49 protein-coding genes and 10 pseudogenes (1 of these 59 running past the window's edge) are annotated in these 57671 nt (G+C 64.4%); 32 read left to right on the forward strand and 27 right to left on the reverse strand.

The genetic code is table 11. From position 1 onward, the window contains the following. Positions 1–224 precede the first annotated feature (224 nt). On the forward strand, positions 225–830 hold the full coding sequence (locus AC5RWU_RS12575) for a recombinase family protein (RefSeq protein WP_494031191.1): 606 nt from the start codon (positions 225–227) through the stop codon (positions 828–830). Positions 831–1162: 332 nt separating this feature from the next. On the opposite strand, the pseudogene AC5RWU_RS12580 reads toward AC5RWU_RS12575, so the two are convergent. The 4 genes and pseudogenes from AC5RWU_RS12580 to AC5RWU_RS12595 form a co-directional block, all read right to left on the reverse strand. Then, a pseudogene (locus tag AC5RWU_RS12580) lies at positions 1163–1870 on the reverse strand (dihydrolipoamide acetyltransferase family protein); the annotation flags it as partial. Between the two features lie 894 nt (positions 1871–2764). Further along, positions 2765–3064 (reverse strand): AMP-binding enzyme, encoded by a 300-nt coding sequence (locus AC5RWU_RS12585; protein ID WP_494031251.1) that lies wholly within the window; start codon positions 3062–3064, stop codon positions 2765–2767. After that, the gene (locus AC5RWU_RS12590) at positions 3061–4719 is read right to left on the reverse strand and encodes a flavin-containing monooxygenase (protein WP_494031204.1); all 1659 of its coding nucleotides are present in this window, start codon (positions 4717–4719) and stop codon (positions 3061–3063) included. Before AC5RWU_RS12590 ends, AC5RWU_RS12585 begins: the two co-directional genes overlap by 4 nt. Position 4720: 1 nt before the next feature. After that, positions 4721–6631, reverse strand: a complete 1911-nt coding sequence (locus AC5RWU_RS12595; RefSeq protein WP_494031193.1) for an AMP-binding protein — start codon at positions 6629–6631, stop codon at positions 4721–4723. A gap of 87 nt (positions 6632–6718) precedes the next feature. On the opposite strand from AC5RWU_RS12595, the gene AC5RWU_RS12600 reads away from it, so the two are divergent. The 6 genes from AC5RWU_RS12600 (at position 6719) to AC5RWU_RS12625 (ending at position 12959) form a co-directional block, all read left to right on the forward strand. After that, the gene (locus AC5RWU_RS12600; protein ID WP_494031194.1) at positions 6719–7900 is read left to right on the forward strand and encodes an acetyl-CoA hydrolase/transferase C-terminal domain-containing protein; all 1182 of its coding nucleotides are present in this window, start codon (positions 6719–6721) and stop codon (positions 7898–7900) included. A 480-nt stretch (positions 7901–8380) separates the two neighbouring features. Next, entirely contained in the window at positions 8381–9562 is a 1182-nt protein-coding gene (locus AC5RWU_RS12605) for an acyl-CoA dehydrogenase family protein (RefSeq protein ID WP_494031195.1), read from the forward strand. 529 nt (positions 9563–10091) lie between these two features. Then, a complete protein-coding gene (locus AC5RWU_RS12610; protein WP_494031196.1) occupies positions 10092–10991 on the forward strand; it encodes a formylglycine-generating enzyme family protein in 900 nt (299 codons plus the stop codon). 118 nt (positions 10992–11109) lie between these two features. After that, a complete protein-coding gene (locus AC5RWU_RS12615) occupies positions 11110–11277 on the forward strand; it encodes a hypothetical protein (RefSeq protein WP_494031197.1) in 168 nt (55 codons plus the stop codon). Positions 11278–11380: 103 nt separating this feature from the next. Beyond that, the gene (locus AC5RWU_RS12620; protein WP_494031198.1) at positions 11381–11704 is read left to right on the forward strand and encodes a hypothetical protein; all 324 of its coding nucleotides are present in this window, start codon (positions 11381–11383) and stop codon (positions 11702–11704) included. A gap of 19 nt (positions 11705–11723) precedes the next feature. Next, positions 11724–12959 (forward strand): YbfB/YjiJ family MFS transporter, encoded by a 1236-nt coding sequence (locus tag AC5RWU_RS12625; RefSeq protein WP_494037011.1) that lies wholly within the window; start codon positions 11724–11726, stop codon positions 12957–12959. 26 nt (positions 12960–12985) lie between these two features. Here the strand turns inward: AC5RWU_RS12625 and AC5RWU_RS12630 are convergent. Next, positions 12986–13396: pseudogene (locus tag AC5RWU_RS12630) on the reverse strand (integrase core domain-containing protein); the annotation flags it as partial. Between AC5RWU_RS12630 and AC5RWU_RS12635 the strand changes: the two are divergent. Further along, a pseudogene (locus tag AC5RWU_RS12635) lies at positions 13395–14385 on the forward strand (ISL3 family transposase); the annotation flags it as partial. The pseudogenes AC5RWU_RS12630 and AC5RWU_RS12635 sit on opposite strands and share 2 nt — an antisense overlap. Before the next feature lie 167 nt (positions 14386–14552). Continuing rightward, positions 14553–15395: a mycofactocin-coupled SDR family oxidoreductase gene (locus tag AC5RWU_RS12640; RefSeq protein WP_494031199.1), complete on the forward strand. Its 843-nt coding sequence runs from the start codon at positions 14553–14555 to the stop codon at positions 15393–15395. A 248-nt stretch (positions 15396–15643) separates the two neighbouring features. Here AC5RWU_RS12640 and AC5RWU_RS12645 read toward each other — a convergent pair whose 3' ends face one another. Continuing rightward, positions 15644–15841: a hypothetical protein gene (locus AC5RWU_RS12645; RefSeq protein ID WP_494031200.1), complete on the reverse strand. Its 198-nt coding sequence runs from the start codon at positions 15839–15841 to the stop codon at positions 15644–15646. A 151-nt stretch (positions 15842–15992) separates the two neighbouring features. Beyond that, a pseudogene (locus AC5RWU_RS12650) lies at positions 15993–17191 on the reverse strand (IS110 family RNA-guided transposase). 470 nt (positions 17192–17661) lie between these two features. On the opposite strand from AC5RWU_RS12650, the gene AC5RWU_RS12655 reads away from it, so the two are divergent. Next, positions 17662–18747 (forward strand): IS110 family RNA-guided transposase, encoded by a 1086-nt coding sequence (locus AC5RWU_RS12655; protein WP_494031201.1) that lies wholly within the window; start codon positions 17662–17664, stop codon positions 18745–18747. Positions 18748–18789: 42 nt separating this feature from the next. Here the strand turns inward: AC5RWU_RS12655 and AC5RWU_RS12660 are convergent, their stop codons facing one another. The 6 genes and pseudogenes from AC5RWU_RS12660 to AC5RWU_RS12685 form a co-directional block, all read right to left on the reverse strand. Further along, positions 18790–19932 carry an energy-coupling factor ABC transporter ATP-binding protein gene (locus tag AC5RWU_RS12660; protein WP_494031202.1) on the reverse strand — a complete coding sequence of 381 codons (1143 nt, stop codon included), beginning with the start codon at positions 19930–19932 and terminating at the stop codon, positions 18790–18792. A gap of 5 nt (positions 19933–19937) precedes the next feature. Next, a pseudogene (locus AC5RWU_RS12665) lies at positions 19938–20408 on the reverse strand (biotin transporter BioY). A gap of 267 nt (positions 20409–20675) precedes the next feature. Further along, positions 20676–21515 carry a thioesterase family protein gene (locus AC5RWU_RS12670; RefSeq protein ID WP_494031203.1) on the reverse strand — a complete coding sequence of 280 codons (840 nt, stop codon included), beginning with the start codon at positions 21513–21515 and terminating at the stop codon, positions 20676–20678. A gap of 315 nt (positions 21516–21830) precedes the next feature. Further along, on the reverse strand, positions 21831–23489 hold the full coding sequence (locus AC5RWU_RS12675) for a flavin-containing monooxygenase (protein ID WP_494031204.1): 1659 nt from the start codon (positions 23487–23489) through the stop codon (positions 21831–21833). A 966-nt stretch (positions 23490–24455) separates the two neighbouring features. Further along, positions 24456–25952 (reverse strand): aldehyde dehydrogenase family protein, encoded by a 1497-nt coding sequence (locus AC5RWU_RS12680; protein ID WP_494031205.1) that lies wholly within the window; start codon positions 25950–25952, stop codon positions 24456–24458. A gap of 140 nt (positions 25953–26092) precedes the next feature. Continuing rightward, a complete protein-coding gene (locus AC5RWU_RS12685) occupies positions 26093–26785 on the reverse strand; it encodes a TetR-type transcription factor C-terminal domain-containing protein (RefSeq protein WP_494031206.1) in 693 nt (230 codons plus the stop codon). A gap of 175 nt (positions 26786–26960) precedes the next feature. On the opposite strand from AC5RWU_RS12685, the gene AC5RWU_RS12690 reads away from it, so the two are divergent. The 6 genes and pseudogenes from AC5RWU_RS12690 (at position 26961) to AC5RWU_RS12715 (ending at position 30130) form a co-directional block, all read left to right on the forward strand. Then, positions 26961–27830 (forward strand): cyclase family protein, encoded by an 870-nt coding sequence (locus AC5RWU_RS12690; protein ID WP_494031207.1) that lies wholly within the window; start codon positions 26961–26963, stop codon positions 27828–27830. Next, complete coding sequence (locus AC5RWU_RS12695) at positions 27831–29000, forward strand: thiolase family protein (protein WP_494031208.1); 1170 nt, start codon at positions 27831–27833, stop codon at positions 28998–29000. Beyond that, entirely contained in the window at positions 28993–29385 is a 393-nt protein-coding gene (locus tag AC5RWU_RS12700; protein WP_494037012.1) for a Zn-ribbon domain-containing OB-fold protein, read from the forward strand. The genes AC5RWU_RS12695 and AC5RWU_RS12700 overlap by 8 nt, the downstream gene beginning before the upstream one ends. Before the next feature lie 68 nt (positions 29386–29453). Further along, positions 29454–29696, forward strand: a pseudogene (locus tag AC5RWU_RS12705) (transposase); the annotation flags it as partial. A 40-nt stretch (positions 29697–29736) separates the two neighbouring features. Further along, positions 29737–29922 carry a transposase gene (locus tag AC5RWU_RS12710; protein WP_494031254.1) on the forward strand — a complete coding sequence of 62 codons (186 nt, stop codon included), beginning with the start codon at positions 29737–29739 and terminating at the stop codon, positions 29920–29922. 28 nt (positions 29923–29950) lie between these two features. Then, a complete protein-coding gene (locus AC5RWU_RS12715; RefSeq protein WP_494031209.1) occupies positions 29951–30130 on the forward strand; it encodes a hypothetical protein in 180 nt (59 codons plus the stop codon). Between the two features lie 143 nt (positions 30131–30273). Here AC5RWU_RS12715 and AC5RWU_RS12720 read toward each other — a convergent pair whose 3' ends face one another. Together AC5RWU_RS12720 and AC5RWU_RS12725 are read right to left on the reverse strand one after the other, a co-directional pair. Next, positions 30274–30951, reverse strand: coding sequence for a PaaI family thioesterase (locus tag AC5RWU_RS12720; RefSeq protein WP_494031210.1), 678 nt, complete (start codon positions 30949–30951; stop codon positions 30274–30276). A gap of 1 nt (position 30952) precedes the next feature. Continuing rightward, positions 30953–32158: a phenylacetate--CoA ligase family protein gene (locus AC5RWU_RS12725; RefSeq protein WP_494031211.1), complete on the reverse strand. Its 1206-nt coding sequence runs from the start codon at positions 32156–32158 to the stop codon at positions 30953–30955. A gap of 445 nt (positions 32159–32603) precedes the next feature. On the opposite strand from AC5RWU_RS12725, the gene AC5RWU_RS12730 reads away from it, so the two are divergent. Genes AC5RWU_RS12730 through AC5RWU_RS12745 form a run of 4 tightly spaced genes read left to right on the forward strand, consistent with a single transcriptional unit; the run spans position 32604 to position 36087 of the window. Continuing rightward, positions 32604–33017 (forward strand): AtuA-related protein, encoded by a 414-nt coding sequence (locus AC5RWU_RS12730; protein ID WP_494031212.1) that lies wholly within the window; start codon positions 32604–32606, stop codon positions 33015–33017. After that, positions 33014–34381 (forward strand): acyclic terpene utilization AtuA family protein, encoded by a 1368-nt coding sequence (locus tag AC5RWU_RS12735; RefSeq protein ID WP_494031213.1) that lies wholly within the window; start codon positions 33014–33016, stop codon positions 34379–34381. Before AC5RWU_RS12730 ends, AC5RWU_RS12735 begins: the two co-directional genes overlap by 4 nt. Further along, positions 34374–35150 carry an enoyl-CoA hydratase/isomerase family protein gene (locus AC5RWU_RS12740; protein ID WP_494031214.1) on the forward strand — a complete coding sequence of 259 codons (777 nt, stop codon included), beginning with the start codon at positions 34374–34376 and terminating at the stop codon, positions 35148–35150. Before AC5RWU_RS12735 ends, AC5RWU_RS12740 begins: the two co-directional genes overlap by 8 nt. A gap of 4 nt (positions 35151–35154) precedes the next feature. Next, complete coding sequence (locus AC5RWU_RS12745) at positions 35155–36087, forward strand: phosphate acyltransferase (protein WP_494037013.1); 933 nt, start codon at positions 35155–35157, stop codon at positions 36085–36087. 77 nt (positions 36088–36164) lie between these two features. Here AC5RWU_RS12745 and AC5RWU_RS12750 read toward each other — a convergent pair whose 3' ends face one another. After that, a complete protein-coding gene (locus AC5RWU_RS12750) occupies positions 36165–36542 on the reverse strand; it encodes an ATP-binding protein (RefSeq protein WP_494031215.1) in 378 nt (125 codons plus the stop codon). 137 nt (positions 36543–36679) lie between these two features. Further along, positions 36680–36775 (reverse strand): annotated as a pseudogene (locus tag AC5RWU_RS12755) (hypothetical protein); the annotation flags it as partial. Positions 36776–37124: 349 nt separating this feature from the next. On the opposite strand from AC5RWU_RS12755, the gene AC5RWU_RS12760 reads away from it, so the two are divergent. From AC5RWU_RS12760 to AC5RWU_RS12770, 3 genes are read left to right on the forward strand one after another with little or no spacing between them, the layout of a single operon-like run. Further along, positions 37125–37289 (forward strand): hypothetical protein, encoded by a 165-nt coding sequence (locus AC5RWU_RS12760; RefSeq protein ID WP_494031216.1) that lies wholly within the window; start codon positions 37125–37127, stop codon positions 37287–37289. Beyond that, entirely contained in the window at positions 37282–37674 is a 393-nt protein-coding gene (locus tag AC5RWU_RS12765; protein WP_494031256.1) for an IS110 family transposase, read from the forward strand. Before AC5RWU_RS12760 ends, AC5RWU_RS12765 begins: the two co-directional genes overlap by 8 nt. Next, complete coding sequence (locus AC5RWU_RS12770) at positions 37655–38539, forward strand: transposase (protein WP_494031217.1); 885 nt, start codon at positions 37655–37657, stop codon at positions 38537–38539. Before AC5RWU_RS12765 ends, AC5RWU_RS12770 begins: the two co-directional genes overlap by 20 nt. Positions 38540–38786: 247 nt before the next feature. Here the strand turns inward: AC5RWU_RS12770 and AC5RWU_RS12775 are convergent, their stop codons facing one another. Next, positions 38787–40148, reverse strand: coding sequence for an MFS transporter (locus tag AC5RWU_RS12775; protein ID WP_494031218.1), 1362 nt, complete (start codon positions 40146–40148; stop codon positions 38787–38789). Positions 40149–40398: 250 nt separating this feature from the next. Between AC5RWU_RS12775 and AC5RWU_RS12780 the strand changes: the two genes are divergently transcribed. From AC5RWU_RS12780 to AC5RWU_RS12795, 4 genes are all read left to right on the forward strand, one after another. Continuing rightward, positions 40399–41598 (forward strand): acetyl-CoA C-acyltransferase, encoded by a 1200-nt coding sequence (locus AC5RWU_RS12780; RefSeq protein WP_494031219.1) that lies wholly within the window; start codon positions 40399–40401, stop codon positions 41596–41598. A gap of 19 nt (positions 41599–41617) precedes the next feature. After that, on the forward strand, positions 41618–42400 hold the full coding sequence (locus AC5RWU_RS12785; RefSeq protein WP_494031220.1) for an electron transfer flavoprotein subunit beta/FixA family protein: 783 nt from the start codon (positions 41618–41620) through the stop codon (positions 42398–42400). An 82-nt stretch (positions 42401–42482) separates the two neighbouring features. Further along, positions 42483–43469, forward strand: a complete 987-nt coding sequence (locus tag AC5RWU_RS12790) for an electron transfer flavoprotein subunit alpha/FixB family protein (RefSeq protein ID WP_494031221.1) — start codon at positions 42483–42485, stop codon at positions 43467–43469. Positions 43470–44113: 644 nt separating this feature from the next. Next, on the forward strand, positions 44114–44995 hold the full coding sequence (locus AC5RWU_RS12795; protein WP_494037014.1) for a cytochrome b/b6 domain-containing protein: 882 nt from the start codon (positions 44114–44116) through the stop codon (positions 44993–44995). Between the two features lie 339 nt (positions 44996–45334). Here the strand turns inward: AC5RWU_RS12795 and AC5RWU_RS12800 are convergent, their stop codons facing one another. Beyond that, positions 45335–45829: a hypothetical protein gene (locus AC5RWU_RS12800; protein ID WP_494031223.1), complete on the reverse strand. Its 495-nt coding sequence runs from the start codon at positions 45827–45829 to the stop codon at positions 45335–45337. A 157-nt stretch (positions 45830–45986) separates the two neighbouring features. Here AC5RWU_RS12800 and AC5RWU_RS12805 point away from each other — a divergent pair, with 157 nt between their 5' ends. The 3 genes and pseudogenes from AC5RWU_RS12805 (at position 45987) to AC5RWU_RS12815 (ending at position 48009) form a co-directional block, all read left to right on the forward strand. Beyond that, entirely contained in the window at positions 45987–46274 is a 288-nt protein-coding gene (locus AC5RWU_RS12805; RefSeq protein ID WP_494002647.1) for a hypothetical protein, read from the forward strand. Between the two features lie 139 nt (positions 46275–46413). Further along, positions 46414–46758, forward strand: a pseudogene (locus AC5RWU_RS12810) (hypothetical protein); the annotation flags it as partial. Between the two features lie 54 nt (positions 46759–46812). After that, positions 46813–48009, forward strand: coding sequence for a hypothetical protein (locus AC5RWU_RS12815; RefSeq protein WP_494002588.1), 1197 nt, complete (start codon positions 46813–46815; stop codon positions 48007–48009). Positions 48010–48132: 123 nt separating this feature from the next. On the opposite strand, the gene AC5RWU_RS12820 is transcribed toward AC5RWU_RS12815, so the two are convergent. The 4 genes from AC5RWU_RS12820 to AC5RWU_RS12835 all read right to left on the reverse strand — a co-directional run bounded on the left by AC5RWU_RS12820 (position 48133) and on the right by AC5RWU_RS12835 (position 51606). After that, a complete protein-coding gene (locus AC5RWU_RS12820; protein ID WP_494031225.1) occupies positions 48133–49221 on the reverse strand; it encodes a DUF8462 domain-containing protein in 1089 nt (362 codons plus the stop codon). Positions 49222–49400: 179 nt separating this feature from the next. Further along, positions 49401–50165, reverse strand: a complete 765-nt coding sequence (gene bioD, locus AC5RWU_RS12825; RefSeq protein WP_494031226.1) for a dethiobiotin synthase — start codon at positions 50163–50165, stop codon at positions 49401–49403. Beyond that, positions 50165–51292 carry a cytochrome P450 gene (locus tag AC5RWU_RS12830; RefSeq protein WP_494031227.1) on the reverse strand — a complete coding sequence of 376 codons (1128 nt, stop codon included), beginning with the start codon at positions 51290–51292 and terminating at the stop codon, positions 50165–50167. The genes bioD and AC5RWU_RS12830 overlap by 1 nt, the downstream gene beginning before the upstream one ends. Then, positions 51289–51606, reverse strand: a complete 318-nt coding sequence (locus AC5RWU_RS12835) for a hypothetical protein (protein WP_494031228.1) — start codon at positions 51604–51606, stop codon at positions 51289–51291. The genes AC5RWU_RS12830 and AC5RWU_RS12835 overlap by 4 nt, the downstream gene beginning before the upstream one ends. Positions 51607–51718: 112 nt before the next feature. On the opposite strand from AC5RWU_RS12835, the gene mftA reads away from it, so the two are divergent. Next, a complete protein-coding gene (mftA, locus tag AC5RWU_RS12840; protein WP_494031229.1) occupies positions 51719–51856 on the forward strand; it encodes a mycofactocin precursor MftA in 138 nt (45 codons plus the stop codon). Positions 51857–52255: 399 nt separating this feature from the next. Next, on the forward strand, positions 52256–53839 hold the full coding sequence (mftG, locus tag AC5RWU_RS12845; RefSeq protein ID WP_494031230.1) for a mycofactocin dehydrogenase MftG: 1584 nt from the start codon (positions 52256–52258) through the stop codon (positions 53837–53839). Positions 53840–54390: 551 nt separating this feature from the next. On the opposite strand, the pseudogene AC5RWU_RS12850 reads toward mftG, so the two are convergent. From AC5RWU_RS12850 to mftF, 4 genes and pseudogenes are all read right to left on the reverse strand, one after another. After that, positions 54391–55051, reverse strand: a pseudogene (locus AC5RWU_RS12850) (IclR family transcriptional regulator); the annotation flags it as partial. A gap of 160 nt (positions 55052–55211) precedes the next feature. Beyond that, the gene (locus AC5RWU_RS12855) at positions 55212–56084 is read right to left on the reverse strand and encodes an SDR family NAD(P)-dependent oxidoreductase (RefSeq protein WP_494031257.1); all 873 of its coding nucleotides are present in this window, start codon (positions 56082–56084) and stop codon (positions 55212–55214) included. A 101-nt stretch (positions 56085–56185) separates the two neighbouring features. After that, positions 56186–57292, reverse strand: a pseudogene (locus AC5RWU_RS12860) (NADH:flavin oxidoreductase/NADH oxidase). Then, on the reverse strand, positions 57243–57671 hold the 3' portion of the coding sequence (gene mftF / locus AC5RWU_RS12865; RefSeq protein WP_494031231.1) for a mycofactocin biosynthesis glycosyltransferase MftF. Its footprint extends 990 nt past the window's final position; 429 of the gene's 1419 nt are visible here — the last part of the coding sequence; its start codon lies beyond the right edge, outside the window — the gene reads right to left on this strand; its stop codon occupies positions 57243–57245. Before mftF ends, AC5RWU_RS12860 begins: the two are co-directional and overlap by 50 nt.

The raw sequence follows: 57671 nt of genomic DNA on the forward strand, positions 1-57671 counted from the left end.
CCCCAAACCGGCGCTTCGGAAAAGTCACATACCGGACCCGCCAAAAACAATCCTAGCGGCCCCTCCCACACAGCAGCTTGACACAGAGAGGCGCCGTTGGTGAGACAGTCCCGACAGTCCCCAGGTTAGGGTCAGATTTTGAATTTATGGACAGGTGTTCCCACAGCTCTTAAGCTTCAATCTGACAGTTTTCGGCATTTTGGTTGAAGGTTTGGGGAAACGGGGTGACGGGTCAGCGGCTCGGGTACGTGCGGGTGAGCACGCTGGACCAGAACGAGCAGCGCCAGCTCGAAGGCCAGGCCCTGGATCGGGTGTTCACGGACAAGGCCTCGGGCAAGGACGCGGAGCGTCCGCAGCTGGGGTACCTGCTCGGGTTCACCCGCGACGGGGACACCGTGGTGGTGCATTCGATGGACCGGCTGGCGAGGAACCTGGATGACCTGCGCTCGGTGGTGCAGAAGCTCACCGGCAAGGGGGTGCGGGTGGAGCTCGTCAAGGAATCTCTGGTGTTCACGGGGGAGGACTCGCCGATGGCGACCCTGATGCTCTCGGTCATGGGCGCCTTCGCCGAGTTCGAGCGGTCCCTGATCCGGGAACGCCAGCGCGAAGACATCAGTCTGGCCAAGGCCCGCGGCGCCTACAGCGGCCGCAAGCGCGCCCTGGCCCCGGAACTCGCGGCCGAGCTGGCCGCCCGGGCCGCGGCCGGCGAACCCAAGTCCGTCCTGGCCCGCGAATACGGGCTCAGCCGGGAAACGGTGTACCAATACCTCCGGCGCGGCCAAACTCTGACCGAACCCGACCCGGTCGAAGGATCCAGCTTGCCGGCGTGAGGTTTGTTATCGATTCACCGGGGGAATACCTGCGGGAGCGTTGTTATCCGGCTCCAAACTCCATCTGCTCGCCATGGATCGTCCGGGCGTGCCTACAGGATCTCGTTGAGGGCCGCTCCGGAAAAGGGGGGGGGACCGAAGACTGGCCCAAGGAACAAGGGCCTGCGCTTCGCATCTGGGATCAAGATCGCGAGCCTGGAGCCGTTCCGCGGCTACGCCTACGCCCTACGGGTGTTGGGCCTATCGCGCATCCAGAAGTGTCGCAGGTGGCATCGTTGAAACGGTCTGACCACACAACAGGTCAGTTGGGGCCAGCAGGTGCCCGAACTGGGTTATGCGAGCAGCAGGGCCGGTTCCTCCATGATTGCGGCGACGTCGGTCATGAACCGGGCGGAGAGGTCCCCGTCCACCACGCGGTGGTCAAAGGAGCCGCCGAGCATGGTGATCCAGCGCGGGATGATCTCCCCGGAGACCACCCACGGCTTCTGCCGGATGGTGCCAAAGGCGACGATCGCGACCTCGCCAGGGTTGATGATGGGGGTGCCGATGTCGATGCCCAGGGCGCCGATGTTGGTGATCGTCAGCGTGCCATTCTGCATGTCCGCCGGTTTGGTCCTGCCCTCGCGGGCGGTGGTCGCCAGCTCGTTGAGCGCGATGGCCAGTTCCTTCAGGGACAGGTCCTGCGCGTTCTTCAGGTTCGGCACCAGCAGCCCGCGCGGGGTCGCCGCGGCAATGCCCAGGTTCATGAAGTGCTTGACGTGGATCTCCGGGCCGTTCTCCGTCTCCACCCAGCTCGCGTTCACGCTTGGGTTGCGCGCGGCCGCCCAGATGACCGCCTTGGCCAGGATCAGCAGCGGGGAGACCTTGATGCCCTCGAAGTCGCGGCTCTTCTTGAGCCGCTGCACGAACTCCATGGTGCGCGAGGCGTCCACGTCCACGAAGATGCTCACGTGCGGGGCGGAGAACGCGGATTCGACCATTGCCTTGGCGGTGGCCTTGCGCACCCCCTTGACCGGCTGGCGCTCGATCCGCCCCTCCTGCTCGCCGTGGGACCAGAACCTCGGGGCCGCGGTCCGCATTGGCCCGTTTCGGGGATGGGCGAACCTAACGTCGTTGGCACAACGCTGGTCGAGGGCTGTCGTCGCGACCCTTTCGTCCACGGCGGTCATTGCTGCCTCCTTCTCTAACAAAACGGACTCGGGATCAGCACTTGTCCTGGCAGTGCTGCTGGCTAAAGGAGCCGCTCTGGCCGGGCCACGGTTTGGACATCGTCGGCGAGGAGCAGTACGCGCTGGCCTCTGCTGTGATCGGTGATCCAAAACAATCCAAGCGCGGCAGACGTCTCATCGACGACGCCGCTGCAGCGTTGTCCCGTCTTTAACCTAACTTCCACCAGTTCTCCGCGTAGCTTCGCTGCCTCCGCCACCGCGGAAGCGCATGGCGGATGCCGATCTGCTTCTTTGTTTGAATCAGGCATGTTGCTCTTTCACTTCGATCGGTTTCTATAGGCACGGCCGGGCAGCTGGATGAAAGGTGGCAGATTCCGGCTTGACGTCTCAAGGAAGAATGGGACTAGTTGAATTTCGGTCTTTCCACTGGCTGGCACCGGCCGCATTGCGAGGGCAGCGAGGACCATGGCAACCACGGAGGCAAGGAAGGCCCAGAACCTTGCTCAGTTTTCGGCATCTTGTGTTCCGTACATGTGGTTGGGGTTGCGCAGGGCTCCTGGGGCGAATGCCAGCGAGGCGTGCATGACGATGAATAACACGAATTAGAGCATCACAGGGAAGTGGATCCTGTGGGCAGCTTCCAAGGGGAAGGCCCTGTTGAGGCCATTTGCCTTTGAGCCAGAAGCTCGACATGTGAAGGCCTGAGGTCGCCGCGGCTGGCGCCGGTGGTGAGAGCCGTCTTGTCCTGCAGGTCCTGCGTGGTGGTCATTGGTGGCCTTCCTTCGATTCTCCGCGCAGCGCACGGCGTCGGATCTGCCCGGTCTGCATCTTGGGCAGGTCGTCAATGATGTGGATCTCCCGCGGGTACTTGTAGGCCGCCAGCCGTTCCTTCGCGAAGGCGATCAGCTCCCGCTCGGTGGGCTTGGCACCGGCCCGGACCGTCACGTACGCGACGGCGGTCTCGGCCGGACAGGCATCCGAGACACCGGCAGCACGCTCCAGCCCCTGAGGGGCTTCAAGGGCGTCTGGACGGCTTAGGGTCGATTGCCCGCGCGGACTCGTCAGACAGCGGCCGGAACCTCAGCTCTGCTGAGTTCGAAGCTGGGGTATCCGGCCGCCTGTTCGTCCGCGAGTAGGCTACGGTAGCGTACGGCGCCGCCTGTATAAATCATCTGCCGAGGCCGGTCGTCTCGATTGAGATTGATGTTGTGGCCGTTGAACCAGGATTTGGTCTTGGTCATCAACACCTTGTCGTTCACCTCAGCCACGTGGTCAAGCCACGCCTGTTCAGCCTTTTTGGTGGGCTCAACCCGGGTGATGCTATTTTCGATAAGGAACTCAGCGAAGTCGGTCATCCACCCGACGATGTCCTCGATGCCGCGGGGGAAGTTGGCTGCAGCCGAGCCTGACTGCGGTCCGACGCAGATGAGAAGGTTGGGGAAACCTGCAGTCTGCACGCCCAGAGTTGTGCTGGGTCCATTAGCCCATTTCTCCTTGAGCCGGACGCCACCGCTGCCGACGAAATCGATCCGGTCGAACGCGCCTGTCACGGCATCGAAGCCGGTTGCGAACACGATCACGTCGAGTTCGATGTCACGAGGTCCGTTCTCGGTCTGGATCCTGAGGCCCGTTTCAGTCACCTCGGTGATCGGATTCTTCCCGACACTGATGAGTTCGACGTTGTCCTGGTTGTAGACCTCGTAGTACCGGGTTTCGAGTGGGACGCGCTTGGTTCCGAAGCCATGATCAGTGGGGATCAGCATGTCGGCGGTTCGCGGATCCGTGACGCGTTCGCGGATTTTCCCGGCGACGAACTCGGAGAGCTCAGCATTCGCCGCTGCATCCATCATCGTGTCCCGGTAGTTCCCCAGCCAGATCCCGAAACCAGGGGAGTCATAGAGCTCGTTCCACAGGGCGAGTCGCTCCTCGCGGCTGACATCCGTAGTCTTCTCACGCAACGGTCGATGAATGAAGCCGTTGGGGGAGTTGAAGCAGGACTGGAAGATCTCGTCGTACTTCGAGCGGATGTCATCCATGTCCTGTTGGGACAGTGGACCGTTGTGCAACGGGGCGCACCAGTTTGGGTTCCGCTGGAAAACGGTCAGCGAGTCGACGTCCTTGGCGATGGTGGAAATCACCTGGACACCGGTGGAGCCGGTTCCGATCACGCCGACCCGCTTGCCAGCGACGTCGATTCCCTCCGACGGCCAGTAGAACGTGTGGACCGTTTCGCCTTTGAACTTCTCCAGGTGGGGCAGTCGCGGCGCTGTCGGCACGGAGAGCATTCCCATGGCGGTCATAAGGAACCGGGTTGAGATGGTCCGACCATCCTCGGTTACGACGTCCCATGTTGATTGGTCGTCGTTGAAGCGGGCACTTATGACCTTGGTGCTGAACTGGATGTCCTCACGAAGCGAGAACTTGTCCGCCACGTAGTTGACATAGCTCAACACTTCCGGTTGCGGAGCGAATCGTTCGGTCCAGTTCCACTCCGCGAGCAGTTCCTCGGAGAAGGAATACCCGTAGGTATAGCTCTCCGAGTCGAAACGGCAACCGGGATAACGGTTGCGGTACCAGGTGCCACCGACGTTTCCGTTCATCTCGAGGGCTGTCACCCGAACACCGAGCTGGCGGAGGCGGTACAGCTGGTACAGACCGCACATGCCGGCGCCAATGATCACGAAGTCGTAGTCCGTCTGGATAGCTTCATTCGTCTGCATGCTAATCAACATATCTGTTGATGAGCATGCCGTCAACACTAGTGTTGACAGATTTTACGTAACCGCGCATGGACGTGTCGCCGCCCTCTCCATCCCGCCCCACGTACACGTCGAATGCGACGGTATGCGGTTCCGTCTGCTCGTACATCGCGGCAACTAACTGGTTATAGCGGTCGACGACCACCGATCGGCGCAGCTTCATGCTCCGTGTCAGTTCCCCGTCATCGACCGTAAGTGGTTTCGGCAGAATTCCCAGCAGGCTCACGCGTTGTGTGCTCGGCAGGGTCTTGTTCAGCTTCTCGATCTCGCCGGAGATGAGCGCGACGACATCCTCGTCGACGATGAGCTCCGAGTAGGATGCGTTGCGGCGGAGACTGTCATCGAGTCGTCGGCGTACGGCCTCGTCGTTCACTTGAACGATCGCGCCGATACGGGAATCGTTGCCGTGCCCACCGATGAGAATGAAGTTGGAGAAGTATGGACTGCTCATCGCGCTGATTTCGATTGGCTGTGGGGCGAAGGATTCTCCATTGGGCAGACGCTGGATGTTGGTGATCCGGTCCAAGATGTGCAGCGCTCCCTTGTCCATGACGCCGGCGTCCCCACTGCGCAGCCAGCCGTCCTCGGTTACGTCGAGCTCCTTGCCGCCCCAGTAGCCCGCGCACCGCACCCCGCCATGCACCTGCACCTCCCCGTCTGGCGAGGTGCGGACCTGGATCGGCTCGGTGCCATAGGCTGTCGGAAGCGCCGCCCCGACGCTCTCCGAGGGGTGCTCGTCACGCGTCGCGGTGAAGATGCCCATTTCGGCCAGACCGTAGACGTTTCGAATCGGCAGACCGAGGAGCTTGAAGAACTCCAGCACCTCTCCTGCAAGGGAGCCGCCGGCTGTAATGCACCCCTTGACATGCTCGAGGCCCAATTCTTTGCGGATCGTATCGCGCCGGAGAACAATCTCCGCATCATTGGAGAGCAAATCGGCGGGAACCGTAGCGCGCAGTTCCTCCCATTGGCGGGGGCCGAGGTACTTCATGGACGCTTCAGAAGTGATGAACTCCTCGGCTGCCTTATTGGGCGCCGAGCTGAAGGCAACTTCCAGGGGAGCGGCGGCACCCAAAGTCAGCCCGTTGAACTGCTCCACGGAGAAAGCGGCCGGAAGGTAGCTAAGGTACTTCGCGAACGGTTGTGCGTCATAGACATACCGGTAGCGGGCTGCGTTATCGAGCATGTAGGCATTGGTCCCCAGTACGCCCTTGGAAACGCCGGTCGTCCCGGACGTCAGAATCACGCACGAAACATCATTGATGTCTCCCGCATCGATCGACTCCTCCACGGCGCTCGGGTTGACTGCGAGATACTCCACGCCGAGGCGACGAAGATCGCTCAGTGTCATGACTCTTGGGTCATCAACCACGGGATCGGTGCCCCACTGGATGACGCGTTGCACCGAGAGCGTATCTGAGGCTTCAAGGAGCCGGTCGGTTGCGCCGGCGGTTCCGCTGAAGGCAATCGATGCCGGGTAGCTAGCCAGGGTCACCCGCATCTCCGGAGCGCTCATGGTCTCGAACAGAGGGAAGGCGGTAAGGCCAGTCGCCTGGAGTGCGTATTCGACGATGAAATGGTCGGGTGAGTTCTTGCCGATCGCGAAACCGAACTGATCTGGCTGACGAAGTGCTAGGCGCGACTGCAGGGCGAAGACGCCGGCGGCGATTTCGGTGACCGCCTCATACACCTGGCCCCATGTTCGCGTCGTCCAGGCGCCACGCGGCGCGATGGTGCGGTATGCGATTTTGTCGCCGTGCTGTTGGGCGTTGCGGCGCACAAGTTGAGGCAGGGTCGTCAGGACTCGTCCGGACGCGTCGGTGAAGGGGGCGGCCAGGACAGGGGGGGCTTCAGTAACGGTGGCATTCGACATGGTGACTCCAGGGGTGGACGTTGCATTTCTCCGATTGTGGCGTGCGTCAAACTGTTGCGTCAACATTTATGTTGATAAGTTGGTTTAATGAGGACTATTTGGTGTGCTGAGGGGTTGTTCGAACCGTCGTCCGGGCTGATTGCCTATCTTGAGCGCTGGCCAGCCACCGAGGCCGATCCCGTGCGCATTATGACAGGGGTGAGGCGCGCCCCGCTGCCCGAGGCGGTCACTGAGAATGAACACGTCAGGCTGGCCAGCGTCCTGCCAGGCCGAGGCTTGGGACGCTTGCCTGTGGAACATGTACGCAGCAGTTACTGGGAGATCTGTGCGTCCATTAGGAACGGGGACATCCCCGTCGACGCCGTTGTCGTCTGCGCGACTTCGATGGGATCCCACTTCGATCTCGGCGTAATTAACGGATATCTGCAACTGTTGATTGATGCGGCGGAGGTGGTGGTGGTCGAGGAGGTTGTCGATCTTCCGCTGATGAGAGGGGCCGCAAAAGCGCATCGCGCCGACCTGGTTGTCGCGGCTGGTGCTGCGGGAGACCATGTTCCGTTAAGCGGTGAACCCGATGCGGCGAGCAGGGCGATCGCCCGGAATGCGTGCCAGGCGATCGGCGGGGAAGTTCGTTCCTTGGCGCTGGGTGTAGGGCGGGTGGCCGACGCTATCGCCGAAGTCCTCGAGCCGCCGCGGGAGCTTTCCATTGTTACCGGCGCGATCACCGATAACACGTGGACGCTGGCGCAGCGCGGGGTACTTTCGAAGACCGCGCCAATCAGGGCAATGTCGGTCGTGGCCTCCCCGGACGCGACCAGCTGGGCGGCAACGGATCACCGAATCAGGCTGCTTCCCTCGACGATCGTCCACTCCCCGAGCTGGCTTGCCGATCAGCGGGGTTTCACCGTGGTGCTGGGCGGACTCCAGATCGATGTTCGGGGAAACGTCAACGCCGAACGCATCGGCGAACGGCAGGTCTCCGGTCTCGGTGGCGCGCCCGATTTCGCCGCGGGCGCACATGCCGCCCCAGAAGGTCGGGTCGTGATCGCCATGTCGGCGAGGTCGCCGACTGGAACTTCCAACCTGGTCGAGCGAGTCAGTGCCACGACGGTGCAGGGTTCTTTCGTCGACGCCGTCGCCACCGAGTTCGGCATCGCGACACGTGATGGCAGTGACTCTCAATGGCTGGAGGATTTGGAACGAATCTTCCCGGCTGCCAGCGCGAGGATGCTCCCAAATGACAGTGCTCGGGCTAAGACAATGCGGTGAGCGCCTGCGCGCGGTTGGCTCGACAAGACTGAGCTGCTTCAGGCATTGCCGCCGAACCGCTGAATCCAAGAGGCAGCGTGCAACTGGGCGAGGGGAGCCGAGCGGGTCCCGGCTGACGTGTGGCGATCGCGATACTGATCCAGTGTCCGTTGGCCGCGGTGCAGGGCCTCTGGTCTGAACAGCGCGGCGAGACTAGAAACCGGTGGGCCGGGGGTCGTCGCGTTCGCGTCGGGCAGGGAGGCGGCAAAGGAGTGCGTGGGCCATGGGGGACCCGTGTCCATGGACGAGGCGTGGAGCGTGTCGCTGCCGCCGCTCTGCCAGGTGGGTGTCCGGCGCTCCCCGGATCCGGAACTCGTCTCCATGGGGCCTGGGTATGAGCCTAGTCAACAATAGTGTTGACAGGTGCTTTGGCATGACATACCGTCGAAAACGACGCTGGCGTAGAGGAATCGCTGCGACCGAAGAGACCTGGAGAAGCACGTGGAATTCACACCTTTCCCGCATCAGAGCACCAAGCCAGACCTGCGTGAGCTTGTGGCGAGCATCTGTGAGAAGTTCGACGAGAGCTACTGGGACAGCTGCGATCTGGACAAACGATTCCCCGAGGAGTTCTTCGCCGCCTTTGCCGAGGCCGGTTTGCTTGGCATCACGATCCCTGAGGAGTACGGCGGCGGTGGTGGAACCCTTAGCGACCAGGTCGCCGTCCTTGAGGAACTCGCGGCAAGTGGCGGTGCGATTAACGCCTGCTCGTCCGTGCACATCCCGCTGCTGTGCATTCCCGCGTTGCTGAAGTTCGGCACCGAGGAGCAGAAACGGTCTTACCTTCCGCGCATCGCTTCGGGCGATCTGTTTGTCACATTCGGCGTGACCGAGCCGGACGCGGGTACGGATACGACGAGCATCCAGACCCGCGCGACGAAGACCGAGGGCGGGTACCTCATCTCGGGCACTAAGGTCTGGAATTCGGGAGCTTTGCGCGGGGACAAGGTTCTGCTGCTGGCCCGCACGTCGACCCCGAATGCAGAGGAGCGGAAGGCCTCCGGTCTGACGCTCTTCCTGACGGACCTTAATTCCCCGAACATCGACATCCGCGCGATCCCGAAGATCGGTCGCAACGCGGTAGCCTCCGCCGAGCTATTCCTGCAGGATCATTTCGTGCGTGATGAGGACATCATCGGGGAAGTAGGCCGGGGGTTCTACCATCTGCTTCACAGCCTCAATGGGGAACGTCTCTACCTCTCCGCCGAGGCGTTGGGTGTTGGGCGTTGGGCCATCAAAGCGGCCTCACAATACGGTCGTGAGCGGGTCGTCTTCGATCGGCCCATCGGGATGAATCAAGCCGTCCAGCATCCTCTGGCCCACAACTACCTCCAACTGCTGGCCGCGGGCCAGGTCGTGTACCAGGCTGTCGAGGACTATGAGCGCCTCGGGGGGGCCGAAGTAGGGACCCTGGCTAACGCGGCCAAGTACCTCGCGACCGAGGCGGCTTTCAGTGCGACAGACTCCAGCATGCAAGTGTTTGGCGGCTATTCCTTCGCCAGGGAGTACCACATTGGTCGCCACTGGATCGAATCACGACTGCAACGCATCGCCCCGGTCAACAACCAAATGATCCTCAACTTCATCGCAGAACGGTCGCTGGGGCTCCCCAGGAGCTACTGACGGGCGAATCCACACCGCCGCGGGGCTTCCTTGCCGGGATCAGGATCCTCAAGGTCTCTGCACGAGCTGTACTGACCCTGACCGGGTTCTTTTGACACGGGGGCCTCGGGGTCGAGTTGAAGCGGTCTCATTCTTCAGCTCGACCCCCAGGGGGTCTCCTATATCCCTCGGTCATGCCCGGACGACCCCGATCGGCAGGTTGGACCACGGTCCGGCGCATCGAGTCCGGGGGACGGTGGCCGAGGTGGCCGCAGCGATGGGTGTCGCGCACCACGGCATGGCGGTGGTGGTGCCCGTAGCGCGAACGAAGCCAGGACGGTCCGCGGGACCGACCCCAGCGTGGCCGACACCACGACACCTGGCCTGGAGACTCGGGACGGATCCTGCGGGATCCAGCGCAGATGCCGATGCTGCGCGAGCCGGACCCGCCCACCGGCCACCCCATCCGCGCCTCGCGTGGTGCGGCGAACCGCTACGAGCACGATCAACCAAGTGCCCGGCCGCCGCCGGGCGGGGAGAGGATGCGTACATGAGTTCTGTGACGCAGGTGCGGAGTGCGCCGGAAGAGTTCTACCCGGAGGAGCGACCCGTCCACCAGGTCCGGGTCGACGGGTTCTTCATCGACGAGCATCCTGTGACGGTCGCCGAGTTTCGGCGGTTCGTCAAGGACACCGGCTACATCACGACCGCGGAAACGCAACCCCGGGCGGAGGATTATCCCGGGGCCGATCCGGAACTGCTCGTGCCGGGTTCGCTGGTGTTCGTCGCGCCGTCCGGACCGGTACCGCTCGACGACTACCGCAGGTGGTGGACATGGATGCCCGGAGCGAACTGGCGTCGTCCCGAGGGCCCCAGCAGCAATCTGTCAGGACGTGAGCGGCATCCGGTGACGCACGTGTCGTACTTCGATGCGCTCGTCTATGCCCAATGGGCGGGAAAAGATCTTCCCACGGAAGCGGAGTGGGAGTTCGCCGCGCGTGGTGGGCTGGACAGAGCGCGGTTTGTCTGGGGTGACGAGTTCGTTCCCGGCGGTCACCTTCGTGCGAACACATGGCAAGGGCGCTTCCCGTGGGAGAACACAGCCGAGGACGGATTCCTCGGGACGTCTCCGATCGGTGCTTTCCGCCCGAACAGATACGGTTTGGTCGACATGGCAGGAAACGTGTCGGAGTGGACCGCCGACTTTTTCACGGCCCATCACGGTGCAGACGGTCGTGAGACGGCACCGGCTCATGCGTGCTGTAGACCGGCCAATCCGCGTACTAGTGCTGACGGCGAGCCGGGGTCGTATCCATATAAGGTCATCAAGGGCGGTTCACACCTATGCGCACCGAACTACTGTCTTCGCTATCGTCCGGCGGCACGACAGGCAGAGAGTGTGGAAACCTCTACATGCCACATCGGTTTCCGCTGTATCGTTCGTCCGTAATCGGAGTGGATGGCGGGCCGAGCTATTCAGCACCTTTCGCCTTATGGCGACCGAGCCCGAGTGTGGGTGTCTGGCGTAGGACGGCCGGTCGGGCGGTCATCGCCTGGGACCGTGGGCCATGATTCCGTCCCACGTGGACACTGCCCTTAGTGGGATCGACTTCGAGCACTGCATCGTCGTCGAACGCCGAGGCAGCCGTGACCATATCGCGGTCTTGACCAGCGGAAGGCCGGTCGAGGACGTCGGCGCACTCGCCGACGCGCTCGAACGAGCATTGCGCATTTAAACCGCTCTATGTTTCGTCGACACCCTCCCGCCGGGTGATGGACTTCTTCACGATCGGCGCAGCTTCCAGAACCGATGACCGCCCGACTTTGCATAGGAGAACCGTGCATACCCTCTCTCAGTCCTTCACTTCATCTCGTTCAAGACCCCAGGTCGTCGCCCTCCTCACCGAGGAGATCCATGCGCTGGACGCAGAGTGCGGCAAGAAGATCTCGGTGGCCAGCATCATGCCGAAGCCGCTAAGCCCCGACCGCGGAGAGCTGACGCGAAGCATGAAACCGCCCCGGGTGGAGGTTCTTCGTCGGTACGAACCCCTCGTCGAGGCCATGTACCACTCGGTGGAACCGGTGGTGTCGTTCGATCTCTACGTCGGCCGCGACTACGAAGGATCGGCCCGGCCATTCCGTACCCGCGCCGCAATTGACTGATCACCCCGCGCGGGGAGAGATGGGGACGACTCCCAAGACGCGCCCCGTCGAGGGCGGTGCCCGTGTCGTTGCTCTGTTGGTGCTCGCGCTGTGCACGACGGTCGCCCAGGGCCTCGCTCGCTTCTCGTTCGGACCTCTGCTTCCCGCGATGCGCGGAGAAGTCATCCCTTCATACACGGCGAGCGGTATTCTGGCGACTACGCACATGCTCGGATACCTGGTGGGAGCGCTCCTCAGTCTTCGAGTATCGAAGCGGATCGCTGCTTCACGAGTCGTCCAGTGTGGTCTGGGAAGCACGATTCTCGGGCTCGCGTGTCTCACCTTCAGTAGCGGGCCGGCGGTCGCCGGCGCCGGTTTGTTTTTCACCGGCGTTGGCGGCGCGCTCGTGTGGCTTCCCGCGCCGGGTCTCGCGGCCGCTGTATACCGTCGAAATCCCGGCCGTGGCATAGGCATCGTGGCGAGCAGTATGGGACTGGGTATTGCCCTCGGTAGTGTGTTGCCCGCCCTGTCGGACGCAGTGGGCGGTTGGCGAGGCGTCTGGGGGGTGGAAACCGCCATCGCAGTTGTGGTGCTGGTTGCCGCATACCGCCTGCTTAAGATACCGGGGGAACCTCAGCGCTCGTCGGACAAGAAGGACGCCCGTTGGCGTCCAGATTCGCGGTGGTGGGGTACGACAATCGCCTTCTCGTCCTTCAGTTTCGGCACTGTCACCTGCCTAACGTTCTTTGTTGCAGCGCTGATGGATTCAGGCACATCAACCTGGGTGGCGAATTTGTTGTACGGGCTCATCGGTATCTCAATGATCTGCGGGGGCGTGGTTGCCGAAACCATTTCCCGATTGGCGGGCCGAGTGCCGACTCTGGTCGGCCAATGTGTCTGCGCTGCCGGGGCAGTGATGCTCGCGACTACCGCTTACCTACCATTCGCAGTGGTCATGGCTATCGTTCTCGGAACGAGTATGTCGGGAACCGCTGCGGTCATATCGGCCGACCTGAACGACAGATATTCGCAGGCGCAAATGACGGCTGCTTTCAGTCTGATGTTCATTCCGGCCGGGATCGGCCAGATCTTGGGTCCCGTCACCGGTGGCTGGGCCCGGGACTTGACCGGAGATCCCTTCACCGCGCTGGTCGTTGCCGGGTCGGTCATGGCCGTCGGCAGCGTGGTTTTGCTGATGCAGGCACTCTGGTCTGCCAGGACGCCTGGCGCGTGCCTTCACGGCGCAACTCCTGACCTACGTGAGGAGAACCTCTGAAGATCATGGCGGCGAATCTAGCGGTGCAACTGGCGGTAGGCCCACTCCGTGGCCAGGGTCCGGTTGAAGCGCTCCACCTTGCCGTTCTGTCACGCGCAGTGCGGCTTGATGAACTTTTGCACCGCACCGAGCCCGGCACAGGCCAGCTGGAACGCCGTGGAGTGGCGGTAGGAGAACGCGTTATCCGTGATCACCCGCTCGATCTGGGTAATCCCCTTTCCCGCGAAGTAGGCCGCCGCCCGGGTGAGGAACCCCGCGCAGGTGGCGCCCTTCTCATCGGACAGCACCTCGGAGTACGCCAGCCGCGAGGTGGTCATCGACCAACGAGTGCACGCAGTCGTAGCCGGGCCTGGCCGCTTCTGGGCCCAGGTCCTGCCCATCATGCGGCCATGGGCCCGCCAGCCACCCCCATCCGGGATCCGGCCCAGCTTCTTCACCCAGGCCGCCGGGCCGCGGGCCAGGCTCTCCCGTCGTGCCCTGCGCTGGGCGCTAGATGCGCTGGTCGTGCAACATCTGACCGTGGCCCGCGTTGCCGAAGCATTGGGGGTGTGGTGGAACACCGCCAATGACGCGGTGCTGGCCGAAGGTAAGCGCTTCCTGATCGACGACACCGCCTGGTTCACCGGGGTCACCGCGATCGGGCGGACGAACATGTGTGCCACCACACCCGGTGCGGGGACAAGTACTTCACCGTGATTCATCGACTTGACCCCGCTGCGGGCCGGAACCGGGCCGGCGAGGCTTGTTGGACATGCTCGAGGGTCGCGCCAAAAAGGCCTTCAAACAGTGGCTGGCCGAGCGTGACCAGGGATGGCGGGACAACGTCGAGGGGTGGCCATGGATGGGTTCTCCGGGTTCAAGACCGCCGTCACCAAGGAGATCCTCGAGGCGACCGCGGTGATGGATCCGTTCCACGTGGCCCGCCTGGTCGGCGATGCCTTGGCATGGTGCCGGCGCCGAGTCCAGCATCGACCCGCTCTACAAAGCCCGGCGCATACTGCTGACCGGGGCCGATCTGCTCACTGACAAGCAGTACTCACGCATTCAGGACGTCTTCAATGACGACGACCACGTAGAGGTGGAAGCCACTTGGATGTTCTACCAGCACGTGGTCGCTGCTTAACGGCACCCCGACCGGGTGAAGGGCAAGGCGATGATGTAGAAGCTGATCACCAAGCTGGGCTGGGCCGTGCCGACGAAGCTCACCGAACCGGCGGGCCTGGGACGGGCGTTGAAGAAGCGGACGGCGGACATCTTGGCCCACTTCGACCGCTCTGGCCCCTCCGGCGGACCCACCGAAGCCATCAACGGCCGACTCGAGAACCTGCGAGGCTCCGCTTTGAGGTTCCGGAAGCTCACGAACCACATCGCCCGATCACTGATGGAATCCGGCGGATTCAGACCCCGGGTACACCTTGGATTGTGAAGAGCCAGAAAACCTCAATATTGCACTAATTGATGTCTGAAGATGCTCGTGCGGCATGCCACCGACTGAGATCCTCTCCCGCTCCGAAAGCGCTTTCAACACAACTGTTGACATCGTGATCTGCGTCGCATAGGTTCTCAAACATCCCCAATACAAAGGAGTCAAGAATGGGACGTGTAGACGGCAAGGTTGCATTCATCACCGGTGCGGCCCGTAGCCAGGGCCGCTCGCATGCGGTGCGTCTGGCGGAGGAGGGTGCCGACATCGTTGCGGTGGACATCTGCCAGCAGATCGACACCGTGCCTTACCCTTTGGCAACGGCGGAGGATCTGGCTGAGACGGCGCGGCTGGTCGAGCAGCACGGGCGGCGTGCCGTAACTGTGGAAGCGGATGTCCGTGACGAGGCCGCGATGCAGGACGCCGTACGCGCGGGTCTCGAGACATTCGGTCACATCGACATCGTCTCGGCCAATGCAGGTATCTGGAGCGTGAACCGGACGTGGGAGCTGACTCAGCAACAGTGGGACGACATGATCGACGTCAATCTCACCGGCGTGTGGCAGACGGTAAAGGCCGTGGTGCCGTCGATGATTGAAGCTGGCAACGGCGGCTCAATCATCATCACCAGCTCCAACGGTGGGGTGATGGGTTTCGAAAATCTCGCTCACTACGTTGCTGCCAAGCACGGGGTGGTGGGTTTGACGCGCACCATGGCCAATGAGTTGGGTCGCCACAACATTCGGGTTAACAATCTGCAGCCCACTGCGGTCAACACCAACATGATCCACCATGAGGGTGTGTACAAGCTGTTCTTCCCGGCGGAGCCTAATCCGTCCCGGGAGCAGTTCGCTTCTGCCTTCCAGTCCCTCAATACGATGCCGGTGCCGTGGGTGGAACCGGAAGATATTTCCAACGCCCTGCTCTGGCTCGCGTCCGACGAAGCTCGCTACGTCACCGGTGTTTCCCTGCCGGTCGACGCCGGCTTCCTCGGCAAGGTCGGCGCCAGTTAACCCGTGCAGCGGTGCGCCGTCTCGTCCTGTACGTCGGCGCACCGCTGCGACGCTCGTCTCCTGTCGCGGTACGACCGGACTGCGGATCTGCGTTAAATCGCCAACCCCACCGCACGACTTTCTACGGCTACACCGCCGAGATCCCCTCCGAGGACCATCATGGACACAAAAACTCAACTCGCCGACAACGTCGACCCGTCAAGCCACGATTCATCCACGGAATACTACGATACGCGCTGTACGGAGCACTAGCTCTGATCATCGCCGAGGCATTCTTCCCCGCCGCGCCGCTCCTCAGCACATTCGCCGTGTTCGCGTTGGCATTCGTCACCAGGCCCTTGGGTGCCTTCTTCATCTGGGGGCCGATCGGCGATCGCATTGGCCGTAAGCGGGGTGGTGATGACCAGCAGTCGGGCGGCGGCCAGGGCGCCGAAGACGGCGGCCATGACCACGAGGGCCGGCCCGAGGGCGTCCAGGGGGGTGTCCCTATGTTCTTCGTCAAGCGACGGGGGCGCTTTTCTTTGCCGCGGTGGTCGGGGGTTTTGGGCAGCGGGTTCCGGCCGGCCGGCGTGGGCCGCCGGCTGGGTGCCTGTCTTCTTAGGCCGCCTGGGTCTGGGGCGCCTCGTAAAGCGCGCCGTCGCGCAGCATGGCGAACAGGACGTCGCAGCGGCGTCTGGCGAGGGCGATCAGGGCCTGGTTGTGCCGTTTGCCCTCGGCTCTTTTGCGGTCGTAGTAGGCCCGGGAGACGGGGTCTTTCAGAGCCGCGAACGCGGAGAGGAACAGGGCGCGTTTGAGGATCTTGTTGCCCTTTTTGGAGGGGTGGTCGCCGCGGATCGAGGTTCCCGAGCGCCACGTGACCGGGGAGAGCCCGGAGTAGGATCCCAGGTGGCCTGCGGTCTTGAATTCCTTGCCGGCAACCTCGGTGATGATCCGGGCTGCCGTCCTGACGCCGACCGCCGGCAGGGACGTCAGGAGTTCGTGAAGAGGGTGGGCCTCCACGATTTTCTCCACCTGCGCCAGGATCTGGGCCCTGGAGGTGCGCAGCTGGGCCAGCTGGGCCGCGAGCTGGGGCAGCACGATGCCGGCGGCACCGGTGCCGGAGACGACGACACTTTGCTGGTCCAGGGCGGTGAAGATTTCCGCGGCCCAGCGTTTGCCGGCACGCGGAGCGAACCTGGTCAGTAACGCGGCGACCCGGGTCTGCCCTGCCCGGCGCAGGGCCTCGGGGGTCGGGTATTTCCGGAGCAGTTCGGCCATCGCGGGATGGTCCAGATGCGGGCCGATGACCCGTTCCAGGGCCGGATGGATCGCAGGTGAAGGCCGCGGATCCGGTTCGAGGCGGCGGTGGCCTGCTTGGCCAGGTCGTCGTCGAAGCCGCAGAGCATCGACAGTTCCACGGCCTGTTCGTCGGCGACGGCGATCGAGCGCAGCGTATGCGGCATGCTGCGGGCGGCTTCGGCGATGATGTAGGCGTCGCGGGCATCGGTTTTGGCCTCACCGGGGTGCAGGTCCGCGATCCGGCGCATGGCCAGACCCGGCAGGTAGCCGACCAGGATGCCGGCTGCCCGGGCCACGGCAACGGGCAGCGCGCCGATAGTGGCGGGCTGGTCCACGACCAGCAGCAGCGTCCCGTGTTTGGCCAGCTTGTCGATGATCGCCCGCAGTCTCGCCTCATCCTGCGGCAGTGCCTTATCGAGCAGTTTCCTGCCGGTCTTGTCCAGGGCCACCGCGTGGTGGCTGGTCTTGCCGACGTCGACGCCGATGAAGACATCGACCGTTTCGTGGTCCTTGATCATGCATAGCCTCCAGAAGTCCGGTCCGTTCTGACAGCGCTGGCATGTCCTGCGGCCCCAGAGCTCGGCATCCACGTTACGGCCGGCCTCCGCGGTGAAGTCTGCGGCTGGTCTGGTCCCCATTAGCGATCCCCTGGCGCCTATCGGACCCCGGTGACAACACCCCCCTGTGAGTCTTGATGTGGCTGGTCCGGGACCGGCTGACAGGGTAGGTACTGGCCGCCTCTTCTTGGCTGTGGCTCAGCACCCCCTCGGCCCGTTGGAGGGCCTTGGATCCGAATTGCCCGGTTTTGGAGATGGCGGCCGGCGCCTGCTCGGCCCACACCGACGGCTTGATCAGAAGAATGCCCAGCCCTGATTCGGGGCCGTGGCCCATCACAGGAGTGCCTCGGAGTGACCTCCGCCCGGGTGACGCCGGCCGTACCGCGGCCAGAAGGATCTACCCGTTCGCGAGGAAGGAACCCCGGATCACGATGACCACTGTTGCCCACAACTGCCCCTTCGTCATCGGCGTGGACACGCACGCCCGCACCCACACCTATGCTGTGCTTACTGCCAAGGGCGAGCATCTGGGCACCGAGCGGTTCCCCAACACGCACGCAGGCAGATCCCGTGCAATCGCGTGGGCAGCTCGCCGCACGGGAGGCGACCTCGGAGCTCTCTGGGTCATCGAAGGAACCGGCAGTTACGGCGCGCTGCTGGCCGGCACCGTCATGCGATCCGGCTACCGGGTCGTGGAGGCACCCAGGGTCAGGGCGTACGCGACGGCCCGGCGCGGTGCCGGGAAATCTGATCCGCTGGACGCGGCCGCGATCGCTGCCGCAACACTGCCGCTCGAGGAATCCCAGCTGCGCATCCCTCGCCAGGACGACGGCGTACGGGCCGCATTGCGCGTCCTCGTAGCCGCCAGGGAACAGATGTCGGTGGAGCGCACCGCGAAGGTCAATGCCCTCATGGCCCTCCTGCGCAGCGTCGACGTGGGCGTCGACGCCCGCAGGCCCTTAACGGACAGCCAGTTCATCGAGATCTCCCACTGGCGCAGGCGTGAAGAGGAGCTGGCTAAAGCGACCGCCCGCGCGGAGGCCGTCCGTCTCGCCAAGCGCATCATTGTCCTCGACGCCGAACTAAAGGATAACGAGACACGTACCACCGAGCTTCTAGGAGCCAGTCCCGCAGCAGCCTTGCTGGAGGAGACCGGGGTCGGCCCGATCACTGCTGCAGTGGTCTACACCGCATGGTCCCATCTGGGCCGGGTCCGTTCCGAGGCCGCGTTCGCCGCCCTCGCCGGCGTAAATCCCATCCCCGCCTCGTCAGGGAACACGGTCAGGCACCGGCTCAACCGCGGCGGCGACAGGCGCCTGAACAGCGCACTGCACCTGGCGACCGTCGTCAGGATGGTCCATGATCCGGCAACCCATTCCTATGCCGAGCGCAGGAAGGCCGAAGGCAAGACCTCGCGTGAGATCCGCCGCTGTCTCAAGCGTTACCTCGCCCGACGCCTCTACCGCACACTCAATGCACATCACGCCGACGCGATCACGCTTCCGCGGCTCGCTTGACGGATATAGAAGATTCGGATCATGGACGACTGGGGGAACGGATCATGCCGGGGCCGACAGGCCAGCAACCCCGATTCTTGCTCGTTCCGGGGCTATAAGAAAGGTAACGGGGACAGCGGCACGGGCCCCCAGACGCCCGAGGCCCAGCGAGCCACGCCGGCGAACAGCAGCAGCGGCCAGCCGCGCCGCCAGGGGGGCCAGGAATTCGCCCGCGAGCCCGGCCAGCCGGTACAGACCCCACACCCCGAGCACCGCCACGCCGATCACCACGGGCTCGCGCCAGGCCACCAGGACCACGCTCAGCACCAGCAGCATCGCGTACTTCGCCCCCAGCGGGACCCGGTGGACGGGCGAGGTTCCCGGCCGGTGGTCGAGCAGGTTCACCGCATGCCCCCGTCCCGCCGCGCCCGGGCGCGCCGGGCCAGCACGTCTCGGCGGTACCACGCCACGGCGGTCCGGTCCGTCGGCGTCGTGGACGACGCGCCCCCCGGCCATGACGAGGCAACGGCCCGCGCGCGCGGCGAACTCGAGGTCGTGGGTGGTGTACACCAGTTGCCGGCACCGGCCCGTCCCCGGCAGGGAGAGCAGCAGATCCTGGACCTCCAGGGTCCAGTCCAAGTCCAGCAGGGGCGTCGGCTCGTCGGCGACGAGCAGCGCCGGGTCGGTGGCGAGCACGGTGGCCAGGGCCAGGCGCTGGCGCTGCCCGCCGGAGAGGTCGTAGATGCTGCGGTGCGCCAAGCCCGCCAGGCCGTGCTGCGCCAGCAGGTCCTCGGCGGCCCGCCGCCGGACGCGACGGTTATGGATGGTCCGGCGCAGGGACAGCTCCATGTCCTCGCCCGCCGTGGGCATGACCAGCTGCACCAGCGGGTCGGTGAACATGAACCCGGTCCGGGACCGCACCTCGTTCGTGCGCTCCACGGTGTCCAGCCCGTGCACCGTCACGGACCCGGCGCAAGGCTGGACCAGCCCGTTGAGCAGCCTCACGAAGGTGGACTTGCCCGAGCCGTTGGCGCCGACCACCAGTTCGGTGATCGTGACGTGCACGGGGCCCAGGACCCGCAGCGTACCGGGCACGGCCCCGGTGTCCTGCCCGGGCGCAGGGGCGGAACCGGGGAGGTCGACGACGGCGCCGCGCACCTCGATGACCGGGGCCGGCTCCTGGGTCCCGTTGCCCGCGGTGAGCACGTCGCTCAGAACCGGCGCAGGGCCAGGGTGGGGAAGGCCCGGATCACGGTGGCGGCGACCGCCGTGGCCATGACGTTCTTGATGACGTCACCGGGCCAGAAGACCATGTCGGCGGCGATGCCGGTGGCCAGGTCCAGCTCCAGGGCGAACATCATGCCGGCAATGCCCATCGGGTGGGTGAAGACGAAGGAGACCACCATGGCGCACAGGAACACCAGGGCTCACCAGCCGAAGCCCATCCGCCCGTTGCCGCGGGCCGCGGCGGCCCGGCCGCGGCGCAGCACCAGGGAGGACAGGGCGCCGGTCAGCCCGGCGGCCAGCGGGAAGGCGAGCAGGTAGCCCGCCGAGGGCCCGGCCAGCACGCCGATCCCGGCGTTGAATCCGGAGAACACCGGCAGGCCGGCCAGCCCGGCCACGAGGTAGAGCAGGACCGCCAGGAAGCCCAGGCGCGCTCCGAGGATCAGGCCGGTGAGCATCACGGCGAAGGTCTGCAGGGTGATCGGCACGCCGAAGCCGCCGACCGGGATGGGGGGAGCATGGAGCAGATCGCGATGAGGGCCGCGAAGACACCGGCGAGGGCGATCTGCGTGGGCACGGCCAGGGGCTTGCGCTGCACGCTCGGGACTGCTTGGCTCATGATTCTGCTCCTAACGTGCCGGACGGGACGGGCTTTATGTGAGGACTTGATGGGTTCCCCCCGCCTCGGCGGACGAAGGGCTTCGGACGTGAGACTTCTCTGCACATCATGGAGTTACGCGGCTGGGCATCGGCTGACGGGTCTTTGGGTTCGCCCGGTGCTTCGGATTGGCCAGCGCCGTGACCAGAGACATGCCGAAGACTCCTTCTGCGTCATAGAGCATGGCACTACCCACGCTCAGACCTTCGGATTCGATTCGGGACGATGCCGAGAGGCCCATCCGCAGGTCTTCTGGTAGACGCGCCATTGTCAGCGTGACATCCGCATTAATGTGTGCCAGTCCGAAATCGCCCCAATTCGAAATGACGTTGGACACGTCACCCATACAGGCCACGGTCTGAAATGCCGTTATTTTTTCCCCTTCGACAATCGGTATGGGGAAATGCCACGACTGCCGGCGGACTGGCTCATGAGCGGCGTCGACAGAGGTGACCCAGCCCCGCCCCTCCTCAAAGTAAATCCGATCATCGTTGTCTTCGGGGAGCAGTTCTGCGGGGGGAGGCTCAATCTGCGGAATTTGGCTCCACACCTGGCCGGCAGGAGTCTTTGACGGGCGAAGAAACAGGGTAGAGGAACGGGCTACCGTCTTGCCGGCTTGCTCAAAGAAGGCGTCGATTAACATCAGCCTCCGTCCCTTACGGATCACCGCGGTGTGCACCACGGACGGGACGGAGTGCGGCGGGTGGAAAAGGTCAAGGGTGAAACGAGTGGGGCGCAGCTCACTGGCGCAGAGGCCGAGGAACGCTTGCTCCGTGCCACGGGCCAGCGCTCCGCTCACAGCCATCCCACGTAGCAGGTCATTCCCCCACCCGCTCTCGGCCGCCTGCGTCGGAATGAGCCTTTCTCCGTGCGCGGATGCCTCAGTCGTGAAGAATGCGACTTTCACTTTGATGTCCTTAATTCACCGGGTCTTCGCACCGATGCAGTCAGACCGCGATGGCCTGGCCACGCCGATGTACAACGTGATGATGCGTGCTCCCTGCTCAGGCGGGCGCCAAGCACTCGGGAGCCGACCGCCTCAGTGAGTTCGAGGGGGTCGATGTCCGAGCAAGAGAGATCGGTCTCAGGAAAGGGCCGGTCCGCGATGTAGCCCAGCCGGCCTCGTTCATGAGGTGAGCGGCGACTGTCCTGGCGCCTACGGTGGGGCGGGACCAGGTAAGTGTCACTTGCCCGCACCCATCAGCAGGTTCAAGTAGCCTCGTCAGACAGCGGCCGGAACCTCAGCTCTGCTGAGTTCGAAGCTGGGGTATCCGGCCGCCTGTTCGTCCGCGAGTAGGCTACGGTAGCGTACGGCGCCGCCTGTATAAATCATCTGCCGAGGCCGGTCGTCTCGATTGAGATTGATGTTGTGGCCGTTGAACCAGGATTTGGTCTTGGTCATCAACACCTTGTCGTTCACCTCAGCCACGTGGTCAAGCCACGCCTGTTCAGCCTTTTTGGTGGGCTCAACCCGGGTGATGCTATTTTCGATAAGGAACTCAGCGAAGTCGGTCATCCACCCGACGATGTCCTCGATGCCGCGGGGGAAGTTGGCTGCAGCCGAGCCTGACTGCGGTCCGACGCAGATGAGAAGGTTGGGGAAACCTGCAGTCTGCACGCCCAGAGTTGTGCTGGGTCCATTAGCCCATTTCTCCTTGAGCCGGACGCCACCGCTGCCGACGAAATCGATCCGGTCGAACGCGCCTGTCACGGCATCGAAGCCGGTTGCGAACACGATCACGTCGAGTTCGATGTCACGAGGTCCGTTCTCGGTCTGGATCCTGAGGCCCGTTTCAGTCACCTCGGTGATCGGATTCTTCCCGACACTGATGAGTTCGACGTTGTCCTGGTTGTAGACCTCGTAGTACCGGGTTTCGAGTGGGACGCGCTTGGTTCCGAAGCCATGATCAGTGGGGATCAGCATGTCGGCGGTTCGCGGATCCGTGACGCGTTCGCGGATTTTCCCGGCGACGAACTCGGAGAGCTCAGCATTCGCCGCTGCATCCATCATCGTGTCCCGGTAGTTCCCCAGCCAGATCCCGAAACCAGGGGAGTCATAGAGCTCGTTCCACAGGGCGAGTCGCTCCTCGCGGCTGACATCCGTAGTCTTCTCACGCAACGGTCGATGAATGAAGCCGTTGGGGGAGTTGAAGCAGGACTGGAAGATCTCGTCGTACTTCGAGCGGATGTCATCCATGTCCTGTTGGGACAGTGGACCGTTGTGCAACGGGGCGCACCAGTTTGGGTTCCGCTGGAAAACGGTCAGCGAGTCGACGTCCTTGGCGATGGTGGAAATCACCTGGACACCGGTGGAGCCGGTTCCGATCACGCCGACCCGCTTGCCAGCGACGTCGATTCCCTCCGACGGCCAGTAGAACGTGTGGACCGTTTCGCCTTTGAACTTCTCCAGGTGGGGCAGTCGCGGCGCTGTCGGCACGGAGAGCATTCCCATGGCGGTCATAAGGAACCGGGTTGAGATGGTCCGACCATCCTCGGTTACGACGTCCCATGTTGATTGGTCGTCGTTGAAGCGGGCACTTATGACCTTGGTGCTGAACTGGATGTCCTCACGAAGCGAGAACTTGTCCGCCACGTAGTTGACATAGCTCAACACTTCCGGTTGCGGAGCGAATCGTTCGGTCCAGTTCCACTCCGCGAGCAGTTCCTCGGAGAAGGAATACCCGTAGGTATAGCTCTCCGAGTCGAAACGGCAACCGGGATAACGGTTGCGGTACCAGGTGCCACCGACGTTTCCGTTCATCTCGAGGGCTGTCACCCGAACACCGAGCTGGCGGAGGCGGTACAGCTGGTACAGACCGCACATGCCGGCGCCAATGATCACGAAGTCGTAGTCCGTCTGGATAGCTTCATTCGTCTGCATGCTAATCAACATATCTGTTGATGAGCATGCCGTCAACACTAGTGTTGACAGATTTTACGTAACCGCGCATGGACGTGTCGCCGCCCTCTCCATCCCGCCCCACGTACACGTCGAATGCCCCTAGCTGCCGGATCACCTCGACGGCGACGCAATGCCGGGTCAGTCCACGCCGACCTCGCCCGTCGCTGTTGCGGTCTCTGGGCGTGCCTGCGAGGTTCCGGCGCGCTCTGTCGTGGTGTGGCAGTTCGGCCCGAGACTGTCGTGGCTTAGAGTCCGGTCTCCAATTTAGGTTTAGGCAGGGTGCAATCCTTGTCTGACCGGGATGTGGTCGGATAACACGGTCCTGTCGGTGCAAGGTCGATGCGGCCGAAGCGACTTCTGGACGATGCCTCGGTGGATGAGACCTGGTGTAAAGCGTCCGGTCTCCGGGGTCGAAAGTGTAGGTGGGGCGGGCTTCGTGGGGAGTCCCTGCTGGGTGAGGCAGGGATCGTTCACCCGCGGGGTCAATCCGGCACCGGCGCCGCTGGCTCGTAAGGGCGGATCTTCAAGCAGCCCCACCCGAAGCGGCTGTCGACCGTGGCGTGGACGAAGGGCAAAGCCGCTCCCGCGCCCATGGACGTGCTCGCGGTGGCCAGGGGTGCACCACCTCACGGTAGGAGATCCGGGCGGGCTCTTCCACGTCGATGTGCCCCGCCGAACTCGGACGGGCCGGCTGGTGAGCAGTTCGCACTGCAACGGTGGCGCCGAGGCCGCCCTGGCGATGAAAGACCGCATCGCAGGCGTAGCCGACGATGAACCGCGGTGAATTAATGCCTGACAGGCGGGACGCCAGGCCCACCATTCCCGACCTGACCATCCAATTGTTGGCGCGGAAGGTGAGAGGCTCCGGGTTCGAACTGAGGGCTAGACAGCCCAGCTCGAACCCGGAGCCTCTCACCTTCCTCGAAGGGATCCGCGCCGGTGGCGTCAAGCGTTGAGGAAGCTCCCGCCGCTTGGCAGCAGCATCTGCTTGATATCCGTGAACTCCAGGATGCCTTCGAGCCCGCATTCGCGACCCCAGCCGGACTGCTTCACACCGCCAAAGGCGTGATTCAGCGACATGCCGGCCTGGTTGATGGCAACCGTCCCAGAGCGGATCCGACGACCGATGTCCGCCGCCTCCGCGGCATCGCTGGCGTAAACGGCCGCCGACAACCCAAAGATCGTGTCGTTGGCGATGCGGACCGCGTCATCAATGTCGTCGTAGGGGATCAAAGTAGTGATCGGACCGAAGACCTCTTCCTGGGCAATACGCATCCGATTGTCCACGTCGGTGAAGAGGGTCGGCTCGAAGTAATATCCGTGCTTCAGGTGAGCGGGACGCTTGCCGCCGTAGGCCAATGTCGCGCCATCTCGGAGTGCCACTTGGACGTAGTCCTCGGTGCGCGTGCGCGCACGCTCGACGGACAACGGGCCTAGATGCGTCTCGGGAGAGAGAGGATCGCCTAGGCGCCGACTCGACAGGAAATCCATGAACGCGTCCTGGACTTCGCGGTAGCGGGAGCGTGGAGCCAGGATGCGCGAGAGCAACACGCAGACCTGACCCGTGCCGGCAGTGGCCCCATCGCCCAACGTCGACATCACCATGTCGAGGTCGGCGTCTTCAGTGATGATCGCGGGAGACTTTCCCCCAAGTTCCAGTACGGTTCGAGCGAACCGGTCCGACGTGCGCCGGATGACATCCTTCGCGATTGCCTGACTGCCGGTGACCGTCACCATGTCGATTCCGGGATGGGAGACGAGATGCTGTGTCACCTCCGTGGTCGTGGGCAAGAAGCTGATGACACCCTCCGGGAAGCCCGCCTCTGCGGCAGCATCGGCAATGAGGTGGGCACTGAGCTGGGACTCAGGGGCGTGTTTAACAATCACCGGGCACCCAGCGAGCAAGGCCGGGACGACCTTCATGCCGACGAGAGACACCGGCCCGTTGTAGGTGAGAACGGCGAGAACGGTGCCAACAGGCTCTCGACGCAGGGTCACGCCCCCGTCCGTGGATTCCCACGCGAGGTTGCGCGCTGCCTCGAGGGACGCGTTCCACGCCGCAGGAGCCGCGCCACCACCGAGCGCCTGCGAATAACCGATGGTCATGCCGGACTCTAGGACGACGGCCGGGACGATGCGCTCCAGGCGGCTTTCGATTGCTTGGCAGAATCGCTCCACGACAGCGATTCGTTCGGTGGCCGACATTCGTGGCCACGGTCCTTCGTCGAAGGCGCGGCGTGCCGCGGCCACAGCCTGATCGGCGTGCTCGATGGTAGGGGCTGACACTGTGGTCAGTGTCTGCTCAGTGGCAGGGTCGACGACATCAATCGTCGTTCCGGCGCCTGGGACCCAGTGCCCCCCGATGAAGACTCCGTCAGGGTGGGAAAGGTCAAACGCAATCTCGTGGCTAAACGTTTCGGTGTCCGACTTGGTGTCAAACATGGGGCTCCTTGCTTCGAACGACTAGATGGGCGGCGATGATGTCTCTGGCGCGCAGAAGCGGGCGGGTCGCCGTGACTTGTGTCACGCTCCGATCGTAGACATGCAGGGTTGGCTCGTCAACACTCACGTTGATTGAATGCTTAGTGAACTTCCGCTTTCCCCGTTGGCGATAAGCCGTGCAGAAGGATGCCGACGAAACCCTTGGCCACGTCATTCGCCGGGGTCGGTCCGTCCGGGCGGAACCAGCGGTGGCTCCAGCTGGTCATGCCGATCACGCCGTGGGCGATCACGCCGGCGGTCAGGCCGGAGCTGAGCGTTCCATCCTCGAGTCCCTGGGTGACGATGTTGCGCACGGCTTCGTAGTAAAGATCACCGAGCGCCGAAAGCTCCTGCCGCCATTCGTGCGAAACCGCTTTAGAGCTGCGGCCTTGACGCGCCGTGGGGCCGCGGCGACCGAAGTCCTCGGCGACGAAGATGTATAGGTGGGGGTAGTTCTCCGCGTAACTGCGCATGAGCAAGGTCACGGCTTTGGCAAGCTTCTCGGCGCCGGTACCCTCGCTGTCGCGAACGGCAAGAACCTCGTCGACATTCTTGCGCACCACCTCCTCTACGACTTGGCGGTACAACTCCTCCTTGGATGCCACGTAGTAGTAGAGGCTGGCCCGATCCAAGCCTGCGCGTTTGGCGATTTCGTTGAGTGAGGACCCGTCGAGTCCTTGCTCTCGAAAAGTCTCAGCCGCCGCCTTGAATAGCGCGGCCTTGCGGTCCTGGTAGACCGAGCTCTGATCCTCCGCTGCGGTCTTGCGTCGCCTGCTGATGTCACTGGCCAACATGGTCTCCTTTTCTGCCCCGGCACCTTGTAGTGCATCACGTTATCGGAGTGAGGATGTACTGGACGCGTAATCTGTCAACATGACTGTTGACAGATTACATGTTCGAGAGCCACCATGTGGTCAGAGGCGTGCCACCAGGCCCGCGACACAACAGGCTAAACGAGGAGCTGTTCACATGCCGACAAGACTGGCGGAAACCTCCGGGCGTGGGGCTCTGGCGTATATCGACGAAGCGGCCATCCAGCGCGCGATGGCTACTGTCAAGCGATTCGAAACGCTAAGCCTTGGCCTGCCTATCCGCCACGGCATGGGTCCGGTCGGCCCTCGTCGCCAGGCGCCGCAGCACTTTATGGTACGGGACGGGGGCGATGCTGCGATCGCGCCGGACACCATGAGTGCGCATGGGTTCTCCTTCAGTGATGATGTCCTGCTGATTCCGACGCACGGAACAACACATCTGGACGCGCTGTGCCATGTCTGGCAGGACGGCAAGATGTACGGGGATCTTCCGATGGAGCTCGTCACGAGCCGAGGTGCGAAACGGTTGGGTATCGAGGAAGCCGGCCCGGTGCTCACCAGGGTCTTAATCGTGGACGCGGTGCCGCGAGACCGGAAATGGCTCGACGTATCTGAGCCGGTTGACTTGCACTTCGTGCGGCAGCAGCTTTCCGACGCCGGCCTTACACCCGAACGCGGCGATGCGCTCTTCGTGAGAACCGGCTGGGTTGACGCCTGGACCGAAGGTGTTCAGGACCAGCGCGGTTGGGGTGGCTTAGACGTTGACGCCATCGAATGGGTCCTGGAGTGCGGCTTTTCCATCATTGGCGCCGACAACATCGGAGTTGAGATGTCCCCGGCTACCGACCCGACCTGTGCTGTCCCTTTGCACGTTGGCCTGTTGCGCGATCACGGCGTCTACTTCGCCGAACTGCTCAATCTCGAGCATTTCCGGGGCGGCCCTGCGGTTGCCGGAATGCTGATGATCGCTCCTCTGAACATCGTGGGTGCGACGGCCAGCCCCGTGGCGCCCATGGTGGTGATCTGAGTGACGTCTGACGTTGTCATCTCCGGCGTGGGGGAGGTGCACCCCGTTAGGTCATCCGGGCGGCGGGTCCACAGTTTGCTCCTGGAGGCGATCGACGCGGCGCTGGCCGACGCGGGGATTGACGCGGCACAGGTCGATGGGGTCGTGACCGAATCCAAACTCACTCCCGCGGCCTTGGCTGCGGACACCCTGTTGCCGACGATGGGGATGACGAACGTGCGATATCAGGGGCTCAGCAGTCCGGTCGGCGCCGGTATCCTCTTGGCCGTCGCTCAAGCACATGAGGTCGTCCGGTCAGGTCTGGCCAACCATGTCCTGACCTACTTCGGCGTGGACTGGGGATCCTTCGGTTCAGGCCCCACCGGAATCCACGGCGCGATGGACGCCAAACGGGAGGTGGAATACCCCGTCGGCTTCGGCGGCCCACAGCTCTACTTTGCGACCATGGCGACGAAATACGCCGACGATTACGGGTTGGATCGCACCGAACTGGCGACGATGCTCGGCGAGGTGGCTTGCTCGGCACGCCGCAACGCCATGGCCCATCCCTACGCCCAGTTGCGGCGGGAGATCGAGCTGGGGGAATTCCTGGCCGAGGACTATTTCGCGGAGCCGCTGCGCCGTTCGGATATCTCCTTGCTGAGCGACGGTGCGGTCGCGTTCGTCGTGTCTCGTGCGGGCGCCGTTGCACCTGAAAAGCGTACGGTGAGCCTTCAGGAATGGGCTCACCGGGTCCAGTCGATCCCGGACGAGGCCTTTTACACCCAAAGCCCGGACTTGCCGAAGTTCCCCGCGGCGACGGCGGTCGCTGACGCGGTCGAACGTGCGGTTGGTGCCCCATTGGCGGACGTGGACGTCCTCGAACTGTACGACTGCTTCACCGTCGCGACAGTGGTTCAACTTGAAGCACTGGGAATCGTGGACTTCGGCAAGGCCGCTGAACTCGTGTCTGGTGGAGGGCTCGACGTGACGGGGAACCGGCCAACCAATACACATGGTGGCCTCTTGGCGCATGGATATACGCTGGGAGCCTCCCATCTGGCAGAGGCAGTGGCGCAACTGCGCCATGACGCCCGGGGCCGCCAGGTGCCGGATGCCTCGACCGCGTTCGTCGGCGCCGGACCCGGTCGTCAGTACACAGGGCTCTACCTCCGGAGGAACGATGCTTGATAACGAGGACATCTACGCGGGATGGCGTAACGGTCTGGCGGCCGGACGGATCCGCGTTACCCGTTGCTCCTCGTGTGCTGCGGTGCAGTGGTATCCGTTGTTCCGGTGCCCGCAGTGTCGGGGTGAGATGTGGGAATGGGCTGACATGGACCCCGACGGGCGCGTCCACTCATGGTGCCGCGTGCATCGGGCAACCGTCGGAATCGACGGTCTATCGGCGCCCTACGTGCTGGCCCTCGTCGAGCTGTCCCAAGCGCCCGGAGTTCGGATCGTGGCCGTCGCACAAGATCCGGAGAACACGCCCTCCGTCGGTGATCGGGTACGCCTGACGATGCGTGACGTCGCCGGCGCCCCGAGACCCCACTTCGCCGCAGCAGCCCGCTAGCACAGTCTCAGCACGTGTTGGGAAAGCGGCCGTTTGGCTGCTGGGGTCGATGGGGTGAGCGTGGCTGTATGGCAGGTTCTTCCCCGCACCCGTATCCCTCGGACCTGACCGGCGAACAGTGCGAGCTGGTCGCGCCCTTGGTGCCGGTCCAGACCGGCGGCCGCCCGCCGGTTCATCCGCGCGGGCGGATCGTGGAGGCGATCCTGCACGTGGACCGGAGCGGGTGTGCGTGGCGGATGCTACCGCACGACTTCCCGCCCTGGGACACCGTGTACCGGTGCTTCCAGCGCCGGAACGCGGACGGCACCACCGAGGTGATCCACGACGCGCTGCGTTCTGCCGCTCGGGCCGCTGCCGGGCGGGACCCGGAGGCCACGGCTCAGGATCGTGGACTCCCAATCCGTCAAGGGCGCCGACACCGTCGGGGCGGACTCGCGCGGGTACGACACCGGGAAAAAGACCGACGGGCGCAAGCGCCACCTCGTCACCGACACGATCGGCCTGCTGGTCGCAGTGCTGGTCACCGCGGCCAGCTAAGCAGGACCGCGACGGCGGGCGCCTAGTCTTGGACAATGCCCGGGCGAAGGCGCCCTCCATCGCGTGTGTCTTCGCCGACGGCGGCTACGCCGGCAGGCTGGTGGGGACCGCCCGTGACCTGCTCGGGACCGCCCCGCAGATCGTGGCCAAAACCGCCGGCCAACACACCTTCGAGGTCCTGCCCCGGCGCTGCCGGTGCCTGTCCTAGGACTATGAACGGCTCCCCGAACACGCAGAGGCCATGGTCAGGTGGGCCATGATCGGGCTAATCGCCCAGCGCCTGGCACCCGCCCCGGGCAGAGGGTCCTGGCAATCCGCCAGGGCCGCCTGATCCGCTTTCCCAACACGTTCTCAGGGGGAACCATCGCGGAGGACAACGAAGAGCCCCTCGGCTTCCGCGGTGACCGTGCCGTCCGGGCCGACCAGCCGAGCAGACAGGAACCGCTTGCGGCCCTCCTCCCGGTCGACGGTCGCGTCGACGACGTAGTCGACGCCGGGCAGTGTCACGCTGCGGTAATCGGTGCGGAGATAGGCCGTCCTGGCGGGGGACTCCCGGTTCGTGTTTGAGAGCCGTCCGAGGATCTCGTCGAAAAGCAGCGGGATGATCCCGCCGTGAACGGCACCGCGTCCTCCGACGTGGGCAGCGGTGAAGGTGACGTTCGCACGGATTGCATATGTGGTCCACACGGTGATGTGCGAGGGCACCAGGGATGGATGGCCACGCCCAGGGAGGTCATGGCGTTGGCCGCTGTACCCCTGGCCAAGGGGAACACGGGCCGGTTCCAGGGCTTCGGCTACTTCCCTCAGCTTGCGGGCCGCGCCCGCAAGGGTAGCGGCATCGGCCCTGGACGTCGCCGTGATCTCCTGGACCTTGCGCAGCTCATCGAGTAACTGGGCATACTCGCCACCACCGCCCTCAAAGGTGAGGTCGGGATACCACGGATCGATGCGGATGTTCCGGCCCGAGTCTGGCGCGAGACCGAGGAATCGGTCGATGTCTGCGGGGCTGGCCGTCATGTTTTCGAGCACGTCATCCAACCTCGCGCCGATCTACCAGGAGACGGTCGCCCTCGATCGCCGGGACAAACTCGAAGCCACACCGGACTCGAAGGGCCTGGCTTACGTCATCGAGGATCGTGTTCCACTTGCTAGGTTCGGTGCCCTCGACCTGTAGCGTGAGGTCGTCACGGCCAGTCGTGCGGGTGACGATCAACTGGTACCGCGCGCTGAAATTGTGGCGGGCGAACACTGTCTTGACCGAGCCGGGGACGACGAACATGCCCTTAACCTTGGTGATGTCGCCGACCCGGCCAACGATGCGACCGATCCGCGGAGATGTTCGTCCGCAACCGCACGCGTCGGGGTTCAGCGTGTCGATCAGATCCCCGGTGCGGAGTCGGACGATCGGCAGAGCCCGCCGTTCGGGGTCCGTGACGACTAGCTCGGCCGGCCGGTCTGGAGACGCCTCAGAGGTGGGTTGTCCGGTGTGGGGGTCGATCAACTCGACGTAGACATCGTCGCGAATATGCATGCCCGGTTCGACGCCACATTCGACGGCCACTGGCCCGACGTCACCGGTCCCGTAGAACTCGCGCACTGTGACGCCGTATTCGTGCAGGATTCGCTCCTTCTCACGAGGATCATGAAGCTCGCCCATGACGATGGCCCGCTTGAGGGGCAACTGGCGACCTTGATCCCGGGCCGTGTCGAGGAGATGAACGAGGAAGGTCGGGAACGCGAGGATCGCGGTGACGCCGAGTTGCTCGATGATCTCGATGTGGCGCTGCGTGTCGCCCGAACCGCCCGGTACGACGGTAGCACCGATCTTCTCCAGGCCCTTGCCAAGGATCGAGCCGGCGATGACCCAGTTGTAGAGCGTCGTCTGGTCGACGACATCGGAAGAGGTGAATCCACCGGTCCGCATCGTATCGGCATATCGCTCGGCGATGGCGTCAATGTCCTGACTGGTGAGAGGAACGAACATCGGTCCGGGGGCGACGAAGCACCAAGCGATCTCTTCCTTCTCGACGGCTAACCGGTCCCCGTAAGGGCGGCCCGGTTCGACTGCTTCAATCAGGATCTCCTTGCTAAGCAAGGGGACCGATGCCCACGTGTCAGCGGTGATCTCGAGGCCTGCAAACTCGCGTTTATACGCCGGAGCATCCTGGGCCAACGTCGCCACCTCGAACGCTCGTTTGGGGGAACGCTGGTTGAGAAACTGGGGGTTCTTGCTCATCGATTCGCCGCGCTTTCAAGAGGAGTTTAGGATTTGTCTCATAGACTGCCATTCTTGCAGACACTCCGTCAACGATAGTGTTGAAAATCGTTCCCGCGGCCGCGCGCTCGGCCTTGTACTCTCTGCTTTTATGGGCCACCTTCGCTCAGCATCCTCCGGAGGCGTACTCATGGGCCCGGTCAAGTCTGGTTGCGGCATGGTCCCGTCCCGCCCGCCATTCAAGGCTGCAGCCGTGCGTTGCTTCTATTCCTCACCCTGCCCCTGTTGTGCGCTGGCGGCCTCGATGGCCTTCATGGGCGCGGGGCAATCGGCTGCATTCGAAACCTTCCCTGGGCCACAGTGCTAGGCGTTTTCATACCTGCCGCGCACGCTGCCGAAGGGTCCTGTGTCGAATTTATCAACTAAAGTGTTGACAAGCGAAGCGGTGTGGGCCTAGGTTCGTGGCATGACCGTTACTAAGGATTCCGCGACCGTGGATGTGCCGCTGTACCGCATCGCTCAAGGGCGCTCCGGCGACAAGGGTGACACGTCGGACATCACGGTGTTTTTCACGAGCCGCGAACTATACGACCTAGTGGGCCCACAGCTGACCGAGTCCGTGGTGCAGGAATTTCTTTCACCGCTCGTTCATGGAGGGGTGCAGCGATACCAGCTGCCAAAGCTGTTCGCCTTGAAGTTCGTTTGTCACAAGGCGCTCGGTGGCGGTGGTTCCAGCAGCCTGCGCAGTGACAATCTCGGCAAGTCGATGGCCTCAGCGCTGCTGCGTTGGGTTGCCCGTGACGTGCCGGCCGACCTCGCGACGGCGAGCCCCTTGTTTGACGGCCCGACCGCAAACCACGATGAACAGGAGCAACGATGAGTTCCCAGGTGCGACTTGCAGCAGGGCAGGCCTTCTATGGAGATGCGTCCAGGCCCGCGCATCGAACTTTGGAGTCGACCGAGGTCGACTTCATGGCCTTCGATGCGCTTGCCGAGCTGACACTGGCGATCCTGTCCAAAGACAGGAGCCGAAACCCCGAGTCTGGCTTCGCCCGCGACATGCCGCTGCTGTTCAGTTCCCTGTTGCCCCTGGCACGAAAGTCTGGTGCGACCCTGCTGAGCAATGGCGGAGGCCTCAACCCTCTGGCTGCTGCGCGGGCCGTCGTTGACCGCTGTGCGGCCGAAGGGCATGGAGACGTGGTTGTCAATGCACTGACGGGTGACGACGTCCTCGATAAGCTGAATGAGTGGCATGCGGCCGGTGTGGAGCTGTCGGACCGCGACAGTGGCCAACGGTACGAGGACCTGCCCGCCAAACCGATGTTCGCCAACGTTTATCTCGGCGCCGAATCCGTCAACCTGGCCCTGCAGGAACCGGCCGACTTCGTGGTCACGGGCCGCGTCACGGACACGTCCCTCTACCTGGCGCCGCTGATTTCACGTGGGATCATCGATTCCTGCGATCCGAACCAAGTGGCCCGGGGCATCCTGGTGGGCCACCTCCTCGAATGCGGCGGCCAGGCATCCGGTGGGAACTTCAGCGGTGACTGGTGGAACGTTCCGCGCCTCGAGGACATCGGCTATCCCATGGCCGAGGTCGACGCCCACAAGATCGTTGTCACTAAGCCACCGACGACCGGTGGCCGGGTTAGCAGAGCGACCCTGCAAGAGCAGCTGTACTACGAGATCCACGACCCCACGACCTACCTGACTCCGGATGTGACGGCTGACTTCTCCGAAGTAGACCTCATCGAGGTCGGCCAGGATCGCGTTGAGGTCACCGGAGTCAAGGGGCGGCCCGCCCCGGATACACTCAAGATGACGGCAGGGCTCGCTGATGGTTACCTCGCGACCGTGTCGCTGCCGTTCGCGTTCCCCTACGCCCTGTCGAAGGCGGAGCGAGCTGCTGACATCCTGCTCAAGCAGGCCAAAATTGAGCAGATTCCGGTGCGCGAAAGCCATGTGGAGTTCGTTGGCGTGAACTCCCTGCACGGCGGCATGGCCACGGTCCCCTCGGCAGACCAGAATGAGGTCATCATGCGGGTATCAATCCGCACCGATTCGCGCGAGGCCGCCACAGCGTTCACCAAGCTCCTGCCTCCACTGGCGATCAACACCTACCCGTTCGTCGGCGGCCTGCGCGGCGGTTCCGTCGTGAGCCAGGTGTTGCACGAGTGGAGCGTCCTGGTCCCGCGAGACCTCGTCTTGCCGGATGTTCGAGTCACGCGGGTGATCCATGAGTGAGCAGGCCGCGCCGCTCGTCCTTGCGGAAAAAAATGGCCACACGGTCGTTCTGACTCTGAACCAGCCGAAGCGTAAAAACCCGCTCAGCGATGAAGCGATCCGAGCGCTTACGGCCGAACTGCAGTCCGAAGGCGTGCGGTCGGCGGGCCTGGTGGTGCTGAGAGGAGCCGGCGGCGCCTTCAGTGCCGGTGGTGACATTGCGCAGTTCCACGACTCCTTGACCGACGTCGCCTCCGAGCAATTCCACGGCACCACGGAGTTCCGGGACATGCTGGCGGCACTCGAAGCTGTGGAGGCAATTACGATCGCCGCCGTCGAGGGTCTCGCCCTCGGTGGCGGCTGTGGCCTGACCGCCGCCTGCGACTTCGCCTTCGCGGCCGATTCGGCGAAATTTGGGTGTCCGGAGATCAAGCTGGGCGCCTTTCCGATGCTGATCGCGCCAGCATTAGTCCGGGCCATCGGACCACGTGCCACTCTGGCCCTTTCGGTCATGGGGAACCCCATCGGCGCTGCAGAGGCTCAAGCCATTGGCCTGGTGCAGAACGTGGTGCCTTCCGTCGAGTTCGAAGACTTCATCACCGGGTTCCTTGAGTCGGCCAACGCTGTTCCGGCTGATGTGTTGCGGTGGGGCAAGATGGCGATCCGCTCAGCGATGACCTCCGATTATCGCGGTGGCCTCGAAACGGGCTCGTCGCTTCGCGCGCTGCTCTTCGCTTCCCCGGCCTTTCATGGAGGAGTCACGAACTTCATCAATCGCAAACAGGGGTGAACAGGTGCGCACGTTCGAGTCAGTAGAAGAGCTTATTCGGAGTGGCCCGCCAGGGCGTGCCGTGGTCGTTGAGCCGTATGCCCGCGAGGCGGTCGAGGCCATCGTTGACGAAGTCCGCGAGTTCGGAAGCTCGGCCTACCTTGTTGGAGATGAATCCCGCATTCGGAGCGAATTGAACGCGCTTCACGCCGCGAGCCTAGATATTGAGGTTATCGCCTCAAGGAATTCAGCGCATGCGGTGGCCACCGCCGTGGGGCTGGTCAAGGAGGGCTGCGCAGACTTCGTCGTCAAGGGTTCCCTCGCGACTGCCACGCTCCTGCAGGGGATGCTCGGGCGCGATCGACTGGGTACCGGGCGGGTCGCCAGTCACCTCTATGTGATTGAAGCGCCCGCCTACCGTGGTCGCATGATCGCGATCACCGACGCCGGCGTCAACATCCATCCTGACCTAGCGACGAAAGCCGACATTATCCGGAACTCGATCGATGCACTGCGCCTTCTGGGCATCGACATTCCGAAGGTTGCCGTCCTTAGCGCGGTTGAACTGGTGAAGCCTGAACTGCCGAGTGCCACTGACGCTGCTCTCTTGGCAGTTATGGGGCGTCGCGGGCAGCTCGGTCGGCTCGAGATTGACGGTCCGTTGTCGATCGATGCGGCGATGCTGCCCGCGGCTGCACGGGATAAGTCATTGACCGGGGCCGTAGCCGGACGGGCCGACCTTCTGGTCGCACCGGAGATCAATGCCGCGAACATGACCAGTAAGGCTCTCATCGGCGAGACAGGACGTGCCATGGGCGTCATCCTGGGTACGCAGGTCCCTATTGCCTTACCGAGCCGAGGGGATTCACTCGAGACCCGCAGGCTTAGCTTAGGTCTGGTCTCGTATTTGGCCCTGCAGTCTGCGGAGCGGATACCGATGGACGCAGCAGTGCGCTAGTTCTGGCTCCGAGAAATCATCGGTGGCCCTGATTTCCTAGCGGAATCCGATGTGTTAACGCCAACCGAAAATTAGGGCTATTTCTGCCAACTGAAAATGGGGCTACTTGTGTGCTGTTCTATTGTGCCGGAGGTCTGGCGCTGGTTGGCGGAGGCGACGGTGGGGTCACCGAAGACTTCGTCCCACCGGCTGAAGGCCAGGTTGTGGGTCAGGACCAGCGATGCGTATTCGTATCTGGGCGAGACGCGTTGGAAGAATAGGTTCGCCGAGTCCCGGTCGAACGGGATGTATACGACCTCGTCGACGATCAGCAGCTCGTAGCGGCCGAGTTTGGCCAGTAGTTTCTGGGGCAGGCGGCCGCGTCCGTGGGCCTCGGCCAGGCGGGCGACCCATCCGGGGGCGGTGTCAAACAGGACCCGGTGCCCTGCGCGGGCAGCCTTGATCCCGATCCCCACGGCCGAGGTGAGCCTTGCCTGTGCCGATAGGCCCGAGCAGCACGACGTTCTTGGCTTCCTCGAGGAAGACCCCCGGTGCCTAGGTGCGCCACGAGGTTCGCGTCGGCGGCCGATTGGTGGTCGAAGTTGAAATCTTCGATCGTATTGGCTCCCGGGAAGCGGGCGGCCCGGATCCGTAGGGCCACTCTGGAGGCCTCGCGTTCGGCGACCTCGTGCCTTAGGACGGGGGCCAGGTATTCCTCGTGGGATCAGGCCGCGTCCCGGGCCCGGTCGCTTAGACAATATGAGGTGAGATCCCCGGTTCGGGCATTCTGCCCGCCGGGATGGCCATTATCGCCGGGCGGTCCCGCGGCGCCTGCTTGACAGGCAGCGTCCGGTGTGGTTGGAATGCGGCGCCGCGGGTCCTGAATCCCGGCGGTGATGTCCATCTGTCCGGACGGGCAGGAAGCGGGTATGAAGTATCAGGGCCGGGGCCTTTGTGTCACGGGTTCCGTGGGTTGCCATTGATCTGGCCCGTTGGCTTGGCCGGTCGGTCGGGGCTGCAATGGTAGTGCCACACGTGAGGCTTGGGAGGTCCCGGCTATGATCGAGCATACTTTCATCGGCCTGGATGTTCACGCGGTGAACATTGTCGGCTGCGCGTTCACCCCGGGAACCGGGGAAATCGTGCGGCAGACCATGGCCGCAGACCCGGGCGGTGCTGGCCTGGACGCGCCGCTTCGATCCGCCGGTCAAGGCCGTGTATGAGTCCGGTCCGGGCGGGTACGTCTTGGCCCGGTTCCTGCAGGATGCCGGCGTCAACTGTGTGGTTGCCGCGTCCTCGAAGCTGCTGCATGCTCCCGGGGACCGGGTGAAGACCGACCGGCGGGACGCATGGGTCCTGGCGGAGATGCTCGCGGTTGGCGCCGTCACCGAGGTGCGCATCCCGGATGCTGCAACCGAGGCGCTGCGGGATCTGTCCTTAGCTGCGCGCGGCCGCGGCCCGGGACCTGGCCCATGCCCGCCAGTATGTCAATGCGATCCTGCTGCGCCACGTCCTCCGCTACCCGAGCCAGAACAGGTGGACCCAGGAACATACCGGGTGGCTGCACCGGCAGCGCTTCGAGGACCCGGTGCTGCAGTTCGCCTATGAGGCCGACGTTGAGCAGGCGGAACTGCTCGCCGCACGCCTGCGGCGCATCGACCGGCAGGTGACCGCAACGGCGGCGCAGTGCCGGTACGCGGCGGTGATCAATGCGCTGATGTGCCTGCGCGGCATCCAGACCACCGCCGGGTTCGGGCCCGCGGTTGAGATCGGGGACTGGACCCGCTTCACCGGCTCCTCCATCGGCTCCTACCTGGGGCTGGTGCCCAGCGAGCAGTCCTCCGGGCAGTCCCGGCACCAGGGATCGATCACCAAAGCCGGGTCCACCTACGCCCGCAGACTGCTGGTTGAAGCGGCCTGGCAGCACCCCCGCCCCTACTCACGCCCCGGCGTACGGCTGCTGCGGCAGCTGGACCTGGTTGACCCGGCCACCCGGATCCGGGCCCTGAAAGGCAACCGGCGGCTGCACCGGAAATGGGAGCACTTCGACGCCCGCAGGAAAATGTCCGTCAAGGACGGTTTGCTCCTGGGCACCGAAAAGCGCGCCGATGCGGCCCTGCGGGACCTGGCCCCGACCGTGTGGCGGACCCGCCCGGCCGGTGACGGGTCCAAGGGAATCCGCGACTATGCGTGGGCCCGGGTGCGGATCAACGGCGCCGAAGACGGGAAGGCCGAGCATTGGCTGCTGGCCCGCCGGTCCCTGGCCAGCCCTTCCGAGATCGCCTACTTCCTCTGCATACGCCCAAACGCACCGCCCTGGCCGACATGGCCCGGATCGCCGGGATCCGCTGGGCCGTCGAGGAAACCTTCCAGACCGCCAAGGGCCAGGCCGGACTCGATCACTACCAGGTCCGCCAATACACCGGATGGTACCGGCACATCACCCTGGCCATGCTCGCCCACGCCTTCCTGACCGCTGTGAAGGCCAAAAAGGGGGCGCCGGAACCGGGCCGGAAGGCCTCATAGGCCTCTCCCTGCCCGAAATCCGTCACCTGGTCACCCGCCTCGCCTGGGCCTTCATTCCCCACCCCGACCACGTCCTGACCCGCTCCCACTGGCGCCGAAAACGCCAACACAACGCCCAAAGACACCACTACAGAAAACGGCAAAGCAGAAAATAAACGCGACTGTAGTACTAGCCGCAAGTGGATTGCCGCAATTTACTGGGGGAGCGTTGAGTGTGCTGTTTCTTTCAAGAAGAGTGCGGTTACAAATCCAACGCTGGCGGCAATTACCAGTAGTAGGGCGGGAACCATATTGCTTCCCGTGGTGGTGGCTAGAAACTCCGCAAGGAAGGGCGTGCTTCCTCCAAAGACAGCGGCTCCGAAGCCGGTAGAGATTGCGGTGCCACGGTATCGAACTGTCGTCGTGAACAGCTCCATCTGCGCCGGTAGCAGCATGGCTGCTCCAAGGGCAGCCGGGAATACCAAGATCAGCTGACCCAAAACAGCGAAGAGGAATGTCCCGTGAGCGATCAGCAGGAACGCCGGGTAGGCAATAACTCCGAAGCTGATCGTCGACGCCAGGAGTGTCTTCTTCCGCCCTATGCGATCGCATACCCTGCCTGCAATGGGAAGCAGACAGAACAATGCGGTTGCATAGATCCCAGTTGCAATGAGCGCGAGTTCGCGCGGAAGCTCAACATGGCCGGTCAAATAAGTCGGAAGATAGCTGATCAGAACGTAGAACGCAGTGGAATTCATTGCCATCACGCCGATGGCAAGAAGCACTAGACGAATGTACGCAGCGGGAGAGGAATCTGAGCCAGAAGGGGCGCGATCCCTTGAGGCAGAGGATTCGAGAAATCTGCGCTGCTTTTCCTCTTGCGCTGCGATGAACTGCGGAGTCTCAGACACTCTCGTGCGGATGTAGTAACCGATCAACCCCAACGGTGCCGCGATCAGGAAAGGAATGCGCCAGCCCCAACTCGCCATCGATTCATCGCTCAGTGCCGTGTTCAGGAAGTAGGCCAGGGCCATGCCGGCGACCATAGCTGCTACGGTCCCGCCTTGAATCCAGCTCATGTTGGTAGCGCGCTTCCCGTCCGCCGAGTGCTCGGCGACGAATGCCCCGGCGCCCGCGATCTCTCCGCCTGCGGATAGACCCTGGACAAAGCGCAGGAGGAGCAGGGATATCGGTGCGGCTATTCCGATCGCGGAATAGGTGGGAAGCAGACCGATGGTTACGGTGGCGACCGACATCGTAATCAGAATCCATGCAAGAGTCCGTCGCCGGCCCCATTTGTCCCCGAGCCATCCGCAGATCACACCTCCGATGGGGCGGGCAAAGAAGGCCAGGCCGAAGATGGCGAAGGTCGACAGGAGGCCAACGGTGGGGTCATCGGCAGGAAAGAACGTCGAGGCGACAACTGTCGCGAAGAAGCCATACACCGCAAGGTCGAAGTATTCGACGAACGTTCCTATGGAGCCCGCCAGGATCACTCGCTTCAGGCTGCCAGGCCGTTCGTCCTGATTTCGTTCTGTTGAATGAAGTGATGATGTGGATGTGTTTGATGTAGCCATAATCGCCTTTCATGGAACGCTCCATTGCGCCAGTCCAGTTGGAAGGGAATGCCACCTAGAGACCATGTTGAATCGCAGGCGAGGTCTAATGCAGACCGTTGTTCCCTCAGGCAGGGCAGGGATAGTATCGTCTGCCGCCGCCTTCACTGGATGCTATAGAGCCTCACCTCGACGTGTCAACAGTAGTGTTGATTGCATATGAATCCTCGGTTACAGTCGGGGTCTAACATCCCTAGTTAGGAAGTGACCCATGATCAGAGAAGCTGTCATCGTCTCCACGGCTAGGACGGCCATCGGGAAGGCCTATCGCGGGGCCCTTAATGACACCACCCCTCAGCAACTGGCCGCCCACGCTATCAGCGCAGCGATCCAGCGTGCCGGCATCGATGCCGGGGAAGCTGAGGACATCGTGTTGGGTTGCGCTCTGCAGGAAGGCGCCTCCGGCCTCAACATCGCACGGCAGGCGGCCTTGCGCGCCTCTCTGCCCGTCACGGTCCCGGGCATGAGCATCGACCGTCAGTGCGCCTCCGGCCTGATGGCAGTGGCCACTGCCGCCAAGCAAATCATCGCCGACGGGATGACCGTGACCATCGGAGGTGGCGTGGAATCGATTTCTCTGGTCCAGAACGACCATGCCAACCGTTATCGAACTCAAGACCCCTGGCTGGTCGAACACCTGCCCCAGACTTATATGCCAATGCTCGAGACTGCCGAGATTGTCGCGGAGCGCTACGGGATTACGCGAGAGGCCCAGGACGCTTACGCGCTGCAGTCTCAGCAGCGTACCGCCCAGGCCCAGCGGGCCGGCCTCTTCCAGGATGAAATCGCTCCCCTAATCACGACCAAAGTGCTCACTGACAAAACCTCGGGGGAGACCAGTGTCCAAGAGGTATGCCTCGACCAAGACGAGGGCAATAGGCCGCAGACCGACCTGCCCTCCCTGTCGGCCTTGCGCACGATTCTGGCAGATGGCCAGGTAAGTAACCGGGCAACCGTCACGGCCGGTAACGCCTCCCAACTCTCCGATGGCGCCGCGGCGTGTGTGCTGATGGAGAAGACGCACGCTGAACGTCGAGGCCTAGAGGTCCTTGGCACCTATCGGGGCATGGCGGTGGCCGGATGCGGCCCGGAAGAGATGGGTATCGGCCCGATATTCGCTGTCCCAAAACTGCTGAAACAGCACGGTCTGTCGATCGAGAACATCGACCTGTGGGAGCTCAACGAGGCCTTCGCCTCCCAGGCCGTCTACTGCCGCGAGTCCTTGGGAATCGATCCCGACCGGTTCAACGTCAACGGCGGAGCCATTTCGATTGGCCATCCTTACGGAATGTCAGGCGCCAGAATGATCGGCCATGCCCTGCTGGAAGGGCGCCGTCGCGGAGCGCGATACGTCGTAGTCACCATGTGCGTCGGAGGCGGCATGGGCGCGGCCGGACTATTCGAACTCTAAGATCCCAGGAGAAAATGTCGTGAAGATTGTTGTTTTGGCCAAGCAGGTTCCGGACACCTGGTCGGACCGCAAGATCGATTTGGGGACCGGTTTGTTGGACCGGGCGGTGTCGGAGCCGGTGCCGGATGAGATCAACGAGCGGGCCCTGGAGAACGCGTTGGCGTATAAGGACCAGAACCTGGACACCGAGATCGTGGTGGTGACCATGGGTCCGGAGGATGCGACCAAAACGCTGCGCAAGCTGCTGTCGATGGGCGCTGACTCGGCGGTGCTGGTCACCGACGAGGCCCTGGCTGGCTCGGACATGGTCCAGACCGCGAGGGTGCTGGCCGCCGCGATCGGCAGGATCGGGGCGGTGGACCTGGTGGTGGCCGGCAACGAGGCCACGGACGGGCGCGGCGGGATGGTCCCGGCCATGGTCGCCGAACTGCTGGGGTGGCCGGTGCTGCCGGGGCTGGACACAGTGGCCATCGCCGCCGGGTCCGTGTCCGGTGTCGCCCAGGTGGACGGGGGCACGCTGTCGTTGTCCTCGCAGTTGCCGGCGGTGGTGTCGGTGACGGAGAAGTCCGCCGAGGCCCGGTTCCCGAACTTCAAGGGCATCATGCAGGCCAAGAAGAAGCCGCTCCAGACGTGGTCGCTAGCCGAGCTGGGGATCGCCGCCGGACCGGAGGCGGCGTCCGTGCGCTCGGTGATGGTCTCCGCGACCGCCCGCCCGGCCAAGGAGGCCGGGCCGAAGATCACCGACGACGGCACCGCCGCCGCCCAGCTGGCCGAGTTCCTGGCTGCCAACCGGCTCGTCTGACCGGTTTCCCACGGGACCGCCTGCCACGCAGTGAGGCCCCTGCTGATTGCCCACGTGCTGAAGACTTGAAGGAAGAGCATCCATGACTGCTGGAAACGTCCTTGTGTTGATCGAGACCACCGGGGCCGGGGACCCGAAGTCCACCGCGGCCTCGCTGTTGGGCGCGGCCGCGGCCCTGGGCACCCCGGTGGCCGTGGCGGTGGCCGCCCCGGGCCGGGGTGAATCCCTGGCGGTCCGGCTCGGGGAGCTGGGCGCGGCCCAGGTGTACCTGGCCGAGGCCGAGACCGCCGGCACCGAGCTGGGCAGCGCGCAGGTCGGTGCCCTGGCCGACGCCATGCAGGCCTATTCGGCCTCCGTGGTGCTGGTGCCGGCGACCAACGACTCGCGGGCGGTGGCCGGGCGCCTGGCGATCGTCGCCGGCGGCTCGGTCGCTGCCGACGCGGTCGGGGTGCGCTGGGACGCCGAGGGCCAGGAGGTCATCGTCACCCACGCGGTGTTCGGCGGGGACTTCACCACCGAGTCCACCGTGGAGGGCGGGCTGATGATCATCACCGTCCGCCTCGGGGCGATCGAGGCCCGCGCCGAGGCCGTTGCCTCCCCCCAGGTCACTACCGCGCCGGTGTCCACCGCCGCCGCCCCGGGCGCGCGGATCGAGGCGGTCACCGACGCGGCGACCGAGACCGGCCGGCCGGCGCTGCGCGGGGCCAAGGCCGTGGTCTCGGGTGGGCGCGGGATGGGCTCGAAGGAGAACTTCGTACTCGTGGAGCAACTGGCCGACGCCCTCGGGGCGGCCGTGGGGGCCTCCCGCGCCGCGGTCGATGCCGGGTACGTGCCGCAGTCCTACCAGGTCGGCCAGACCGGGGTCTCTGTCACCCCGCAGCTGTACGTGGCGCTGGGGATTTCCGGGGCCATCCAGCACCGGGCCGGGATGCAGACCGCCAAGACCATCGTGGCGATCAACAAGGACGAGGACGCCCCGATCTTCGACGTGGCCGACTTCGGCATCGTCGGGGATGTGTTCACCGTCGTCCCCAAGCTGATCGACGAGCTCTCTGCCCGCCAGAACTGAGCGACCGACCGGCGTGGATGCACCGCATCACCGCCTTGGCCTGACTGGCCGTACTAGAAGTGAAAGGCCACGAGATGAGCAGCGAGAAAAACACTACCGAGAAGAGCGCTCCGCGCCGCGCCCGCATGGCCAGTTACCGTCCCCAGCCGCAGCAGCAGGCAGGGCTTGGAACCGAAGCAGGTGCTCAGCTCCCGGACTCCGCAGTGCAGGTGGAGGGGGCGCAGGAATCTCCAATCGCCTCGCAGTTCCCGCCGACCAGGACTCGGATAGGCGCAGGTGCCTCGACGGCCGAAGCCGGTTCCGCGGCCCCGGCCTCTGGTGCTGCGACGGAGGTTGGCAAGGCTCCGGCCCGTCAGCGGATGGGTGCCCCGTCGTCCGCCCCTAACCAGACTGGGGCAGAGGAATCCTCGCCTGCCGCAGGTGGCCGAACGCGCCAAGGTGCAGGGGCCAGACCGGTCACTGCACCCGCTGATGCGCCTAGGGCCCCTCGGATGGCAACCCCAACGGCTCCCACCCCGAGCAGTGCTCCGGCCCCGACCGCGATTTCGAGGGCCGCCGCCCCGGTAAAGGCCACGGGAACCGCGAACACACTGGCCACCGGTGATGGCCGGGACGGTGGGGGTCGTCCTGCTTGGGTGCGGCCGGTGGCGAGCGTCGCGGGGTTCGTCCTACTCGCCCTCGTGGTGGTGCTGGCCGCCCGGTGGGCCCGGACCCTGGAACCGGTCCAGCAGTTCATCGCGACCTATGACGGGCACGCCTCCCAGCCCGAGGCCGCCCCGGCGGGGATCCCGGCCTGGCTGGGCTGGCAACACTTCCTGAACATGTTCTTCATTGTGCTGATCATCCGCACCGGCCTGCAGGTCCGGACCGAACGCAAGCCCCCCGGGTACTGGACCGCCAAGAAGGGCTCGTTCTTCTCCCCGAAGGGCAACGCCCCGAAAAAGGTCTCCCTGTCGCAGTGGCTGCACCAAGTGCTGGACGTGCTCTGGGTGGCCAACGGGGTCGCCTTCGTCGTGCTGCTGTTCGCCACCGGGCACTGGATGCGGATCGTGCCCACGGACTGGGACATCGTCCCGAACATGCTCTCCGGGGCGATCCAGTACGCCTCCCTGGACTGGCCCACCGAGGACGGATGGGTGCACTACAACGCACTGCAGGTGGCAGCGTACTTCGCCACTGTGTTCATCGCCGCCCCGCTGGCGGTCTTATCCGGGCTGCGATTCTCCACCTGGTGGCCGGAGAAGGCCGAATGGCTCAACCGGATCTACCCGGTGGAGTGGGCCAGGGCGGTGCACTTCCCGGTGATGCTCTACTTCGTGGGGTTCACGATCGTGCACGTGTTCCTGGTGTTCTTCACCGGGGCCTTACGGAACCTGAACCACATGTACACCTCCCGGGACGTCGTGGACTGGTGGGGGCTGGCCGTCTTCCTGCTGTCTCTGGTGGCCATCGCGGCGGCCTGGTTCCTCACCAAACCGCTGTTCACTACCCCCATCGCCGCCCGGATGGGCAAGGTCACCAAATAACCCGGGCCGTGTCATCCTCTCCCGGTTCGCCCGTTCCAAACACGTCATCGAACTGGACGCCGTCGCAGCAACACGCTAGGACCACACTCCCAATGCCGGCTCCAGCGTACCGCCCCGGGAATCATGCCACCGGTTCGTTGGCGGCTGATTCCGGTTCACCCCGTTGTCGGGGCCTTGAAAAACTGTTGGTTCTTCAGTCGCTTCCCACTGGGGTGGACCGCGGACTGTAGCCTGTGAAAGTGCACAAAGACGGCCTATCAGCCACCACCCGTTCCGGGCGAGGATTCGCGCTGGTGCGCTTGGGGCCCGTCAGGCGCTGACCGCGCTGATCCCTGCGGCTCATGCGTGCGGGGCCGTGGCTCTCGGCGACGGTCGCAACGGGCCGCGATCGGGTTGCCGGACCCCTACGCCAGCCGCAGTCTGGGCCGGCTGGCCGGACACGATCTGAAAGTTGTTCAGCTCTCGGGTCGGGCCTTCGATAAATCCGTGCTGCAGATCGAACTGGCCGGAGTGCCGCGCGCGGTCACGCAGACCACCCGCGAGAAACTGCTGAACGCGGACGTGGGCCTGATCCGGCAGCTGGAAAACCGGGTGGCGTCCCTGCCCAAACTCGCCGCTGAAGTTGACCAGCGCCGGGCCGAGGCCCTGTTGCGGATCGGACAGGCGACCCGAACACTGGAGACCGGTTTCAAGCACCAGGACGCGCTGGAGACCGCCCGGCAGAACGCGGCCCGGATCAATGCCGAACTGGCCGAAATGCAGGCCCCGCAGCAGGCACAGCACAGCGCGGCAGAGACGGTGGATCCGGAGCTGGCCGAACTGCAGCGGCTGCAAGCGGCCAGCTTCCCAACCCGGGCCGGCGCTGCCACCGGAACACCGGGAGCGGGGGCGGCCGAAGCTGTTCCGGTGCCTTCGCCGCCTTCATGTGGGGTGCTGTTGTCTATCGTTGGAGCTCCGCCCGGCTGGGTGCTGCCGGTGCCGGATGGCTGGTGTGGGCTCCATGCTGGGGCGGGTTGGCGAAGACGGCGGTGGGGAAGCCTTGGGCGGCCAGAGCGGCGGCCTGCCGGGCTTCAAATGGGATGCTTTCCTGTTCGGTCCTGCCGGTGTTCAGTTTGCTTTGGGAGGGGTCCAGTCCGAGGACCTTGGACTCATGGCGTTGCTGGGCTTTGAGGATGAGATCGTCAACGTCCGGTGCCTGCAGGCAGCGCTGGATGGCGTCGTTGGTGGGGTGGCCGCCATCAGCACGTCGAGGGATTCGGCGGCGGTGAGGGCCTGGTAGTAGATCATGTAGTCCGGGCCGCTGATGTCGCGGCTGAGGTAGAGGGAAATGTCCGGGTAGTGGCCGTCGTTGAGGATGTCGATGGAGGCATCGGCGACGGCCTGGTCCTAGGCACGGCGGACGTTTTGGCGGACCTGCGGCGGTGTACGAGATGCACTCCCAAGCCGGCCGCGCACGGGAGGCCCAGCGCCTTCGTGCCGTGGTCACACAGCAGCTCGCACCCTTCACCGCGACCATGCCCAAACCCGTCCCGGTCGGCGCCGGGCACAGTCCATCAGTTGAAAGCCCGTCAGCCGGTGCCGGCGCCGGTGTAAGCGTCGGGCCCACAGCCGCCGACATCGGACGCCGGGGCATAGCCCCGGTCCGTCCCGGCTCCGTTGTCCCATCCACACCCGTTGTCCCGGCCACACCCGAAAAGGCCAGGACCGGCCGGCACCACGGCCCGGACACCAGCCTTGGCACCGGAGCGGTGCCGGAGCGCTAAGACCGGGGCCGCTAGGACCGCACGAGGAACCACTACGAGAGGTAAGTGCCGATCATGAGCGAATCAGACGGCATTGACGATGTAGTGGAAGGCGGTCTGCGGCAGTCCCTGATGACCGCCTCACGGCTGGCCGAAACCCTGGCCCGGATGCGGCAGGAATCGCTGCGCCGGCGCGAGCAACAGGACACCCGGACCGCACATGAGGCACAGGTACGGGAAGCAGCCGACCGGGCGGCTGTGCAGGGCGCCCTCGCCCCGGTGCAGAAGGAGAAGTGGTGGGAGCAGGCGCAGCCGGCAGACATCGCCCAGATGCATGCCCTGGCCGAGGGCTGGAAGGACCACGACCCCACCGCACTGGCCGCGGCCGAGCGGATCCGCACCGAGGTGAAGGCCCGCTGGGGCATCGATACCCACGACGTGGGGACGGACGCGGCATACTTGGAATCGGGCATCGAAACGATCAGCGCCGCGCAGGCCCGACGCGCCGCTGCCGCCGAGCACCAAAAGGGTATGGCACTGATCGCCGCGGCACAGGCCGAAGAACTCCGGGCCAGGGCCGACAAGCTTGCACCCGAGATGGAAAGGCACCAGGTACCCGTCGAGTACCTGAACAACCCCGCCCTGGCCCAGGCCCTGCAGACCGCCCACGACGCCAAAACGCCCGAGGCCATCGAAGCGGCCGACGCCACGGTGAAGGAACGCCTGTACCTGATCGGCAAGGACGGCATCAACGGTCCCACCGTCGAGATGCTGCGCGAAGAAACGACGGCCAGCTTCAACGGTGCCGGCGAAGAGCACTTCAAAGACGCCACGTTCGTGGAGGCGGCCAGGGAATGGCACGAAGCCAGGCTCCTGGCCGAGGGCGGCTTCACAGGCTCCCAGGAGCAGCCGCTGGAGCAGCGATACGAACGCCTTGAGGCGGAACTGTTCGCACGCATTGAAGCCATGGGACGGGAGCTGGAAAACTGCGTCACCGGCGACGACAACAGACGGCTCAACGATCAGGGCGAGAAGACCGAAAGCAGCGCCGCTGCAGAGTACGGCTCCGCCGAACACCGCGAAGCCTTCGCTGCCTCACTGGCCGGGACCGCCAGCGAGAACCAGGTCCAGGGACGCCTTGCCGCTGCACGCAGCGAGGGCACGCACCCCGGCACGGCGCTGACGCGAGGCAGAGGGGCAGCCAAGGCACGAAAGACCCGTGGTGGGACCGGTGTGGCAGCGGAACGGGTGAAAAGCGGACCCAGCCGCTGACGGCATGCGAGATGGAAATCCGCCCGCACTGGTACCGGGCAACAAAGCGTTAGCTGTCTCGACGAAGGACCGGCTCTGTGCCCGATGCACCGCGGAGGGGTAGGGGTCGTTGTTCTGCGGATGTTATTGCCGAAGGTAGTCGCGTAGGCCGGGAATGGCGAAGTCGACCTTGCCGTAGCCGGCTGATTCGATCAGTCCGGCCGCGATGAGTCTATTGCGGTACTTGGAGACCACGTTGGGTTTGGACTTGATGAGGTGTCCTATCTGGGCCGCTGTTGACGGGCCGTCCTGCTCGGCCATGGCGTGCAGGAACTGGCGGTCCTTGTCGGAGATGTCCGAGAGCGCGGACTCCACGACAACCAGGGTGTTCCGTCGCAGCGCTGCGGCGATGGCGGTCCGGACACTCTCCTGGTCCAGGGCCCGGTTGGCCTTGTCGGCCGCCATCCACAGGTAGTAGCCGACCAGCTGGATGAGGAAGGGGTAGCCTTCGGTGGCTGCTGCCGCCTCGCTGAGCAGCTCCGGGGCGACGTCGATGCCGCCTTCGCTGAAAAGGTCCCGGTAGGAGGCGGTGACTTCACCGATTGCTGCCTCATGAAGATTGATCCTGTCGGCCCGGCGCAGAAAGGTCGCCACGCCCTCGTTGAGGAGGTCGGAGACGGCCGAAGGCAGGCCGGCGAAGATCAGGCCGATGGGAAGCCCGTCACGGATGAAGTGCTGCACGTCCGCGGCCAGCTGGGAGATTTCGCTCCGGTCGACGGCGTGGATTTCGTCGATCGTGATGACCAGCCCGGTGCCCCTGCTGTCCAGGACCTGCAGCAGTTCCTCCCCGGTGCGCCGCCAGTCCGGAATGCGCTCCGGGGGCAGTTGGGTCGTGAGCCCGAATCCTGCCGCGGAGAAGGCCGTGATCTTGCGCGTCGGCGGCCCGCCGCCCAGCTCGTCGGAAAGCCGGAGCATGTCATCTCCGACCCTGGCCAAAAAACCCGGATTGGCCGTTCGGGAGATCACCGCCCAGCCGTGGTTTCTCGCGATCGCTTCTGCAGTGCTGAGCATGACGGTCTTGCCGATGCCCCTGGCGCCGGTGATGATGGTGAGCAGTCCGGGGGCGCCCGAGCCCTGCTGCAGGCCGTACTCGAATTCGTCCAGAAGCCCGGCCCGACCGACCAAATCCGGCGGGGTAGCTCCTGCGGTGGGTTTGAAGGGGTTCTGCAACACGGCTCCTCTCGGGTGAAAGTAGGTGAAACTGGTGAAAGTGGTGAAACTTGGGCCAGTCTATCACCAGCGTCCAACAGAAAGCCCGTCGGACCTCGTGGCAGCGGATCATCTGCGAGAGCAGAACGGCTGCACAATCCAAATACCCATGCTTCCCTGTGGGAGTCACAGGGTGGGGCGGGTCAAGGGACGGAGACCAGTCCGTTGAGCCATTGCGGGGCCAGGGACCGGAACCGGCGGGGCTCCAGGGCGGCGGCACCGGCCGGGATCGCACCGGCCAGCGGCGTGGACAGGCCGTGCAGGTATTGGACATTGCTGGTCTCGATCCCGTCAGGCTGCTGCGGCCAGGCTCCGATCACTACGCCGCTCACCGCCAGCCCGCGCCGGTCCAGCGCCTCCAGTGTGAGCAGGCAGTGATTGAGGGTTCCCAGGCCGCTGCGGGCGACAACGATGACGCCTACGGACAGGGCCGATGGCGGGTCGGACCGGGTGGCGGTCCCGCCGCTGAGGTCCGCCGCTAGGTCCGCCAGCGTGTGCCCGGCGGAGTCCAGTTCGACCAGCAAACCGCCGGCGCCCTCGATGAGGACGTGGTCGTTCGCAGCGGCCAGTTCCCCGACCCGTTCCAGATGTACGTCCAGGTCCGGCAGCCGGGTGTCCTCCAGTTCGGCGGCCGCCGCAGGGGCCATCGGCGCCCGCAGCCGGGCGCCGTCGGAAACCGCCGCCACCCCGGCTAGGCGCCGCACTTCGTCCGAGTCGCCGGGCTCGCCGTTCTCGAGGCCGGTCTGGACCGGCTTGTAGGCGGCCACCGTCCGGCTGCCCCACGCCGGCGAGCTGAGGGCGGCGGCCAGCGCCGCCGTCGTCATGGTCTTGCCCACCCCGGTGTCCGTACCGGTGACCACCATGATCCGGGGAAGCCCGGATGCCAGTGCGGCCGGGGAAGCGGGCATCAGGACCGCCCCGCCATGGCCGGCCGGAGCCCGGCGGCGGTTCCCGTTCCGGTTCCCTGGCGGGTGCTGGTGCCGGTGACGGTCACCGTCAGCGGCGTCTGGAAGGACAGCAGCCGGAGCCAGCCCGGCTCCGGACCGGTCAGGGCGATTTCCGGCAGCGCGCGGGCGGTCTCCGCCAGCACCAGGGCTGTCTCCAGTTCCGCCAGCCGGGCACCCAGGCAGCGGTGCAGGCCGTGGCCGAAGGCCAGCGAATACGCAGTGGGGCCGGCGCCGGCCGGATGGTGGCCGCTGAGTTCGAGCAGGATCTCCGCGCCGGCCGGCAGTTCCTGTCCGTCCAGCCGGGTGTCCCGGGCGGCCGCGCGACGCCAGGTGAACACGGAGGATTCCGTTGCCAGCACCTTCTGTACCATCGGTCCGGCTTTCGCGTCGCCGGCCGCCAGCCGCCGCCACAGCTCCGGCTCCTCCAGCGAGCGGTACAGCGTGGTGGCGATCAGCTGGGCGGTGGTTTCCTGCCCGGCGATCACCAGGAAGTATCCGAGCGAGCAGATCCGGGCGGCATCCACCCCCGCCCGGTGCAGCACCCCGAACAGCGAATCCGTATCCCGGCTGGCCTCAACTGCGGCGCGCAGCCAGCCGTAGAACTCGGCGGCGGCGGCGGCCAGTTCGGCCTGGCGCTGTTCGTCCGGCCAGCCCCAGAACAGCTCCAGGGAGTCGCGGCTCCACCGTTTCAGCTTGTCCAGGTCCGGGCAGTTGAGGCCGATCAGTTCCTGCATGATGACCGGCGGGATGTGCTTGGCCACCAGATCGGCCAGGTCTACTGGTGCGTGCGCCAGTCCGGCGGCGGCCGCGTCCGCCCGCCGGCGCGCCAGTTCGCGGATCCGCGGTCCCAGCGCGGCGACTTTGGCGGGGGTGAAGAAGCCGGCTACCAGCTTCCGCACGCTGCGGTGGGACTCTCCGGTAGCGGAGGCCAGCACCGGCGGCAGGGCGAAGCGCGCGCGGCTGAGGATCCGCAGCGCCGCCGGGCCCAGCGGCACGACGGCGGTCAGGGCGTTCGTGGGCACAAAGTCGTCCGTCCGGCGCAGGACCTCGCGGACCTGGTCCGGATCCTTGACTACGTGAAAATTCATGCCCGTACCGCCTGTTCTGCCTGGGTCGTTTGTTCTGCCGGGATTTCGTGTTCAGCACGTACCGGCTGTTCCGCCCGGACGGCATCGGCCACGAGCCCGGCGGCGCGCACCGTCTGTTCCGCCGCCAGGTCAGCCCGGGCCGTCAGCCGCAGCCGTGACATGCCGTCCGGCACGCTGGGCGGGCGGAAGCAGCCCACCAGCACTCCGTCCTGCTCCAGCTGCTCGGCGATTCGCACCGCCGGCCCGGGCCCACCGACCGGAACCGACTGGACCGCACCCGCGGCCCGGTCGAGCGCGTGGTCATAGAGATACAACTTAACACCTTGGGAAGGGTGTTCCTTTTTGGCCTAGAGTGCCATTAGTATGAGCCGGGTCACCATTAGCGGGCCAGCGGTCCAGCCGCCGACCTCGAGCTAAGGAGCCATCATGGCAAATTCAGCACAGCACGCCCCAGTCGCAGGGGACTCCGTCGTGGAAGCCGAAGCGCAGAAGAACTCTTCGGCGAACGCCGAGGAGCTTCTGGTGGAGGAGGTTTCGATCGACGGCATGTGCGGCGTCTACTAGTCAGGCGCCACTGTTGAACGCCAGGACAAGCACGTGAATCCTGCAAACAGCACAACCGACGGACCTGTTAGACGGGGCATCGTTCGATATGGACGCCCCGTGGGTGATCCATCCAAGCGTCGCAGTGCGGCCGGAACCTTTCGGGGCCCTGCTTGCCACGGATCCGCCGGGCCGCGGCCGTGCTGCTTGCGGCTGGGCCGCTGCGGGAAGGGGCGCGGATCCGCCTGGTGATCGACCCCCTGCGCTGGACAGGGATGTTCCGGACTGAGGAGCCGCCTACGGGTTGGGCGTTTGGACAGGGAGCTTCCGGCACCGTCACTTCAGGGCGGTGCTTCCCAAAGTCAGCCTCCGCCTGGTACGCAACCCCACCACCTCCGATGCACGAAAGCGGAAGAATCAGTGAAGAATGCCACGATCGTTGTAGGGGCAGGGGCTGCCGGCTGTGCCCTGGCCGCACGGCTGAGCGAAGACCCGGACCGTAATGTTCTGCTCATCGAGGCGGGACCGGATGCGATGACTACCGGGCAGTTCCCGGCGGATATCCGTGACGCCTCACGTCTGACCGGAGCCATGCCGGGCCACCCCCACAACTGGGGCTTCCTCGCACAGCTCTCACCGGGAATCGATTACACCGTGGCCCGGGGCCGTATCCTGGGCGGGTCCACGGCCATCAACGGCTCCTACCTTGTGCGGGCCCGCAGGAGCGACTGCGACCGCTGGGAAGCGGCCGGTAACAGCGCGTGGTCCTACGAGAATGTCCTGCCTTACTACATCCGGCTGGAGGACGACCTCCTCTATGGAGGCTCGGCAGGCCATGGGTCCGGCGGACCCGTGCCGGTCTACCGGGAGATCGAGAGTCCGTCCGAATTCACTCTCGCCTTCTATGCAGCGGCCAAGGAGCTGGGTTTCCAGGAGGATCCCGACAAGAACGATATGACAGTCGCGGAAGGCTACGGGCCGCTGCCGGTGAACTGTGTGGACGGGCTTCGCATCAACACCGGCATCGCCTATATCAACCCGATCCGGAACCGGCCCAACCTCAAGATCGTGTGCGGAACCGAAGTCTCCAGAATCCTGTTTGACGGGGATACCGCCGTCGCCGTCGAAGCCGTGGTGGACGGCCGGACCGAGACCATTCACGGTCAGGAAATCGTCCTTTGCGCCGGTGCCGTCAAGTCCGCGCATCTGCTCCTGCTTTCCGGAATAGGTCCCGCCGCCGAGCTGGCGGAAGCCGGAATACCGGTCCTGCACGATGCGCCCGGGGTCGGCAAGAACTTCAGCGACCACCCCGACATCTGCCTGATCTTTGAACCGAAGCGACGGCTCGACCCGCCCGAAACTGACCGGCTCTTCGAAGGGGTCCTGAACTTGACATCGGCCGGTGCCGCCACCCCCGGCGACCTTGAAATCCTGCCCATGCTGCGCCCGTTCAGCCGCGCCATGCACGCAGGAACCGGGCCGAACGATTCCGGCGACAACAACGTCTGCTTCATCGTGGCGTTACAGCAGCCCAGCTCGCGCGGTCAGATCACCATCAGGACGCCGGACCACGGGGACCACCCGGAGATTTCCTACGGGTATCTGGCCCATGACGCCGACAAGACACGGATGCGCGAGGCACTCCGTACCGCCGTCCGCCTACTGGAAACACAGGCCTTCAGCCCCATATTCGAACGTCTCGCGGACCTCAGTACCGACATCCTCAACGATGACGCCAGCCTCGACCGCTGGGCCTTCGACCACCTCGGGACCGCCATCCACATGTCCGGCACCGCCAGCATGGGTCCGCCCCAAGACCCCATGGCCGTCGTCGATCAGTACGGCCGTGTGCACGGCATCCGGAACCTCCGCGTCGCCGACACCTCGATCCTCCCCGACGCCCCAACCCGCGGCACCGCCGCAACGGCAATCATGATCGGCGAGAAGGTGGCCGATTTCATCCGTCACGGCGAGAGAATCTCGGAATCCTCCATTCAGCATTGACCCGGGGACGGCGCGGCCATGCGCCACGGCGGCAGGCCCTCGCAGGTGGACCTTCTGCGCAGGGCAGCCAGATTGCCCGCTGGCGGGAATCCTATTTCCAGGAGCAAGATTCACGTCGGTTCCTAAACCGTTCTGGAAAATAAAACCCGCAGTCGTTGTAGTCCCTTGGTGAATGTCCGTACTCATGCCAGGCCGGCCATCTGTTTGCATCCGTTTCGATAAGAGGTTCGATACGCTGTTGCTCCGGTTTTTCCACAGCGGGGGAGCGTGTTCGTTCTTGGTGCGGTTCACTGTCATCAAACGTCCCGTGGTGAGGAGTCGATAATAATGATTTCCTCAAGCTGTCCTGTTGCGATATTCCTGTGTTACAGGTCTGAGTCGCACATCAGGTGCGGTAGCTGTACCCCGTGCCGTGGCCACGGTGCACCATGAGGCCTTGGCTTGCGCGTGGTCGGAGCGGTGACGGGGTTCTCGGGTACGGGCTGGTCTTCGTCCGTAGGTTAGCGGACCAGGCTTCACCATCCGGGTTCCGCCAGGCCTAACCTCGATCGCTAGTTAGCGGCTGCTGTATTCAAATGGGCGGAGACTTGCTTCGCGGCAGTCTCAGAAGCGGAACGGCGCGCTGGGCAAAGCTCTAATCCACACGGGAAACCGGCCCCGAAACGGAGATCGCCATGGGAATCGGGGCATCAGGAACCACCATCGCGAAGCAGCGCACGCCGAATTCCTGTTCCTGCTCGTCAATGGAGTATCCGCGTTCCCGGATGCGCTTCAACTCCAGCATGAGGTCGGAGATGTTGCGACACTCCGTTCTGTGGGCGTGGGCATGCCGGCGCGCGTCACAATGCCGCGAACACTGTCGTACTCCAGTTGGGCGAGGATTGCCTTGCCCACGCCGGTGTCGGGTGTATGCACGCGGCGACCGACCTCGGTGAACATGCGCATGGAATGTGGCGAGGGGACTTGGCTGATGTAGACCGACCATGTCGGAGTCCAGTACCGCGACGTTGGCAGATTCCCCCAAGGTGTCCACCAGTGTCTTCAGGTACGGGCGAGTGAGAGCCGAGCTATTTATTTGCCCCTTCACCCAACCGGATCAGCCGCGGCACCAGGAGTACCGCCGGTTGGCGAGCTGCCGGACGTGGCCCAGGAAACCAGCGTGCGCAGCAGCCGGTGGATGGTGGGCAGGGGCAGTGCCGTGAACGAGGACATTGGGGGTTATTGGGAGAGGGCAGAAGTTTCGGTAAGGAACGTTAGTGAGACGTCTAAGAGCGCGGTGAAAGCAACACGTCCATGTGTGTTCATATGCTTCCACCCGTTGCACGCTCACGTAGACATGGAACTGCCACCGTCCTGTTGGGCGTGGGCAGTTTCATGGAGTACAGCGGTGCCGAGCAGTTGTCCGTGGAAGCATTTGGACCGTTTGCTGGCTCTCGGGGTTGGTCTTCACCCGGGCGGACCTGAGGACCTTAATCGCGCGGCGCCCGTCCAACGCCTTGGGGCCGAGGCCGACCGGCTCGATTGGCCTGGGCCAGCGAGGTAGGCGAGCCCGTGCAGGCCGGCGCCACGGCCACCCGAGAAGCCGGGAAGGACAGTTACGACGGCGGTGGCCTTGCCTTCGAGAGCTGGACGGAAATGTTGTCATGTATTTTCGTTCAGAATCATGGGCGTGCCGACATGTGGGATTTACGCTGTTCACCCTGATCTTGTGTGGTGAGAGCTCATTGGTCAAAGACTTAACCAAGGCTGTCACCCCGAACTTCGTTGCGGAGTAGTGGGCTAAGCCGGGCATTCCCATCAGTGCGGCGATTAAGCCGGTCATGACGATGGATCCGCCGCGCCCGCCGGCGATGATGCGCGGGATCGTGGCGTGAAGGGTGCGGTACGCGCCTGTCAGGTTGATGTCTATCATCTCTTCCCAAACCTCGTTCAGAAGTTCCCAGAACGTGGCCAGGGTGGTGATGCCGGCTTGGGGTAGAACGATGTCGATGCGCCCGAACTGTTCCATTGCGTGGGCGGCAAGGGTGTCGATGGCGGCCTGATCGCGCACGTCGCCTTGGGGGAGGAGTGCCTGGCCTCCCGCTGCCTTGATTAGGCGCTCCGTCTCCTGCAAGTCATCCAGTGTGGCTCCGGGATAGACAGCGGTATCAATTTTGCGGGCGATATCGATCTCCACGATATTTGCGCCCTCACGTGCGAAGGCTTCCGCGTGGGATCGGCCCTGTCCTCTCGCCACGCCGGTAATGAAAACGACCTGTCCCTCGAAACGTCACATTATTCTCTCCTTTATCGTTAGCTCCCCATACAGCGCCGTGCTGTGCGGGCGTTCTTTTCTTTTCAGTAGGTCTATAAGGCCCAGTCGTATTGGACAGGCCAGTTGGGCTCTGCTGTTAGTGCTTGTGCTGCATGCTGTGGCCAGTTGGGGTTGCGGAGCAACTCGCGGCCCAGGAACGCAGCATCAGCGTCACCGTTCCGAACGACTTCCTCGGCCTGCGATGGTTCGGTGATGAGGCCGACTGCTGTTACTGCGACGTTGGATCCTGCCCGGACGGCGCGAGCAAAAGGGACCTAGTAGTTGAGTTCTGTTGGGATCCTGGCGTTGTGTACGAGTCCGCCGCTGGAAACATCGATCAAGTCCCCTCCTCGATCTCGGAGGGCCGCAGCCAACTCGATGGACTCCTCCAGTGTCCAGCCCGTACGTACGTCGTCCTTGTTTTCGGAGAGCCAATCTGTGGCGGATAACCGGAAGAGCAACGGCAGGTCATCGGGCCAGACTGTGCGTACGGCTTCGGCTGCTTCGAGAGCGAAATGGCAACGGTTATCGAAAGAGCCGCCGTAGTCATATGTTCTGGTATTGCTCGCCGGTGAAAGGAACTGGTGGATGAGGTACCCGTGGGCGCCGTGTAACTCGACTACCTTGAATCCTGCGTTATGTGCTCTTTCGGCCGCTCTTGCGAAATCGTGAACGGCTTGGTGGATCTCTTGCCGCGTCATCTCCCGCGGTGCCGGATGGTTGAAGTACGGCACCGGTGACGGGCCGACAGTTTGCCAGCCTCCATCGTGTGCCCCAATGTAGAAGGCTTCGTCCCATTGTGCGGCGGTCGAGGCCTTGCGGCCGGCGTGCCCAAGCTGTACGGCTGGAGTCGAGCCCTGGGCGCTGATGAAGGCGGTGATGCGTGAAAAGGCTTCCGCCTGTTCGTTGTTCCACAGCCCGGCGTCGTAGAGCGAGATTCTGCCTTCTGCAGAAACCGCGGTCGACTCAGCCATGACAAGCCCGGCTCCGCCGATGGCGCGGGCTGATAGGTGCGCGAAGTGGAAGTCGGTCGGTACACCGGCCATTCGACCGCTGGGTTCACAATCACTGCCTATTCGAACACGTGTCTGTAGCAGCGCGCTTAGCGCATTAATTCCTATTGCGCCCGATCCATCGGACAGCGAGACACCGACTGTCAAGACGCCGTAGGGCGCCCCACCAGAGCCCTGCTCCGTAGGCGAGATCGTCGAGGCGGCGGCCGATCAGCGCGGTGAGTGGGCCCACGCCCGGCCGCTCGTGGAGGAACAACACCAGATCTATTGCGGCGGCTGTGGCTATCGCCCGGCGGATGGAAGGGCTGAAGGAAGCCGCTAGTGCGGCGGCTGGCCACCAGTGCCGAAGCAGCAGGCCGGTTTCCTGGCGCACGGCCCAGCCCAAGCCGCGGGCTGCTAGCCGGACGGCAACGGCGGTTGTCCCGGTGCCGGCGGGCAATCGTCTGCGGAGGGACCAGGTCGTGGTAGCGATCACTGCTGCGGCAGCGGGCAGGGACCACCATCGGCGCTGCAGGACCGCCGCGGC

This window comes from Arthrobacter sp. B0427-1-12 (assembly GCF_059092905.1).

What these genes read in the sequence shown, in the direction of transcription:
- AC5RWU_RS12590 (WP_494031204.1), bottom strand. Translation starts at nt 4,719, where the DNA reads ATGCAGACGAATGAAGCTATCCAGACGGACTACGACTTCGTGATCATT.
- AC5RWU_RS12595 (WP_494031193.1), bottom strand. Translation starts at nt 6,631, where the DNA reads ATGTCGAATGCCACCGTTACTGAAGCCCCCCCTGTCCTGGCCGCCCCC.
- AC5RWU_RS12600 (WP_494031194.1), top strand. Translation starts at nt 6,719, where the DNA reads ATGAGGACTATTTGGTGTGCTGAGGGGTTGTTCGAACCGTCGTCCGGG.
- AC5RWU_RS12610 (WP_494031196.1), top strand. Translation starts at nt 10,092, where the DNA reads ATGAGTTCTGTGACGCAGGTGCGGAGTGCGCCGGAAGAGTTCTACCCG.
- AC5RWU_RS12615 (WP_494031197.1), top strand. Translation starts at nt 11,110, where the DNA reads ATGATTCCGTCCCACGTGGACACTGCCCTTAGTGGGATCGACTTCGAG.
- AC5RWU_RS12625 (WP_494037011.1), top strand. Translation starts at nt 11,724, where the DNA reads ATGGGGACGACTCCCAAGACGCGCCCCGTCGAGGGCGGTGCCCGTGTC.
- AC5RWU_RS12640 (WP_494031199.1), top strand. Translation starts at nt 14,553, where the DNA reads ATGGGACGTGTAGACGGCAAGGTTGCATTCATCACCGGTGCGGCCCGT.
- AC5RWU_RS12645 (WP_494031200.1), bottom strand. Translation starts at nt 15,841, where the DNA reads ATGGCCGCCGTCTTCGGCGCCCTGGCCGCCGCCCGACTGCTGGTCATC.
- AC5RWU_RS12655 (WP_494031201.1), top strand. Translation starts at nt 17,662, where the DNA reads ATGACCACTGTTGCCCACAACTGCCCCTTCGTCATCGGCGTGGACACG.
- AC5RWU_RS12675 (WP_494031204.1), bottom strand. Translation starts at nt 23,489, where the DNA reads ATGCAGACGAATGAAGCTATCCAGACGGACTACGACTTCGTGATCATT.
- AC5RWU_RS12680 (WP_494031205.1), bottom strand. Translation starts at nt 25,952, where the DNA reads ATGTTTGACACCAAGTCGGACACCGAAACGTTTAGCCACGAGATTGCG.
- AC5RWU_RS12685 (WP_494031206.1), bottom strand. Translation starts at nt 26,785, where the DNA reads ATGTTGGCCAGTGACATCAGCAGGCGACGCAAGACCGCAGCGGAGGAT.
- AC5RWU_RS12690 (WP_494031207.1), top strand. Translation starts at nt 26,961, where the DNA reads ATGCCGACAAGACTGGCGGAAACCTCCGGGCGTGGGGCTCTGGCGTAT.
- AC5RWU_RS12700 (WP_494037012.1), top strand. Translation starts at nt 28,993, where the DNA reads ATGCTTGATAACGAGGACATCTACGCGGGATGGCGTAACGGTCTGGCG.
- AC5RWU_RS12725 (WP_494031211.1), bottom strand. Translation starts at nt 32,158, where the DNA reads ATGAGCAAGAACCCCCAGTTTCTCAACCAGCGTTCCCCCAAACGAGCG.
- AC5RWU_RS12730 (WP_494031212.1), top strand. Translation starts at nt 32,604, where the DNA reads ATGACCGTTACTAAGGATTCCGCGACCGTGGATGTGCCGCTGTACCGC.
- AC5RWU_RS12735 (WP_494031213.1), top strand. Translation starts at nt 33,014, where the DNA reads ATGAGTTCCCAGGTGCGACTTGCAGCAGGGCAGGCCTTCTATGGAGAT.
- AC5RWU_RS12740 (WP_494031214.1), top strand. Translation starts at nt 34,374, where the DNA reads ATGAGTGAGCAGGCCGCGCCGCTCGTCCTTGCGGAAAAAAATGGCCAC.
- AC5RWU_RS12760 (WP_494031216.1), top strand. Translation starts at nt 37,125, where the DNA reads ATGATCGAGCATACTTTCATCGGCCTGGATGTTCACGCGGTGAACATT.
- AC5RWU_RS12775 (WP_494031218.1), bottom strand. Translation starts at nt 40,148, where the DNA reads ATGGCTACATCAAACACATCCACATCATCACTTCATTCAACAGAACGA.
- AC5RWU_RS12780 (WP_494031219.1), top strand. Translation starts at nt 40,399, where the DNA reads ATGATCAGAGAAGCTGTCATCGTCTCCACGGCTAGGACGGCCATCGGG.
- AC5RWU_RS12790 (WP_494031221.1), top strand. Translation starts at nt 42,483, where the DNA reads ATGACTGCTGGAAACGTCCTTGTGTTGATCGAGACCACCGGGGCCGGG.
- AC5RWU_RS12815 (WP_494002588.1), top strand. Translation starts at nt 46,813, where the DNA reads ATGAGCGAATCAGACGGCATTGACGATGTAGTGGAAGGCGGTCTGCGG.
- bioD (WP_494031226.1), bottom strand. Translation starts at nt 50,165, where the DNA reads ATGCCCGCTTCCCCGGCCGCACTGGCATCCGGGCTTCCCCGGATCATG.
- AC5RWU_RS12830 (WP_494031227.1), bottom strand. Translation starts at nt 51,292, where the DNA reads ATGAATTTTCACGTAGTCAAGGATCCGGACCAGGTCCGCGAGGTCCTG.
- mftA (WP_494031229.1), top strand. Translation starts at nt 51,719, where the DNA reads ATGGCAAATTCAGCACAGCACGCCCCAGTCGCAGGGGACTCCGTCGTG.